This is a genomic window from Mesorhizobium sp. P3_A8, assembly GCF_056402995.1.
In genome coordinates this window covers 220792-273672 of sequence record NZ_JBFUGI010000006.1, presented here as the reverse complement: position 1 = coordinate 273672, position 52881 = coordinate 220792, and the positions used below count along the sequence as shown (strand labels likewise).

Genomic DNA, 52881 nt, shown 5'->3' with positions numbered 1-52881 from the left:
AAATCCCCTGACGAAAGCGCTATATATAGACAAAAGGACCGGACCAATGCGCATCGAGCGTCGCTTCACCAAGCCAGGCCAATCAGCTTATGCGGAGATCGAATTCCGCAAGGCCCTTTCCGAGATCAAGAATCCGGATGGCTCGGTGGTGTTCCGCTTGGACAACATCGATGTGCCGGCGCAGTTCTCCCAGGTCGCCGCCGACATCCTGGCGCAGAAATATTTCCGCAAGGCTGGTGTCCCCGCGCGGCTGAAGAAGGTCGAGGAGAACGACGTCCCCTCCTTCCTGTGGCGCTCCATTGCCGACGAGGCCGAGCTTGCCAAGCTGCCGGAAGCCGAGCGCTACGGGTCCGAGATCGATGCCCGCCAGGTCTTCGACCGGCTGGCCGGCACCTGGACCTATTGGGGCTGGAAGGGCGGCTACTTCAAGACGTCGGAGGAAGACGCGCGCGCTTTCCGCGATGAGCTTGCCTATATGCTGGCCACCCAGCGCGTCGCACCGAATTCGCCGCAATGGTTCAACACCGGCCTGCATTGGGCCTACGGCATCGACGGCCCGAGCCAGGGCCACTTCTATGTCGACCCCTTCACCGGCAAGCTGACCAAGTCGAAGTCTTCCTACGAGCACCCGCAGCCGCATGCCTGCTTCATCCAGGGCGTGCAGGACGACCTCGTCAACGAGGGCGGCATCATGGATCTGTGGGTGCGTGAAGCGCGCCTGTTCAAATACGGCTCCGGCACCGGTTCGAACTTCTCGCTGCTGCGCGGCGAAGGCGAAAAGCTGTCCGGCGGCGGCCGTTCGTCCGGCCTGATGAGCTTCCTCAAGATCGGCGACCGCGCGGCGGGCGCCATCAAGTCGGGCGGCACGACGCGCCGCGCCGCCAAAAWGGTCATCGTCGACGCCGACCACCCCGATATCGAGGAATTCATCGACTGGAAGGTCAATGAAGAGCAGAAGGTCGCCTCGCTGGTGACCGGCTCCAAGATCGTCAAGAAGCATCTTGAGTTGATCATGAAGGCCTGCGTCAATTGCGAAGGCAATGGCGACGATTGCTTCGATCCGGCTATCAACACGGCGCTGAAGCGCGAGATCAAGGCGGCCAAGAAGGACGCGGTGCCGGAGAACTACATCTACCGCGTCATCCAGTTCGCCAAGCAGGGCTACACCTCGATGTCGTTCAAGACCTACGACACCGACTGGGATTCGGACGCCTATCTGACGGTTTCGGGCCAGAACTCCAACAATTCGGTGTCGCTGAAGGACAATTTCCTGCGCGCCGTCGAGCAGGACGCCGACTGGCACCTGACCGCCCGCAAGGACGGCAAGGTGTTGAAGACGCTGAAGGCGCGAGATCTCTGGGAAAAGATCGGCTACGCCGCCTGGGCATCGGCCGATCCGGGCCTGCACTTCAACACGACGATGAACGACTGGCACACCTGCGCTTCCGCCGGTGCGATCCGGGCCTCCAACCCGTGCTCGGAATACATGTTCCTCGACGACACGGCCTGCAACCTCGCCTCGATCAACCTGCTGCCCTACCGCAATGGTGACGGCACGATCGACATCGCTGCCTACGAGCATACGGTGCGGCTGTGGACCATCGTCCTCGAAATCTCGGTGATGATGGCGCAGTTCCCGTCGAAGGAGATCGCCAAGCAGTCCTACGAATACCGCACGCTCGGCCTGGGCTACGCCAATATTGGCGGCCTGCTGATGACTTCGGGCATTCCCTATGACTCGGACGAAGGCCGCGCGATCTGCGCCGCACTCACCGCGATCATGACCGGCATGGCCTATGCCACGTCTGCCGAAATGGCCGCCGAGCTCGGCGCCTTTGCCGACTACGACCGCAACGCCCAGAACATGCTGCGCGTCATGCGCAACCATCGCCGTGCCGCCTATGGCGACAAGGACGGCTATGAGAAGCTGGCCGTCAATCCGGTGCCGCTGGTCGCTTCCGACCTCAAGCAGGAGGCGCTTGTCGAGCATGCGAAAGCCGCCTGGGACCGCGCCATCGAGCTTGGCGAGGAGCACGGCTACCGCAACGCGCAGGCAACCGTCATCGCGCCGACCGGCACGATCGGCCTGGTCATGGATTGCGACACCACCGGCATCGAGCCTGACTTCGCGCTGGTGAAGTTCAAGAAGCTCGCTGGCGGCGGCTACTTCAAGATCATCAACCGCGCCGTGCCGGAAGCATTGCGTACGCTCGGCTATTCCGAAGCCCAGCTGGCCGAGATCGAGGCCTATGCGGTCGGCCACGGCAATCTCAACCAGGCGCCGGCAATCAACCCCGGCTCGCTCAAGGCAAAAGGCTTCACCGACGACAAGATCACCGCACTCAATGCGGCGCTGAAGTCGGCCTTCGACATCAAGTTCGTCTTCAACCAGTGGACGCTCGGCGCCGACTGGGTGAAGGAGACCTTTGGCTTCACCGACGAGCAGCTCAACGACTTCTCGTTCGAGATCCTGCCGGCGCTGGGCTTCTCCCGCAAGGACATCGAGGCCGCGAACATCCATGTCTGCGGTGCGATGACTTTGGAAGGCGCGCCCTTCCTCAAGGCCGAACACCTCGCCGTGTTCGACTGCGCCAGCCCGTGCGGCAAGATCGGCAAGCGCTCGCTGTCGATCAACAGCCACATCCAGATGATGGCGGCGGCGCAGCCCTTCATCTCCGGCGCCATCTCCAAGACCATCAACATGCCCAACGATGCGACGGTGGAAGACGCCAAGGGCGCCTACATGCTGTCGTGGAAGCTGGCGCTGAAGGCCAACGCGCTTTACCGCGACGGCTCGAAGCTGTCGCAGCCGCTCAATGCCTCGCTGCTCGCCGATGGCGAGGAGGATGAGGACGATGCGGTCGAGCAGCTGATCGCGGCCCCGGCCGCGGCACGTGCAGCACAGATCACCGAGCGGATCGTCGAGCGCATCATCGAGCGCGTGTCGCGCGAGCAGGAAAAGCTGCCCGGTCGCCGCAAGGGTTATACCCAGAAGGCCAAGATCGGTGGCAACACCATCTTCCTGCGCACCGGCGAATATGATGATGGCCGCCTGGGCGAGATCTTCATCGACATGAACAAGGAGGGTGCCACGCTGCGTGGCCTTCTCAACAACTTCGCCATCGCGATTTCGCTCGGCCTGCAGTACGGCGTGCCGCTCGACGAATATGTGCACGCCTTCACCTTCACCAAGTTCGAGCCGGCCGGCATGGTCATCGGCAACGACGCCATCAAGAGCGCGACGTCGATCCTCGACTACGTGTTCCGTGAGCTGGCGATCTCCTATCTCGGCCGCAACGACCTCGCCCATGTCGACCAGTCGGATTTCTCCAACACCGCACTTGGCCGTGGCATCAGCGAAGGCAAGACCGACGCCGTCTCCAAGGGCCTGACCCGCGGTTCGCCGGTGAAGCTGGTGTCGAGGGCAATCGGCAACGAGCCGAAAGGCTTTGCCGGCTCCACCACCCCTGCCCGCTCGGCGCCGACCGCCTTCTCCGGCTCCAATGTGCTGGCGCTGAAGCCGGCCAGCGACGAGGCGGTCGCCTACAAGCGCGACTATGAGGATCGCGCCAAGGAACTGGCCGAAGACATCGCCTTCGAGGAAGCGGCGGGGGCTGCTTCCGACACCACGGCGGCACTGTTCACCGACGCCGCAGCCAATGAAGCGGCCGAAGCGAAGAAACTCGCCGCCGACCGCCGTGCCAGGTCACTGCTGCAAGGCTACACCGGCAATTCCTGCTCCGAGTGCCAGAACTTCACCATGGTGCGGAACGGGACTTGTGAGAAGTGTGACACGTGCGGCGCCACGAGCGGGTGCAGCTGAGGGATTACCGGGAAAGCCCCAACAACGGCACCACTAGGACTCGGCTCCCAATACGCGAAAACGTGTTGGGAGCTGATTTTCGCAATGGCACCAGAACCGAAGCAACAGCACTACATCCCAGAGACCTACTCTAAGCACTTTTCCAACGAAAAGGGGCACATCACCGTTTATGACACGTGGGACAATTGCAGAGTTTTTTCCACGTCCCCAAAGGCAGTTTTCAAAGAGAAATACCTATATTCTCAGCCGGTTCACGCTGAAGGGCGCTTTGACAATGCCATGGAGCGGCTTTTCTCGGACAAAATAGAGAGCGGCTGGGACCAAACTGTCAGACTCATCTGCGGAAAGAAGGAACTCTCGAGAGGCGAGATTGCGCAGTTTATCGAGTTCCTTCTATCTATGCGATGCCGCGTGCCGAATGCGCTCAGAGCAGTCATGCAATTGTTGCGAGATTCTGTCGTGCAAGTTTCCGGTCAAATTTCCGAACCTGTGCCAGACGTTTTATTGACAGCTTACCGCAAGGCAACGGGAAATCTTTCGAGTTCGGTTGGAATGCAAGATATATTGGATTCCGGAATCGTCAAAATAGGCATAGACCCGCATACTGCTATCCTATCAATGCATAATATTGTTCAAGGCATGTCTTCTGTAATGGATCGCTTAAAAGTTCCGACGTTCCTGCACAACAAGACAGACGTTGATTTTATCTCTAGCGACAATCCGGTTTGTTACTTCATAGCAGGCGCACATTTAGATCAAATCATTCCCTACGACGTAAAAAAATCAGATGAATTCGAATTGATTTTTCCGATAACTCCGCGCGTCGCAATGTGCGTTGATTCCCGAAGAAAGACATCTACACCACATAGGGACACGTACAGCAGCAAGACCATAACCCGCGTTAATGAGGTCATAGCTCTATTTGCTGACCGCTATGTATTTAATCGCCAAGGAAACATTGAAGTCTTGGTCTCAAAATACTCCAATAGGGGACCTATTCCCGACTTAGATCGCTCTATCATTGGAGACGGTTTCGTGCATCGTATTGGCTACAAAATCGGGCAGCCATCTGCTTTTTCAAATACTTGGGACTACCCATTTCACCGATAGAGTTTTCAAGAGGCATAGAGGACAGGCTCCACGATCCATTCGATTTAGAATAGATCAGAACCTGATCTTGGCACTTACCCCGCCGGCAACACCCGCAGCGTCTGCTCATCAAACAACGGTTCGTCCTGCCCGACACGAACGAACAGCACCTTCCGTCCCTCACCCGCCGGCACCTCGAAGTACTGGATGCCGTCAGGCATTTCGCCCCAGTCGCCGCAAGGTGGTTCGGGAACCTCATCGGGGTTGGCGAGCGCTTTCAGCTCTTTCGCGTAGGCGGCGTCGGGGCTGAATGTGTAGCGCTTGACGCCGGCGGGCACGGTACCCTCGGTGTAAGGCGCCAGCGCGCAGCGGGCACTGACGGCCTTGTCTGTCTTTTCCAGGAACAGGCGCAGCAAGGCAGCCTCGGCGGTTTCGCCTGGTTTGACGTCGAACACCTCGACCAGAGGATCGGCGTCACCGCCATCGCTGTATTTGATGGCGAGTGCGTTGCCGGTGAATTCGAAATGGATCTGGCGGAAGCCGAAATCGCAGCGCTGCGCCCAGGCGGCAAGGCCGATCGTCTTGTCGGACAGTTTTTCCCAGACGCATTTGTCGATCGGCGGGCGCGAGGGCGCCGGTTCGTCGGCCACAGCGGATATCGTCGCGGATGCAAAAAGGGCGCAGGCGCAGGTGATCGATCTCATGGCGCTAGTCATCGCTGCATCCTGTCAAGGTGAAGGCATCCCAGGCCGAGCCATCCGGATTGGCGTTGGCGAAATCGGCCCATTCGGTGAAAGCCACGCCGAAATCAGGCAGGAGCAGCCCTTTCGGCGCCGGTGTCGCTTCGCGCGAATTCAACTGCTCGGCGCCGCCGCCGGTCAAGGCGTAGACTTGGCCGTCCCATATCCGGCACAGCCCGCTGCCGTCTTGCAGCCCCGCTTCGCGGTCGTCGTCGGTACAGGTGTGGCGGATGGTGCCGAGCGGGAAAGAATTCCTGCCGTTGGTCCAGGTGATGTCGGCCGGCAGGTTTTTGTCGGTGTTGGGCACGGTCAATGAAAACACCTGCGCCGTCAGCGCTGCCGGCTCGTTGTCGATCGGCCGGAATTGCAAAACCGCGCCCGAGCGCGGCTCGCGGTAGGCGGCGTGACTCAGCAGACATTCCTTGGCGCTCGCCGCCTGCATCGGGCCGAGCAAACCCAGGACAACAAAGGTCAGTTTGCGGATGATCACCAGATATCTCCGGGAAAGCGTTGTGGAAGCCAAAAGCCTGTCCTCAGACCAATCCGACCAGCCAGGCAGCGGCGCCGAGAAAGCCTGCCGAACAGACCCACAGCACCCAGAGTCCCCTTACCCGGCATTCGAGCACGGCCGAGGCGGGGTTGGCGGGGTCGTAGTGGACGTCGACGTTGCCGCCCTCGGCATAGCTTCGTGCCTGACCGCTGACGAGGCCGGGCAACGTGGCCGTGACCGTGGCGCCGAAGGTGACACGGTCTGAACTGTATTGTTGGCCGGCGACGCCGTAGCTGTAGACGATGCGGGATTTAAAGACGGTGCGCCAGCGTCGATAGCCGCTATAATTTCGCAACGCCTGCAGACCTGAGGACTCGATGCGACCGGCGGCGACCGGCCATTTTGCCGCTTGCGCGGCGAGCGATCTCTGGGCGAAGCCCATGCGCAGGATCATCAGGCCCATGAACATCAGCAGTGCAGCGGCTCCAAGGTTCTGCGGCTTGCGCAGATGCGGCCGGATCGCCTCGAGCAGACCGCCGACGGAAAACACCAGCACCAGCGCGCCGACCACCAACCCCGCCGAGAGCTGGAACATGAACTTGAAAGCGCCGTCCGGCATGGTGCGCTCGATCACGGCCTTGCTCGGATCAGCCGGATTGTAGAAGACGGTCACCTCGGCGCCGCGGGGAAACTGCGCAAGCGTCTCAGCGACTTCGAAATTCCCCAAATTCTCCTTCACGCTGTAGCGCGAGCTTTGAAACTTCTTGGCGCCCACCTTGTATTCGAAGGTGATCGCCGGAAAATTGCGCATCTCGGTGGTATCGCTGCTGTCCGAGCCGACGCCCGAGCTTCTGACCTCACGCGCCTCGACGCGCGACGAGATGATCTTTCCCGGCGTCGGCAGCCAGCGGCTGAGCGCCCGCACCTCTCGCCATTTCAAAATGGTGATGAGCGACAGGCAGCCCGCGACCACGCAGACAAAGCCGACAAGCAGAATTTTGAGTTCCACCCTGATCCCCCCGGAGTGCAGGAACCGGCACTAGACAGCACCGCGGCGGCAATGTCTCGCTTATTCGCAAAGTCGGGAGGGGACCGGCCCGGCAAGCATCAGTGGCCGCCGCCTAATCATCGATCGCCATGACGCGAACATACCCCTCCAGCAGGAGCGCGCGATCCCGGATGACATTGGTGGCGTCGGCTGCCTGCATGGGCACGTACATCGTGCCTTGCCTTGTTTCATAGAGCGCGTCGCGCGCCTTCGCCTCGGCGTCGCGGAAGGCGAGCCAGGCGCGCTGCGACAGGCGCAGTTGCTGCGCAGCCTCGCGGGGCAATTCGTGCATCAGCGTCGCATAGGCGGCATTCATGCGGTGATCATAGTCACCGGTTGCCGCGGCCTCGCATTCGGTTTGGCCAGATGTAGAGCCATTGGCCGGGTCGTTCAGGCAGCGGTCGAGTGTGTCGGCAGTCGGGTCCTTCAGACCCGAGGCCATCAGCTTCGCGGGCAGCGCTGTCAACAGGCAGGCCAACGCTCCGCAGATGAGCCAAGACGTCCCTGTCAGCTTGTTTCGCATTTCGCCCCTCGAAGATGGCCGTAAGCATGGTGAAAACCACGCATTACAAGATCATCCCTGCCATTGTGGAGGCAATATGCCCGAACGCAAGCCGGCGTCGGCACGTCACGCAGGCCTTACAGCCAGGAACGTGTTCCATTCTTCGTCATTGCGGCCGAGGTTGAAATCGTCCCTGAGAAGGACCAGCCCGGCGGCCTCGAGGCGGGCCACAAAATCGTCCCGGCGCCAGTAGACGGTATGATATTTGCCTGATGTCTCGCCATCGCCGTTGCGCATCGATACGAGGAAGGCGCCGCCAGGCCGCAGCGACCCGGTTATCCTGGCAAGCACCTGGTCGGTCTGGTCGCGCGGCACATGGATCAGGACGGCGAGCGCCAGGACGGCGTCATAGGGGCCGCCGAGATCATCGGTGAGGAGATCGAGAAGCTCGCCATGCTTGCCGCGCGCGGCCTGCAGCTCGAGAAATCGTTTCGTCGCGTCGGTGCGGCGAACCTTGACGCCCAGGTCCTCCAGAAAGTCCGCGTCGTAGCCCGCTCCCGACCCGACTTCCAGAATCCGGCCTTCTGTGCCGGCAATCGCCACAAGGCGCTTCAGCGATGCCTGCTCTCTCTCGTTGGGGACATGCCGCACGATGGCATCGTAGCGTTCCGCATAGTCCTCATAAGCAGTGATCGTTTGACGGCTCTTCGCCAGAGCCTGCGACAACACATCCACCTTTCCCTCCCTTGCATCCCGTGTGGGTCAAAAACGTCTTCAGCGACTGGTGCCGGGAGGTACGTGCCCGTCGAGCACGCCGATGTCGCGCAGAAAATGATCCGACAGCGAACGGTGGTCGAGCAGGCCGCGCCTGCGGGGCCTGAACGGCGCGGTGAAGAGGTCGAGCATCGGACGACGAAGCGTGTTGTAGAGGGTCATTGCCGTGTCCTTTCAGGTTCGAGTTGATGACAAGACCATGCCTGTTTGCGGCCTTGGTTTCCAATCGAACCTCGCGTACCATGCATCAGGAGGATTGATGCATCATGAGCTGGGAACTGCCACCGTTAGGGGCCATCCGGGTCTTTGAAGCCGCAGCTAGACTGGGCAGTTTTACCAAGGCGGCCGAAGAGCTCGGCATGACCCAGTCGGCGGCCAGCTATCAGATCAAGGTGCTGGAGGAACGCGCCGGAACGCCGCTTTTCATAAGAAAAACAAGACAGATCGCATTGACCGAGGCCGGACAGCACTTGGCGCCGCACGCCACGGGCGCGTTCTCGGCCCTGGCGGATGCCTGGGTCGCCACCAAGGGTGGCGCAAGCGGCGTGCTTTCGCTGACGACCATGGCAACATTTGCATCGAACTGGCTGGCCGTGTGGCTTGGAACATTCCAGCTGATGCATCCCTCCCTCGCCGTGAAGGTCGATACATCGTCCCGGCTGGTCGATTTCGGGCGCGAGGGCATGGATATCGGCATCCGGACAGGAACCGGCAAATGGCCTGACCTGACCGCCCACTATCTGTTCAAGGCCGACTACACGCCGATGCTCAGCCCAAAACTGGCCGAGAGCGTCGGCGGCATCCGCCATCCCGAAGACCTCTACAAGGTGCCGCTATGCGGCCCTGACGATCCCTGGTGGAGAATCTGGTTCGAAGCGGCCGGCGTGCCCTTCGATCCCGCTCGTGTCATCCCCGGCCCGGCACTCGGCGGGCAGGCTTATGATGCGATGGCAGCACTGACCGATCAGGCTGCTGCCATCCTCACGCAAAACCTCTACAGCGCCCTGTTGGCGAAGGGGCAGCTGATAAAGCCTTTCGACATCGTCGGGTCCGATGGTGACGGCTATTGGCTGGTACACCTGGAAAGCCGCCGCAACGTACCGAAGATCAAGGTGTTCCGGGATTGGGTGCTTGCCCAGACCGCCGACATTCGAGACCAGGAAGCGCGCCAGACGCAGGCTGACAAGGTGCCGTCGCAACGGAGGACAAAATGATCGATCACATAACCATCGAAGTGGGTGACCTGGAGAGGAGCAAGCTCTTCTATGAGCTCGCATTCGCGCCCCTGGGATATCACCTGTCCTTCGGCAAGGAAGAGGTGTTCTGGGCCTTCGATATCGGCAATGGCTGCCTGTTCGAGATCCAGCGAACCGGCGAGACACCGCCGCTCACCCATGTGCACGTCGCTTTCCGCGTCAGCAGCAAGGCAGAGGTCGATGCGTTCTATCGGGCAGCGCTGGAGGCCGGTGCCAAAGACAATGGCGCACCCGGCCCGCGTCCCGACTATGCGGAGAATTACTACGCCTGCTTCGTGCTCGACCCCGACGGCTACAACATCGAGGCGATGATCAACGAGCCGTGAAGCGGAAGACGCGCTAGCCTCTCAATGGCGTAGCATTGTTGACTTCGCCGAATTGCAGAAGGGTAATTTGACGGCCGAAGCGATCGGCTTAAAAAGGGAGGAGACATCCTCGAGACAGCAAGTCGGGAGACGGGCATGAGCGATGAAGCCGACGATGACAACGACATCGTGAACCAGCTTGCCTATGTCAGGGCCGATCCAACCCAGCACGATACGCTGACGCTTCTGACCATGATCGACGCGGCGCTTGCCGAGATCATGAGCTTGAGGGCGAGGTTGCGGCTATGCGAGGAACGCAATGGCGGAAGCCGCCAGCTCCAATGAGGATCAGCCGGCGGCGACGCTAAGGGCTAGATTCTTTTTGACGCAATTCCCAAGGGAAAGCGCTCTGCGCTTTTCCCGGGAAAACTGTTCACACTTTTTCTGGAATTGCTCTAGTCCGCGTCCGCCATCACCTGACGACCGCCACCACCGGCCCAGGCACGCCATTGCCGCTCGTCGCCATGGAAGACGTTGAGGTCGATGCGGCCGGTCACGCCATGCGACAGGCCGGAGCCGGAATACTGCCAGAACAGCCATTTGCGGCCGGGATAGACCTTTGACGGATGCCTTGCCACCGCGCGCAGCCAGAAGGGATAATCTAGAAAGGCACCCTGCAGATTGTCGCGATAGAAGTCGGGCGCGGTGTAGATGATCGGACGCTGACCATAGTGACGCTCCAGCTTGTCCATGAACACCTGCATCTTCTCCAGCACCTTTTCGCGCGACGGGCGCCGCTGGCAGGAGGAGTCGCCATTCCACTCGACGTCGATCACCGGTGGCAAGGCGCCATCCATCTTGGGCACGTTGCGGATGAACCAGTCGGCCTGCTCGCCGGCGGTGCGGCACCAGTAGAAGAAATGATAGGCGCCGCGCTTCAGCCCGGCGGCATCGGCATTGCGCCAGTTCTTCATGAACATCGGATCGAGGTGGTCGCCGCCGTCCGTCGCCTTGATGTAGGCGAAGTTGGCGCCCTGGGCGCGCAGCTTGCCCCAGTTGACGTCGCCTTGCCAGCGCGAGACGTCGACCCCATGGACGGCGAGATGCCTGGGCGATGACCGGCCGAAATTGATCGGCTTGGCGTCGCGAAAGCCGTAACGCATGATCGACCCGGCAAACATGGGCGGCCCATTGCGGCTCAATAGCTTCGACGGCGACACCAGTGCAGCTGCTTCGACCGGCGGCTCGGCACTGTCGGGCAGCTCAGGACTGTCGGGCAGCTCTGGCGTTGCGAGCATCGCCGTTTCTTCTTCCGCCAGGCCAAAAGGCCGAGCAGGTTCGTCCACGGGCGCTGCCTCGGCCAGCTTGCGTGCTCTGGCTTTGGCCACAGGCACGGATGCGATCGGCGCGCTTGGCCGCACCACCGAGCTGGTGGTCTCGTTCGACGGTTTTTGCATGTCGAGCGCGTCCATGCCCGATGTCGACGAACAGCCGGCAAGGCACAGCGCTGCGATCACGAAACTGACGACGCCTGGTAACCGCATCTGGACCTGTACTCAAAACACAACAGACCGAGGGCGACGGCCCACGGACAACCAGCCTAGTTATGAACGAGAAATTACCAATAAAGTTTGAATCAAGTTTTTTACCATGACTGTGACCCGTTTCAGACATTCGACGCCGACGGTCGGCCCAGCCTTGACAGCGCCATGATGTGGCTGTTGAGACGAGGGGGCGGCGGCCGCCGCCGGCATGTCCCACGATTCCCAAAAGGCGCCCGATGATTGCGTTGCAGCGGCTTCTCCTGGTCCCCCTGCTCGCGGCCCTCGCCTGCGGCGGCGCGCTCCTGGCTGAGACCGCGCATGCCAGCGGGCTGGTCGTCGTTCCTCCCGGCAATCGCTCTGAGACGCAACCGACGATCCCGGATGCGTCGGCGACCAGAACCCGCGCCTTCAAGACCACCTACGCGGAAAAATACGAGAAGATTATCGCGCTGCTGAAGCGCGAGAAGAAGCTGGTGGCGCATATCAAGCAGGTGGCGGCCGCCTACGACATCGACCCCATCCACATCGTCGGCGCATTGGTCGGCGAACATACCTACAATGTGACGGCCGTCGGCTCCGTCCAGACCTACTATGTAAAGGCGCTGTCCTATTCCGGCCTCGACTTTGCCTTCCGCTACAAGGGCGTGCCGGTGCAGACCTTTGTCCAGCGGCCGGAATTCGCAGCCTGCACTGAGGCCAAGGACAGTTCCACCCTGTGGAGTTGCCGCGACAGGGTGTGGGTGGAACATTTCCGCGGCAAGACGGTCGACGGCGTCACCTATGATGCCCAGACCTTCCAGCAGGCATTCTTCCAGCCCTTCTTCGCCGGCCAGACATTCGGCCTCGGCCAGATCAGCCCGCTAACCGCGCTCGAAGTGACCGATCTGGTCAACAGGGTGAGTGGCTACGATAAGCTCACGCCGGATCATCCGCAGGCGATCTATCGCGATGTCATGGATCCGGACCGCAGCATCGTTTACATCGCCGCGATCGTGCGCGACGCCATCAACGCCTACAAGGAACAGGGCTTCGACATCTCAGGCAATCCGGGGATCACGGCGACGCTCTACAATGTCGGCCAGCCCCGGCAGCGGGCGGCCGATTTGCGCGCGGCGGTTGCCGGCGGCAAGGGCCGCAAACTGCCGGTCGAGAATTATTACGGCTGGCTCGTCAACGACAAGCTCGACGAACTCAGAAGCCTGCTCGACAGCGGTAGCTGAGAAACGCTTTTAACAGGGAGCCTGCGTGCAGTCGTTCATCGACCAGAGCGTTTGTTTCATCGAGAACCATCAGGCGTGGGCCGGCCTCGTGGTCGGGCTGCTGGCCTTTGGCGAGTCGCTGGTGCTCGTCGGCATCCTCTTGCCCGGCACGACGGTGCTCATCATCGTCGGCGGGCTGGTGGGAGCCGGCATCGTCCAGCCGCTGCCCGTTCTTCTGGCTGCGATGATCGGGGCGGCGCTCGGCGATACCATCTCCTATTTCCTCGGCAAATGGCTCGGGCGCGGTGTCGTGCATAAATGGCCGCTCAACCGTCACCGCCGCGAGGTCGCCAGGGCACGGCTGTTCTTCCACCGTTACGGTTTTTGGGCGGTTTTCGTCGGCCGCTTCTTCGGCCCCGTCCGCGCCACCGTGCCGCTGGTCGCGGGCATGATGGGCATGCACCGGCGCCGCTTCCAGATCGCCAACATCCTGTCGGCGATCATCTGGGCTCCGGTCGTGCTGTCGCCGGGATGGCTGGTGGCCAAGGGCGCCGGCAGCATCCCCGAGCTCGATGTGACCAGCCTGTCCGGGTTGGCGGCGATCGCCGTGGTCGCCTTGGTCATCATAGCGGTGATCGCGCTCAAGCTTCGAGCCAAGCGAGAGCCTAGCCCCTCTTCCTGAACACGCCGATCATCGGTCCCAGATTCCAGTAATCATCGTTGCGGCCGATCGCGGGCGCGAACAGGCTCGATATCGTGCCGTCGAGAAACAGCGCATTGTCGCACCCGAGCGCGTCGCGGAACAGCCGGGCGAATGCATGGAAATTCACCGTGCCGTTCGAAATGGCAAAGACCGCGACACCATCCTTGCGCACCCCGACCCCGTCGCGGGACTTGCGCGACGTGCCGTCGGACTGGAATTTAGGATGAAGCTGGCCGTCGATCACCAGCATCGGCCCGGATTGCGTGGCATAGTCGGTGGATGGGCGCTTCCTGACAAAGTCCCTGGTCGCGCGAACCGCAGCCTTGCCTTGGCTGATGTAGAAGATGCCGTTCGGCTGCAGCGAAAAATTGCCGCTTCCCGATCCGGTCTTCACACCAGCCATCTCCTGGCCACGCTCGACATAGAGGCCGACCGGCCTGAGGTCGGGATGATACATGCCGGCATTGATGGCAAACAGCATGGTGCGGCCGGCGGCGCGCTGGGCGTTGTCGAGATTGTGCAGCGACTGAAACGGCTTGCCGGCCGGATCCTTCCAGAACAGCTCGATCGAATAGAGTTTCGGATCGACCTCGCAGACCAGATAGCTGCTCGCCTCGAAGGCAAAGTCACGGCACGGCGGCAGCGACACAAACCATTGGCCGAATGCCATCGTGGTGGCGACCGCCTGCGGCAGCGCGGCCTTGACCAAGCCCATCAGCAGGGGCGCCGCGTTGAGAAGCGTCAGAAAATCCATGCATCTATCCGATTACCAGTTCCAACGAGCGGCCGTGGATAGCACCGTCGACCGGCACTATGAAGACCGGTTCGGGGGCATGGATCAGGATATGCAGCCGGCGCCGCCGGGCGACGAGACTATTTGACTGAGCTGACCAGCTGTTCGTCGCCACCAAGGATGGAAACCCAGTGCCCGGTGTTGTCGCTCGCCTGCCGTTTCAGATAGCGATAGCTGGTCTGGTTCCAGAGGCGGACCTTGTCGGTCAGATTGTCGAGTATGAAGTCGCCCTTGTCGGTACGTACCGTCAGCACGGCGTGACCTTCGCCATCCGGCTTACGAACCACCGTCATCAAAAGATTGGCTACGGCGATGCCCAGGCTGTTGAGCTCACGCCGCTTTTCCAGGGCGTAGTCCTCGCAGTCGCCGAACCCGTTGTCGGGATAGGCCCACCACTCGTCCTTGCCGTAATTGTCCATGTCGCTCATCGGCTTGACGCGCGTGTTGACCGAGAGATTTACCGCCGAGATATCGTGCAGCAGCTTGCTGGTCATATGTTCCGGTTCGCTGTTGGGCGAGCGGATCGAGCATTCGGCGACATGGATCTTGCAAAAATCATAGTGGCCGATCGGCTGGGAGGTCGAGCCGCCGACAACCATGGAAACGGGTGCGGCGTAAGCGGAACCCGCCGCACAGAAAGCGGACAGCGCAAACGCCAGCCCCAGCCTCTTCGCCTTGCGGCGCCAACCCATCGAGGATGCCATTCGGCCCCACCAATCTGTTTTGTTAACAGAATGTTAAGGGCTGTTATCTTCCGAAGTCAATGAATGCGGCCGATCACATCTCCGGGGGATCGACTCATGCATCCAAGTGGTGCCGGCGCGCAACACTGGCCTGTCAAGCCAGCCATCCCATCGCCACGCTCAGCAACAGGATGACACCAAGCAGGCCGCGATAGATCACGAAAGGCCAGGCCGAGAAACGTTCCAGCACGCGCATCAGGCCCCAGATGGCGAAGAAGGCGGAGATCGAGGCAACGACCAGCCCGACGGCCAGAACCGACCAGCCATGAGCGTCGAGATGAACCTTGTGCAGTTCCCACAGTTCCTTGAGACCGGCTAGTGCGATCGCCGGCAGCCCGAGCAGGAACGAGAAGCGCGCCGCCTCTGCGCGTTTGAAGCCGAGCCCAAGTGCGGCCGTCAAGGTCGAGCCCGAGCGCGAGACGCCGGGGATCAGCGCGCCGATCTGGGCGATGCCGACAAGCAGCGCATCGGCCAGCGACGCTTCCGCGATGGTGCGCTTGTGGCGGGCGAAAATCTCGGCCAGCGCCAACAGGATCGCCATGGCGATGCAGGACCAGCCGATCACGCTCAGGCTGCGCAGCGGCGAATTGCAGGCGTTGAGCACGCCCGATAGCGCGACGCCGGCAATGACGATCGGGATCGTCGCCAGAACGATCCAGGAAGCCAGCTGGAAATGCCGGTCGGTGAAATCGCGCCGCGTGAGGGCGTCGAGCGAACCGAACAGGAGATCCCTGACATCGCCCCAGAAATAGCTGATGACGGCGGCAAGCGCGGCAAGCTGCATCGCGGCGGAGAAGGCAGATCCCGGATCCTGCCAGCCGAGTACCGCCGGCACGATGCGCATATGGGCGGTCGAGGAAATCGGCAGCAATTCGGTGATGCCTTGCACCAGGCCGAGAAAGGCGACCTTGGCATATCCCAGGCCAACAAAGCCGGTGTCTATGCCTTGAGTGCAGATGTCAGCCATATCGAGCCTTTCTGTCGAACAACCATGAGCGGCGATCCCCGCCGAGCAATAGTCTGGCGGTCCCCGGAATCCTATTTACGGATTTGTAATGCGCCGCTTGACAAGCCGCGCATTCATATTATCCTTCGCTAATCTTACACTGTAAGATAAATGACGGAGGAGAGCCATGCTGACCGCCCTGTCAGAGTTGCAGCCCCAAACCGAACCGCACCCGCCTGGCATCGCGATCGAGGGTGTCTCGCGCGACCTCAGCCGTATTATCGAGCGCGCCGAGCTGAACGCCTGGCTCGACCTCTATGCCGCCGCGCCGGCCGATTTCGCCGCAAGGCAAGGGCTTTCGATCGCGAGGGAAGGCGACCTCGCCTGGACCACCTGCACGACGATCCCGTTCGTCCATTTCAACTGCGTGAAGAATTTCGGCGTCGACAGCCCGGCCTCGGAAGGCCAGCTCGACGCGCTGTTGGCGCATTACCGCGCCGCCGGCATTTCGCGGCCCTGGTTCTATGTCAATCCACACACCGAACCATCACACCTCAGATGCTGGCTCGAGGCGCGCGGCCTGCAGCGCCAAGGCGGCTGGGAGCGGATCTATCGCGAGGCGGAACCGTTGCCATCCGCGCCGCTCTTTCCGAGTGACGGAATTTCCGTCGAACGCGTGACGACGGCAACGGCAAGCGAGTGGGCCGGCTTCATCGACAGAAGCTACCGGCTGCCCACTTCGCCCTGGCTGCTGGCTGTGGTCGGCCGGCCGGGCTGGCATCACTACATGGCCAGGCAGGATGGCGCAGTGGCGGCGGTGCGCTCGCTGTTCATCGGCGCCGACGGCGCGGCCTGGAGCGGCATCGAAGCGCCGGTGCCCGGCATCATGGCGCCGAGCTTCGATCTGGATGCCATGCTTGGAGAAGCGCTGGTGCGCGACGGTATTGCGGCCGGCGCGAAACTGTTCGTCGCCGACATCGAGGCGCCACATGAGGAGCGCGACGGACCGGCCTATCGCAACTATGCACGCCTGGGCTTCAGAATCGCCTATTTCCGCAGCCATTACAGCTATCTGCCGGCCAGCTCAAACTGACCGCGCCTAGTTGCGCAGCCATTGCTGGAAACAGCTTTTGACCACCATATGGGCCGGCGGAACAACCGGCTGATCGGCGGGTGCGTCATCGATCACCCGGCTACGAACCCGTTCGAGCAGCATGCGCACCTGTTCCGGGCGCACACGGTCGCGCTCCATGACAAGCAGGACCATCGGATCGCTCAAAAGCTCGTCCAGGGTGCTGATGCTGTCGTTCATCCGTCGTCTCCTCGAATGCCGGCCCGCGCTGCATAGATAGGAAGACAAAGATGGCCCGCCAATGACGTTTTGCCGGCTATCGCGTGATGATTTGGATTAAATTTTGGTCATGGTCGCGCGCTTCCGTTTCCGCCTGAGTCCCTGGGGAGAAGGAAGACACTTCAGCCTGGCGGCGGAGCGCCTGCATGTTGCGGCAGGCCATCATCGAGCACCACCCAGGGCTGTTTCGAGGCGGTGAAAATATGCATCTGCGGCTTGAAGCCCGAGGGATCGTCAAGCGAGCCGGTGGTGATGCCGATGATGCCGGCGGAATCGCGGCGCGAGAACATCGTCGTGCCGCAGCTCGGGCAAAAACCGCGCTTGAGATCGGGCGAGGTGTTCACGGTCGCCAGCGGCCCCTCGATGGTCACATCATCGATGCGAAACAGCACGCGCGCATTGAAGGCGGCGCCGATCGCCTTCTGGCAGAGCCGGCAATGGCAGACGCGTTCGTTGATGGGCGCTGCGTCGGTGCGATAGCGAACCGCTCCGCACAGGCACCCGCCCTGATGTTTGGTCATTACCGTGATCCCTGATGAGGAGAATGTGTGGCCAAGGTAATGGTGGGACCGATTGGGTCAATTGAAAAGCTTTGATACAACGCCATCGATTACCGTGATGGACGCAGGACTTAAGCCATGACCCAAGGCATCGAGACCATCGGCATTGCGGATCTGTTCGGACCGCCCTCGCCCACCCGCGACCGCACCGATGCCAGGATCATGGCTGCTGCCTCGGGGATCGGTTTCATGGCGGTCCGCGATTTTCCAGGCGACGCCTGGCTGACACCGGACGGCAGAGCGCAATTGCTGCGCATCTTCGCCCTACCCGACGCCGAGAAGCAGAAATTGCTGCGCTGGAATTTCGACCGCAGCAAAAAGAACGTCTATCGCGGCTGGTTCCCGCTGCAGCCGACAGCCGTCTCCTACAAGGAAGGCATCGACATGGGGCCGGATCTCACTGACACGGCGCGCGTCTCGGCCTCAGACGATCCGCTGTGCGAGCCGACGCCCTTGCCGGCCGAAGGTACCCTGCCCGGCTGGCGCGCGGCAGCAGCCGATTACTACCGTGCGATGGAGACGGTCGGCAACGCGCTGATGCGGTCGATCGCGCGTGGGCTTGGCCTGCCTGAAACGATCTTCGACCCCTATTTCGAGCATGGCATCTCGACGCTGCGCCTGATCCGCTACCCCTTGCGCGACGCCAATGCGGGCATCGACATCAGCGGGCCGGAATTCTCGGTGGTCCACAAGGGGGAGATGCGCACCATCATCGGCCGCGAACATGCCGATTCCGGTTTTGTCACCTTGCTGGCGCAGGACGGCGTCGAAGGCTTGCAGGCAAAAAACCTCGCCGGCGAATGGATCGACGTGCAGCCGGCCAACGGCACGCTGGCGGTCAATTTCGGCCAGTTGCTGGAGCGCTGGACCGGCGGACGTGTGCGGGCGACGCGGCACCGCGTGATTGCGCCGAAGACGGCGCGGTTTTCGATCCCGTTTTTCTACGAACCGCGTGTCGACGCTGAGATCGCGCCGCTGCCACTGAGCAGCGCCGAGCCCTTCGAGCCGTTTTTCTATGGCGACTATCTCTGGGAGTCGGCGACGAATTTCGTCGAGATGAGCGGCATCAAGCATTTGCGCCTGCCACGCCGCGCCAGGGCTTGCTAAGCCGGGCGCGGTCGTCGTCAGGGCGGTCCGAATTCAAAGCGTCTTGGCGAGGTCTTCGAGCTGGTCGGTGCACTGGCCCCAACCGACGTGAAAACCCATTGCCTCATGCTGTTCGCGGTCGGCGACGCTCCAGTGGCGGACGCGCGCTATGTAGCGGGTCTTGCCCTCGCCTTCGTCCTCGAAGGTCAGCACGCCGGTCATGAACGGCTTCTCCGATGGCTCCCATGCCTGTGTGTAGGCATCGGTGAAGACGATCTTCTTGCCGGGAATGACTTCCAGGAAAACGCCGGGGTTGGGAAACTCATTGCCGTCGGGACCGGCCATGACGACAAGGCTCGAGCCGCCGGTGCGCACATCCATTTCGGCGCGCGGCGTCGTCCACGGCTTTGGCGCGAACCACTGGGTCACCAGTTTCGGGTCGGTCCAGCAGCGATAGACGTTCTCGCGCGGCGCATCGATGATGCGGGCGACAACCAGTTCGCGGTCATTGGCGGGGGCGATATCGAGCTTGGTGGTCACGGTGGTCTCCTCGGGTTTGATCTGGCTTCCGTCCCAAGGACGAGCCCACAGAACACAACCCGACATGGCCAGCGAAAAAACTCTGGAGATTACGTGCTGGGAGAACGGCGAACCGAACTCGCGTCAGTGGCGCTTGGCTTGCACCAGATAGGCGTCGATCTCGGTCTCGCCGAGCCATTTTGCCGCCTCGAGCCGATGCAGGCCTTCCACCAGGATATGGCGCTTGCCGTCGTGGCGAACCTGGATTGGCGTCTTCATGCCATTCTCCAGTATGTCCTCGGCGAGGCTCCGCACAGTCTCGGGGTGCAATGTCTTCTTGCGCGCCGTCGGAACGTAGATATCGTCGAGCTTGACCTTCTGGACCCTGAGCATGCCTATCCCCATGGCGGAAACGCCGCCTTCCCTGAGATAGTAGGTTTGCTGAAGGCGGCCAAGGGCGCGGCTAACGAATACCAGGCAGGCGTAGCCGGTTTGCCTGTCCTCGCGCATTTCGATATGGCGTCTCGCGATCTTCAACGAAGGCGGAACTTCCCATGAGCAAATCTCTCGTCACCTTTGTCGGTGTCGCGCATCCCTGGATGTGCGATGTGATGGGACACATGAATGTGCGCCATTACGCGGCGATGTTCGACGATGCCAGTTTCCAGCTTCTTGGCCATATCGCCGGACAGGATGGCAACCAGGCTGCGGCAACCGGATGGGCCGATGTGCGCACCGAGATTGACTATCGCCATGAAACGAGGGCCGGCTCGCTGATCACCATCCGCTCGCATGTGGTGAAGATCGGCCGCACCTCCGTCACCTTCGAACAGGTGATGTCGGGATCGCTCGACAGCATCGTCCATGCATCGAGCCGGACCACCAGCGTGCGCTTCGACCTTGTCGCGCGTGCCTCCGTGGCGCTGGATGAGCCAATGCGCTACCGTGCGGCAGCCTACCTCGTCGACTAGGTCGGCTTCCGGCGTTCAACCGTTGTAGATGCGCTCCTCAAACGGCGTCTCGGCGATCAGTGCCTGCAGCCCCGCCAGCAGCGCCTTCTCGGCCCGATTCATCGCCTTGTCGGGGTTGGTAAGCAGGAAGATGTCGATAGCCGGCGGCGCGTCGTAGGGCGGCAGCCGCCACAGCATGCCATCGGCCACGTCGCGTTGCGCCACATGCAGCGGCAGCGGCCCGATACCGAGCCCGGCGACGATCATGCGCCGCACCTCTTCCAGGCTGGAGGACACGCCGACGACATCTGCGTTCAGCCGGGCTTCGCTACGCAACAGGGCAACCGGCCGTAACGCATCCGAAATATGGTCGGTCTGGAAGGAGACCGAGGGCTCGCCCCGCAGATCGGCAAGCGTCAGTCCGGCTTTTCCGTAGAGCCTGTGCTGCGGGCCGCAGAAGAAGCCGAAGAACTCGCGATAGACCATCGCATAATCCAGCGCCGGGTCGCGCTGGCTGACGAGGCAGATGCCGAAGGAGGCACGGCGTTCCCGCACCTGCTTGGCGACTTCGGTGCTTGCCGAAACCGAAATAGTGATGCTGGCGCGCGGGTAATTGCGATGAAACTCCGCCAGCGCGCGGTCGAACAGTGGCGAGACGACATGGCTTGCGGTGGCGATCATGACGTGGCCCGTAACGTCGTCGCTGATCCCCCGCATCAAGAGCGGCAGCTGCGATATCGAGCCGAACACCTCGACGCTCTGCTCATAGATAAGCCGCCCGACTTCGGTGAGCTCGAAGCGTGTTGCGTCACGCTCCACGAGCCGCCGGCCAACCCGGTCCTCCAGGCGCCGCAAGGCGTTGCTGACGCTGGGCTGCTTGAGGTTAAGGCGCTCGGCGGCACGGGTGATGCTCTTCACTTCGGCGATGACGACAAACGTCCGCAGAAGGTTCCAATCGAGGTCCCAGACCAGACGCTCGGGGCGCGGCAAAGCCATTCCTGAAATCTATGCTCCCTATTTCCATTATCTATTTGCGCAATGCTGGCGCAAAGGCAATCCTTGATGTCAGGAGAGCGCCCCAACGCCTCCCCCAACGCCTCACAAGAACAAGCCTTCACGCTCCATCCAGAGGAATTCAGATGAACAAAGTATTTTCGGGCATTGCGGTTGCGGCGCTGCTGCTTGCATCGACCTTCACGAGCGTTTCAGCCAGGGCCGACGATCTCGAAAAGATCAAGGCGGCGGGTGAACTGAAAATTTCCATGAGCGGGCAGTATCCGCCCTTCAACTTCGTCAACGACCAGAACGAGGTCGTCGGCTTCGACGCCGATATCGGCAAGGCCATTGCCGAGCGCATCGGCGTCAAGGGCACCATCATCACAACGGCCTGGGACGGCATCATCGCCGGCCTGCTCGCCAACAAATACGATACCGTGGTCGGCTCGATGACGATCACGCCGGAGCGCGAGAAGATGGTCGATTTCGTCGGCCCCTATTACCACGCCGGCCGCGCGGTTTTCGTGAACCAGGATTCCAAGGTGCAAAGCCTGGCCGACCTCAAGGGCAAGACCCTTGGCGTGACGCTCGGCGAGACGCACGAGAAATGGGCGCGTGAACAGGGCGGCTGGGACATCCGCACTTACAAGGGCCTGCCGGAATTGCTGTTGGAGCTGAAAGCCGGCCGTGTCGACGCCATCGTCGTCGACAACATTCCGGTCATGGTCGCCGTCAAGGAAACCGGCGAGAAGGTCCGCAAGCTCGACACGCCTGATATTGAAGGCGGCAGCGTCGCCATCGGCATCGCCATCCGCAAGGACAATCCGGAGCTCAAGGCCGCCATGCAGAAGGCACTGGACGGCATGATGGCCGACGGCACCTACGAGAAGATCTCCAAGCAGTGGGTCGGCAGCGACATCCGCTAATTTCCCCGGGGCTCAGGCGACGCAAATTCGCCTGAGGCCACGCGCCATTTCTGCTGGGCTGATCAATGGATTTCTCCTTGATGCTGCGCGTCTTCCCCTTCTTCGTGGAGGCCGCGCTGGTGACGCTGGAACTGACAGCGCTGGCCCTGCTTTTGGGGCTGGTTGCGGCAGCATTGGCCGCGGCCGGCAGGATGTCGAGGTCCGCGATCCTGCGCGCACTCGGCACGGTCTATGTCAGCCTGTTTCGCGGCACGCCCTGCCTGATCCAGCTCTTCGTGCTCTATTTCGGCGGCCCACAGATCGGCATCAATCTGGATCCGTTCGCGGCTGGCGTAATCGGCCTTGGCCTCAACATCGGCGCCTATATGGCGGAATCGATCCGTGGCGCGCTGGTGGCGGTCGACCGGGGCCAGGCGGAGGCTGCCCGCACGATCGGTTTCAGCCGTTTTCAGACTGTGCGCAAGGTCGTGCTGCCGCAGGCGGCCAGGCTGATGATTAGGCCGCTCGGCGTCAACACGGTCGCGCTCTTGAAGGGTTCGGCACTGGTATCCACCATTTCGGTGGTGGAGCTGACCTACACCGCCCAGCGCTTTATCGGCTCCACCTACAAACCGTTCGAGATCTTCGGCGTCGCGGCCTTACTCTACATGATCATGGTCTACGCCGTTGCCCGGGTCGTCGACCTGCTCGACAAGCGTTTCGCCATCGTCTGACGGGAGAGCACGATGCAAGGTCTCGATTTCACCGTCGTCCTACCCTACTGGAACCTGCTGTTGACGGGCGCCTGGTGGACCGCTGTGCTAACCGTCTCGGCAGGGGCATTGAGCTTTGTCTTCGGCATCCTGTTTGCCGTCATCGTGCTCTATGCGCCGGCGATCCTCGCCTATCCCGTGCGTGCCTTCATGTGGCTGTTCATGGGCACGCCGCTGCTGCTGCAGCTCTTTCTGATCTATTTCGGCCTGGTGCAGATCGGCATCGACATCCCGGCGCTGGCCGCCGGCATCGTCGGGCTTGGCCTGCATTTTGCCGTCTATAATGCCGACGTCATCCGTGCCGGCATCGTCGCGGTCGATGTCGGCCAGACGGAGGGCGCGCGCAGCATCGGCTTCGGCAAATGGCAGACGCTGCGCTACGTCGCGATACCGCAAGCCGTCCGCAACACGGCACCGCCGATCGGCAGTAATCTGATAGCGCTCTTGAAGGAGTCCTCGATCGTCTCCGTCATCGGCATCGCGGAACTGGTCCACTCGGCCCAGTTGGCGATCAGCGAAACGTTCCGCCCGTTCGAGTTCTACATCACCGCCGCCGCGCTCTATTACATCTTGAACCTCGTGCTCGAAGCGGCCTTGCATCGGTTTGAACGACATGTGGAGGTTTCCCGATGAGCACGCAGCGGCCAATGGTCGAGGTCCGTGGCGCGCGCAAATCCTTCGGCGCCGTCGAGGTGCTGAAAGGCATAGATTTGTCGGTCGAGCGTGGGCAGATCGTCGCGATCATCGGGCCGAGCGGCTCCGGCAAGAGCACGCTGCTGCGCTCGATCAACCATCTTGAGACGTTGAATGGCGGCGAAGTCTGGCTGGACGGTCTTCAGGTCAACCAGAAGCTGTACGGCCAGGCCTTCGAGCGACATATCAACAAGGTGCGCCAGCAGATGGGCATGGTGTTCCAGCACTTCAACCTGTTTCCGCACCTGACCGTGATCGAGAACATCACCATGGGGCCGGTGATCCTGAAGGGCATCGCGAAAGCCGACGCCCGGACCTTGGCGCATGGCCTCTTGTCCAAGGTCGGGCTTGCCGACAAGATCGACGCCTATCCCTCCAGGCTTTCGGGTGGCCAGAAGCAGCGCGTGGCGATTGCGCGTGCGCTGGCGATGCAGCCCAAGGTGATGCTGTTCGACGAGGCCACCTCGGCGCTTGATCCGGAACTGGTCGACGAGGTCAACGCGGTGATGAAACAGCTTGCCGCCGAACACATGACCATGCTCATCGTAACGCATGAGATGCGCTTTGCCGGCGAGGTAGCCGACCGGGTGCTGTTCATGGACGGCGGGGTGGTCGTCGAGGAGGGACCGCCGGCCGACATTTTTCGCGCGCCGCAGAAGGAGCGCACCCGCAGCTTCCTCAAGAAATATCTTTCCGCCTGAGCACGATGATGACCAGATTACCCACCGAGTTTCCCGATTTCGGACTGACGCCAGAGCAGCGCCGCCACGCGGTGCGCGGCCACTATTACGAATGGCCAGGCATGGATGGCGAGCGCGGCGAGATCTGGTGCTACAGCGACCGCTTTTCCTACCGCGCCGGTGAGACGGTGACGCTGTATGTCAGTTCGACGGCTCCGTCCTTCAGCATGGCGATCATCCGCGACGGTGGCAGCGAGACAAAGGTGTTCGAGAAATCGGGCATCGCGGCGCGTTGGCAGGACACTTCAGACCAATGTTCCGCAGAGGGTTGCGGCTGGGAAGCCGCCTTCGAATTCCGTGTCGAGAACGACTGGCCGTCCGGCGCCTATCGGATAACGCTGACTGCCGCTGGCCATGGCGGCAAACCGATCCACAGCCAGCATCTTTTCATCGTCAGCCCGCAGCCCGGCAAGAAGCCTGGCCGTGTGCTGCAGGTGGCGGCGACGGGCACCTGGCTTGCCTACAACACCTGGGGCGGCTCCAACCACTATCAGGGCATTACCGGGCCGGACCGCAACCAGTATTCGCCGATCGTGTCGACGCAGCGGCCCTGGTGCCGTGGCTTCGTCATGCTGCCAAAAGACGCGCCGCGCGTGCCGCTGGAAGTCGCGGTGCCACCGAAGACGGTGCCGCGCTATCCCCATATGGAATGGGCGCTGGCCACCGGCCATTCGAAGAAATATGCCTCGTCGGGCTGGGCAAGCTACGACAGCCACTTCTTCCGCTTCGCCGAGCGGGCCGGCTACGAAGTCGATCTCGCCAGCCAGCACGATTTGCATTTCTCGCCCGACATTCTCGACGGCTATGACTGCGCCGTCTTTGTCGGCCATGACGAGTACTGGACCTGGGAAATGCGTGACGCGGTCGACACTTATGTCGAGCGCGGCGGCCATGCGGCTCGCTTTGCCGGCAATTTCATGTGGCAGACGCGGCTGGAGGACGATGGTCGGCGGCAGGTCTGCTACAAATATCGCGCGCGCAAGGAGGATCCCGCCTATCGCCAAGGCGGCGACGTCACCCGCGCCACCAACTCCTGGGAGGCTCCGGAAATCGGCCGGCCGGGTTCAGCGACCTTCGGGCTCAACGCGACGCGCGGCGTCTATGCCGGCTGGGGCGGCTGTGCGCCACGCGGCGTGCGCGGTTTTCCGGTCTACCGGCCGGAACACTGGGCCTTTGCCGGCACCGGCATCTATTATGGCGACCTGCTCGGCGCAGACAGCCATGTCTATGGCTATGAGGTCGACGGGCTCGACTTCGAGATACGCGGCGGCCTGCCCTACCCCACATCAGACAGCGGCGCGCCGGATGGCTTGCAGGTTCTCGCCGTCGGCATGGCATCCCAGGTCGAGGAAAGCGCCGATATCCCGATCGAGGACCAGTTCCTCACCGACGAGGATGGCCGCTTCACCGCCGAAACCCTCTTTGGCGAGGCGACCGACGCCAACCTCGAAAAAGTCAAACGCGGCAACGGCATGATCGTCAATTTCCCGCGCGGCAAGGGCGAGGTGTTCCACACCGGAAGCTGCGAATGGGTGGCCGGCCTGCTAAGACAAGACCCGATGGTCGAACGCGTCACCCAGAATGTCCTTGATCGCTACCTTGGAAAGTCCTGACATGTCGAAGACCCAGACCGCCGCTCAAGACATCGAGACCCGGCGAGAATCGCATCTGTTCTACCTCTCAAGCTTGCGCCGGCCACTGATCGACCGCGCCGAAGGCATCTACATGTGGACGCAGGACGGCCGCCGCTTCATCGATGGCTCGAGCGGCCCGATGGTCGCCAATATCGGCCATTCCAACCGCAACGTGCTTGATGCCATGAAGCGCCAGATGGACCGCGCCACCTTCGCCTACCGCCTGCATTTCGAGAACGAGCCGGCCGAAGAACTCGCGCGCGAACTGGCCGGAAAACTGCCCGAAGGCATGGACCGCATCTTCTTCGTCTCCGGCGGTTCGGAAGCGACGGAATCCTGCATCAAGCTGGCGCGGCAATGGGCTGTCGCCACCGGCCAGGCCAGCCGCTGGAAGGTGATCACCCGCTTCCCCTCCTATCATGGCGGCACGCTGGGTTCGCTGTCGATCACCGGCGACGACGCGCTGTCCGAAACCTTTGAGCCGATGATGCGGGTGATGCCGACGGTGCCAGCCCCGACCGCGTGGCGCGACCGCGACAATCTTTCGCTGGAACAGCGCGGCGTCCGCTATGCCGATATGCTGGAGGAGAAGATCCTGGCCGAGGGTGCGGAAAGCGTCGTCGCCTTCATCATGGAGCCGATCGGCGGTGCTGCCACCGCCGCCCTGGTGGCGCCGGACAGCTATTATGCGCGTGTCCGCGAGATCTGCGACCGCTATGGTATCCTGCTCATCCATGACGAAGTGATGAGCGGCGCCGGCCGCACCGGCAAATTCCTCGGCGGCGACCACTGGAATTGCAAGCCTGACATCGTCGCCCTGTCGAAAGGGCTGGGCTCGGGCTACGCCCCTCTCGGCGCGCTGGCGGCCCCAATGCGGCTGGTGCAGCCGTTGCTCGCTTCCGGCGGTTTCCAGCATGGCCACACCTATGCCGGCAACCCGCTGGCCTGCGCCGCTGGCCTTGCCGTGCTCGGCGAGATGGACCGGCTCGACCTGATCGCCAATGCCGCCGCCATGGGAGACGTGCTGATGGACCGGCTGAAGGGGTTGGCGAAGCGCTTTCCGTTCATCGCCGACGTGCGCGGCAAGGGCCTGCTCACCGGCGCCGAGATGGTTGCCGATCCGGAGACGCTGCGGCCGATCGAGCAGAACAAGAAAGCCACGCAGCGGCTGCTCGATCTCGCCTATGAGCGCGGGCTGATCATCTATGGCCGCCGGGTCAAGGGTGGTGTCGACGGCGACAATTTCATGGTCGCACCGCCGATGATCGTCACCGGCGAACAGGTCGGCGAGATCATTTCCATCATCGGCGACTCGCTGGAGGTTCTGGCCGCCGAACTCGACCTGCCGGTCGAAGGCCGGGGGTAAAGGAATGGCGCCGCGAAAAGTCATCATCACCTGCGCCGTCACCGGCTCGGTGCACACGCCATCGATGTCGCCCTACCTGCCGGTGACGCCGGACCAGATCGCGGCGGACGCAATCGCCGCAGCGGAAGCCGGCGCTTCGATCCTGCATCTGCACGCCCGCGATCCCAAGGACGGCAGGCCCACCGCCGATCCGGACGTGTTCATGCAGTTCCTGCCGCGTATCAAGCAGGCGACCGATGCGGTGATCAACATCACCACCGGCGGCTCCTCGCTGATGACGCTCGACCAGCGGCTGGCGGCGCCATTACGCGCCGAGCCCGAAATGTGCTCGCTCAACATGGGCTCGATGAATTTCGCGCTGTTCCCGATGCTCGACAAACCACGGGAATGGCAACACGAGTGGGAGCCGAAGCTGCTCGAAGCCACGCGCGACACCATCTTCAAGAACACCTTCGCCGACATGGAGGGCGTGCTGGAAAGGCTGGGCAAGGGCTGCGGCACGCGCTTCGAATTCGAATGCTACGATGTCGGCCATCTCTATTCGCTGGCGCATTTCCGCGACCGCGGCCTGGTATCTGGCCCGCTGTTCATCCAGTTCGTGCTCGGCATTCTGGGCGGCATCGGCGCCGATCCGGACAATCTCATCCATATGAAGCGCATCGCCGACAAATTGTTCGGTGACAGTTATCAGTTCTCGGTGCTGGCCGCCGGCCGCCAGCAGATGCCGCTGATCTCGATCGCCGCGGCAATGGGCGGCAATGTCCGTGTCGGGCTGGAAGACAGTCTCTACGATGGCCGCCAGCTGGCGAAATCCAATGCCGACCAGGTGCGCCGCATCCGTGGCATTCTCGACGGGTTGTCGCTGGAGGTTGCCACGCCGGCGGAGGCGCGCGAGATGCTGGCGCTGAAAGGTGGCGATCGGGTAGCGTTCTAGAGGCAAGGGAGGAGCTGATATGGAAAGGGTTCTCGTCTCCGCCTGCCTGCTCGGCAGTCACGTCCGTTATAACGGCTCCTACCGGCTCAACAACCATCCGGTACTGATGCGCTGGCAGGCGGAAGGACGGGTCGTGCAAATCTGCCCCGAGGTTGCCGCAGGCTTCTCCACGCCGCGTCCTGCCGCAGAAATTCGCGGCACAGCCGACGCTGTGCTTCACGGCCAGGGTCGAGTGGTCGAACAGACGGGAAGCGATGTGACCGCACTTTATCTCGAAGCCGGGCAGCTTGCGCTCGAACTCGCGCGCGAAACGGGGTGCCGCTACGCGGTTCTTACCGACGGCAGCCCCTCCTGCGGCAGCAGCTTCGTCTATGACGGCAGTTTTGTAGGCAAACGAGTGACCGGTCGCGGCACGACCACCGCGCTGCTGGAAGCGAACGGCATTCGCGTCTTTTCGGAAGACAATATCGGCGACCTTGACGATCTCCTGAACAAGCCCGGTTCAGCCGAGACCGCGGCCTGATCCATGGCAGACAAGATCCAGACAGCCACCAGCGATACCGTCATCCGCCACGGCACAATCGACGACGTCGACACCATCCACGCCGCGCTTCTCAAACTTGGCACCCATATCGGCGCGCATCAGGAGATTACGTCCACACCTGATGACCTCCGCCGCTATGGCTTTGGTGGAAAGCCTGCCTTCTCGACCTTGATCGCAGAGATAGATAGCGAATTCGCCGGTCTGTGCCTGCATTTTCCGATCTTTTCGACCTGGATGGGGCGGCCCGGGGTCTATGTGCAGGACCTTTATGTCGACGACCGGTTCCGTGGCCGCAAGATCGGCGAGCGGCTGCTGCGGCGCGCCGCGGCAGAGTGCCGGAAGGACGGCGGCGTCTATCTCAGGCTGTCCGTCGACACCGACAATGAAGGCGCCAAGGCCTTCTATGAAAGGCTGGGCATTGCCTGGTCGAGTTACGAGCAGACGCAGAAGATCATCGGCGAGGCTTTCTTCGCCTTCGCCGACGCGCCGGAGGAGCAGGAATGAAAGCCTTTTATGCGCAGGAGCAGAAGCTCCACGACCCCAAGGCCTTTCTTTCCAGTGGTGCACCGCAGCCCAATCCGGAAAAACCCGAGCGCGTCGAGAGATTGTTAGCCGGCGCAAAATCTGCCGGCTGCACGATCGAGCGGCCACGCAATCACGGCCTCGGTCCGGTCGCGGCGGTGCATACGCCCGAATATCTGGACTTCCTCGAACATATTTTCGAACGCTGGCAGCGCATCGAAGGCGCCTCGGCGGAAGTGATCCCCAACATCCATCCGATCGCGCGCAGCGGTTCCTATCCGGCCTCAGCGGTCGGTCAGGCCGGCTACCATATGGCCGACACGGCTTGCCCGATCTCGGGCGAGACCTGGCAAAGCGCGCTGTGGAGCGCCTGGAGCGCGGTCGATGCGGCTGAAGCCGTGATGGCAGGCGCGCCGGCCGCCTATGCGCTGTGCCGCCCGCCCGGCCACCATGCCTTTGCCGATGTCGCCGGCGGTTTTTGCTTCATCAACAATTCGGCTGTTGCGGCACAGGTGCTGCGCAAGCAGGCGGCGCGGGTGGCGATCCTCGATGTCGACCTGCACCACGGCAATGGCACGCAAGGCATTTTTTATGCGCGGCCCGATGTGCTCACCGTCTCGCTGCATGCCGATCCGGTGCGCTTTTACCCATTTTTCTGGGGCCATGCCGACGAGCGCGGCGAAGGCCCGGGGCTCGGCTACAATTTCAATCTGCCGCTGCCGCGCAAATCCGCCGATGCGGCGTTTCTGGAAGCACTCGAGGTGGCATTCCAGCGTATCCGGTCTTTCTCGCCCGACGCGCTGGTCGTGGCGCTCGGCCTCGACGCCTTCGAGGGCGACCCGTTCGGCGGGCTTTCGGTGACGACGCCAGGTTTTTCCCGTATCGGCGAAGCCATCGCCAGGCTCCAGTTGCCCACGGTCATCGTCCAGGAAGGCGGCTATCTCTGCGACGAACTGGGCGACAATCTCACCGCCTTCCTCACCGGTTTCGGCGGCAAGGCGCTGTAGCGATTCAAGCAGGCGTCAGGAGCGCTGCTGCCTGAGCATGGCAATGACCCGGTGTACGCTCTCCAGCGTCTCGTCGATCTCGGCCGCCGTGTTGTAGTGCGCGATACCGATACGCACGACGCCTTGTTCGGCCGGAATGCCGAGCTGGTGGACGATCTCCCAGGCGTAGTTGTGGCCGGACCACAGGAAGATGTTTTCGGCGTTCATCTGCCGCACGATCGTTTCCGGCACGATGCCGTCGACGGTGAACGAGACGGTCGGCACGCGATCACCGAGCCGCTTCGGATCGGTGATGCCGCGGATGGTCAGGCCTGAAATATCGGACAGGCCGTCGATCAGCCTTTGCGCCAGCGGGTTTTCATAGCCGACGGCGACTTCGAACGCCTTGGCGATCTTCTGCCTTCTTGAACCACCCTCGCCAGCTGCCGCTCCCAATTCGGCAAAGTACTCGACCGCCGCCGTGAGGCCGGCCATCAGCTCGATCTGCGGCGTGCCAAGCTCAAAGCGCTCCGGCAGGCCGTCAGACGAGCACCGGCATTTGTAAGGCTGTAGCGTCTCGATGAAATCTAGCCGTCCCCACAAAATGCCCATATGCGGGCCGAAGAATTTGTAGGCCGAGCAGATCAGGAAATCGCAGCCGACCTCCTGCACGTCGATCAGGCCATGCGGCGCGAACTGGACGGCGTCGACATAGACCAGAGCGCCGGCCTGTTTTGCGATGGCAGTCAGGGACTTAACCCGGTTGATCGAACCGGTGAGATTGCTGGCATAATTCAATGCGATCAGCCGTGTCTTTTCAGAGAGCAGCCCGGCCAACGCCTCCTCCTCGACCTGCCAGCTCTTTTCGTCGAATGGCAGCCAGCGCACGACGAGGCCAAGGTCCTCGGCCAGTTGCAGCCAGGGCGAGACATTGCCCTCGTGATCCATGCGGGTGAGGATGATCTCGTCGCCGCACTTCAGCGTGCGGCCGAGCGTGCGCGAGATATGATAGGTCAGCGTCGTCATATTGGCGCCGATGATGATTTCCTGCGGGCTCGCCGCACCGAGGAAATCGGCCATCGCTTGATGCGCCTCGTCGACGACGGACTGAGCAGCGATCGTCGTCTCGAAATAGCCGCCGAGATTGGCGTTGGTGGTGAGCAGGCAGCGCGACACCGCATCGGCGACAGCCTGCGGCACCTGCGTGCCGGCAGGGTTGTCGAGATAGATGCGACGGCGCCCCTTGTCGGTCAGGGAAAGGGCGGGAAAGTTTCCACGCACGGCCTCGATCGGAAAGTCCACCATCGTCTCCACCCCTCTGTTATCCCTGATAATTCTATCGCCGAACAGTTCAAGGGCAGGGATTGCCGACCCGCTGGTGGATCGCGTCCACCGCCTTCTGCATCTCTTCAGTCCACACGACATCCACCGAAGACAGTGCCATTTCGAGCTGCGGAATGGTCGTCGCGCCGACGATGTTCGACGTGACGAAGGGCCGGCTCGAGACATAGGCATTGGCAAACAGTGCCGGCTCCATACCAAAGGAGCGTGCCAGTTCATTGTATTCGAGCAGCGCTTCAGCGGCATTGGGGGTCTCGTAGCGCTGGCCGCGATTGAACAGTTGCGAGCGCGAGCCCTGCGGACGGGCGCCATGGTCGTATTTGCCTGAGAGATAACCTTGCGCCAGCGGCGAATAGGGCAGCAACGAGACTTCTTCGCGCTCGCAGACCTCGGCGAGGTTCACCTCGAAGGTGCGGTTGACGAGACTGTAGGCGTTCTGGATCGACGCAACGCGCGGGCCGATCCCTTTGTCGGCCTCGGCAAGGTATCGCATGACGCCCCAGGAACTCTCGTTCGAAAGGCCGAAATGGCGGATCTTTCCTGCCTTTACCAATTCATCGAACACGCCAAGCGTTTCGGCGATCGGCGTTTCGTTGGCCGGCGCACCGTCGGCATCGGCACGCCGCGCCACCGCCCCGACACGCGTCGGGTTTGCACCCCAGGGAATGTCCCGTTCCGGCCAGTGGATCTGGTAGAGGTCGAGATAGTCGGTGCCGAGCTTGGCCAACGATTTTTCGACGGCGTCAAAGATATCGGCGCGCACCAGTTGCGATGGCCTGTCGCCGCGAAACCAGTCGCTGGCGGTGCGGCCGACGACCTTGGAGGCAAGGATCACCTTGTCGCGGTTGCCGTTGGCTTTCATCCAGCTGCCGATGATCTTTTCCGTCCGCCCCTGTGTCTCCGCCTTGGGCGGGATCGGGTAGAGTTCGGCGGTGTCGATGAAATTGACGCCGCGCGAAAAAGCCAGGTCCATCTGCGCGTGGCCTTCGGCCTCAGTGTTCTGCTGGCCCCAGGTCATGGAACCCAGGCAGATCTGGGTGACAAGAAGATCGGTCCGACCGAGACGGCGTTTGTGCATGGAATTCTGCTCCGGAGGGAAAGCGTGCGCGGCTACGCGGGGAGGAAGCCGCATCTATAGGGAAAGCGGAGGCGCTCTCCAAGCCTCCGCAGACCGACTTTTGCGTGAGCCAGCGGTTTAGCTAGCGGCGCGCGCCGGCCAGGGCGCGGCGCTTGGCCTCGTCGATCAGCATGTTGGCGACCTGCATGCGGATAACGGCACGCTGGCGCAGATGCGGGGCGACGCGATCGGGATGATTGGTGAAAGCAAAGCTGCGGCGCATGCGGCCGAAATCGGCGGCACTCTTGGGCTGGTTCAGTCCCAGTTCAGCCGCAATCGATTCCGGATCGATCGGCGGCAGTTTTTCCTCGGGCTTCGGGTCCTCGGCAGCCAGCGCCAGCTTGGCGTGTTCGAGCAAGGCAGCGAATTCGCTCGCCAGATCAGCACCGGCCTCGCGATATTCGGCGGCCGACACCTTGATGCGACCGGAATGGAGTTCATCGGCGACCGAGAGATAATCGAACGGAATGGACGGACGCGCGCCGGCCTCGTCGCCCTCGATACCGTCGCCCTTGTCGGAGGCGACGAAGAGGTCGTCGAGCAGCGAAGCGAAATCACGCTTGGCGCTGGTAGCGATGTCAGCCTCCCCCTTGCCTGACCGTCAGGTTTCCAGACCATAGAACCGGCTCGTTAAAAATACATACCACCGATCTTAACGAATTTAGTTTTCGAAGGATCGCGACCGGCGCCTCAAACAAAAAGCCGGACTGCACTTTCATGCAGCCCGGAAATTCGCCAGGAGTGGCGAGGAAAAGCTGGCCATGTGCCAGCGTCGAAGCCTACGGTTCGTGCGGCGCAGAAGTTTCACCGGGCCACAAAAAAAATTTATGAAAATCATCCGGACATGGCAGGCATGCAAATGCTGCACTGCACAATTGTCACGATTCACCTATATTAGCACCCGTGGAGGACCAACCAGGAGCCTAAATCATGGGTTTCTTCACTGAAATGTTCGCCCGGCCGCGCCCGCAGGAACATCTGAGATACCGCGCAGCACTCGCGCTGCTTCACTCGATGAGCAATGCCGAGCGCGCCGATATCGGCATCAAGCCCGCCGATTTTGCGCGCATCGCCCGCGAAATGTCCATTCGCTAGACTCTTTGTTTTGACGCAGCTCTGGACGGAAAACCGCTCACACTTTTCCTTGAGCTGCTCTAAGCAGTTGCGAGATGTCCCGGACCGATCCGGGACATCTCAAAGTCTGATTTCTCAACGCGATCCCAGGAAGGTCGCCTTGCCCAGCGGCACGCCATTGTGGCGAAGGATGTCGTAAGCGGTGGTGAGGTGGAAATAGAAATTGGGCATGGCCACATGCAGCAGATACTGCATGCCGCCCAACGTCGTTTCGCGGCCACCAAGCTTCAACTCGATCACCTTGTCGTCGGAACCGTCGATATCGGCTGGCGAAAAAGTCGCCAGAAGCGCGAGCGTCTTGGCTATCCGCGCCTCGAGATCGGCAAAGCTTGCCTCATTATCCTCGTATTTCGGCACCTCTCGGCCGGCGAGCCGCGACGGCGCGCCCTTGGCATGGTCGGTCGCGATCTGCACCTGCCTGGCCAAAGCGAACATGTCGGGTGCAAGCCGCGCCGTCAAAAACACCTGCGGGTCGATCTTGCGGTCAAGCGCATTCTGTTCGGCGGCCGCCAGCACACTGGAAAGTGCTTTCAGCCTGGCTGAAAACACGGGCACGGATGCCTCATACATCGATATGGTCACGTCAAATCTCCCTGTCCGGCCCGAACGCCGGCGCAGGGACCTAGCGCCTGTGTGCACGATTCTTCAAGCGCCGTGGGCTCCGCGTCACCACGCCGCCGCAATCGCTGTGGTAGAATTTCCGTTATCGAGCGGAGATTCCCGATGAGACGCGTCCTTCTCGCAGCGACTGCCCTTTTCTCCCTTGCCATATCCGGCCAAACGGCGCTGGCCGCTGACGACGCGCCCGAAGCGCCCTATGTCGACGACCGGTCGAGCGCCGAGGCGGTCATCCGCTCGCTCTACAGCGCCATCAACCGGCACGAATTCGCCCGGGCCTGGGGTTACTATGGCGATGCGAAGCCGGCTAAGGATTTCGACAGTTTCGTCAAGGGCTATGACGGTACCGACAAGGTCGAAGTCACAACCGGTGCCATTTCAGACGATGGCGCCGCCGGCAGCATCTTCTACAACGTCCCTGTCGCCATCCGTGCCACCGACAAGAGCGGCGGCGAAAAGGTTTTCGCCGGCTGCTACACGCTGCGCCAGGTGAACGCGCAGGCCCAGGCCGCGCCGCCCTTCGATCCGATCCACATCGAAAAAGGCGCGCTGAAACCTTCGACCGCCGATTTCGAGGAGGCTGTGCCGCCAAGCTGCGGCGACGGTCCGCCGCCGCCAAAGAAGGATACGGTGCTGGAACAGGCCAAGAAGGCTTTTCTCGCGACCTATGGCGACCAGTGCGACAAGGACCTTGTGGCCAACGAGCCGGAAGTCTTTTCGATCAAGTACAAGGACAAGAATGCGCAGCCCGGCGATCCCGACAAGGAAACGCGCCTGTTTCATTTTTCCTGTGCGGCCGCCGCCTACAATGAGAACTCGATCTACTATATGACGGATGAGGTCGACGGCGTGCGCCAATTGCAGTTCGCCGAACCGGAGACCGATATCCGCTACGAAAACAACGACAGTGACGGCAAGCTGTTGAGCGTAACGGTGGTCGGCTTCCACACGACGGGATGGGCCACCAACTCCGACTATGACCCGGACGCCCATACGATCACCACTTTCAACAAATGGCGCGGCATCGGTGATGCCTCCGACTCCGGCACATATTTGTTCCGTAACGGTGATTTTTCGCTGGTTCAGTATGACGTCGACGCGTCCTATGATGGCGAAGAAAATCCGCAGACGATTGTCGACTACAACACCGCACCCTGAAGCGCGATGCGCTTCAAGCTTTTGTCCTTTTGTATCAAGGCGCCTTCGACAGCATCCAGTTCAGCGTGCCGCGCCAGTCGACCATGCGGATCGGCGTGCCATGCGTGCCGGTCTCGAAGCGGACGAAGCGGGTCGGATAGGGATAGGCTTTCGACTTGGCGATAATGGAGCGGAAGAAGGCTTCCTGGTTCGCCACGGGAAAGACCACGTCATGGCTGCCCTGGCCGAAGAAGACCGGGACATGGCGCCTGAAGGCGGGACTGCCAAGAAAACTATCGTCCCACAGAGATCCGAGCAGCAGCAGCCCGTTGACGCGCCGGCCGGTATCGTTGCGCGCGGCAAGCTTCCAGCACAGGGAACCGCCCATCGAGCCGCAGGCGACGAAGATTTTCGCGCCCGGCGACTGCTCGGCATAGTGATCGATCAAGGCCGCGATTTGCGCGGCGCCCTTGTCGCCGAAATCAGGGAAATCCGGTGAGAGATAAAGCCCGCCATTGCCGGCCATCAAATTCTTGAGCCGGTTGAAATTGCCGCCGAAAGTGAAGTCGTCGACGCCCTGCTTGCGGCTGCCGCCCTGCCCGTGCAGGTAGAGCACGATGATAGCGGCACCCTCGGTCTTGCCGACCGCGACGTGCCTGACATCGCCGGCGTCGGTCTTCAGCATCAGGTCCTGCTGCACCTTGCGCACGCTGGTATCGGTGTATTGCGCATGCACGCGCTTTTCCGGCACTTCATCACGCTGGTTGATGTCGCGCATTTCGCGATAGTCGATGACCGTATAGGCGCCGTTGGTGTCGGACGAGAGCGTGGCCGGGTAGGCGAAGAGATCGTCCTTGAAGGGTTTTAGTTCGAGCGCATCGGCATGGGTGGCAACGCCAAGAACAAATGTTGCGATCAGAAAGCCGTGGAGAGGAGAAAGGAAACGAAAAGCCATACTGCAGGCTTGCGTAATTCAGCCTGGGTTTGTCAATCCTGCAGCACGCCGCCGGCGCCTTCGAGCGCCTCGCGGGTGTCAACATCGACAGACGCGCCCTCGCCGATCTCGACATCGATGACGTCGAGTCCTTCGGCCTCGACCAGATGGCGGGCGCCGGTATCGCCTTCGAGATGAGCGATGGCCGGGAACAGCGAGCGTGGCAAAAGCACCGGATTACCGCGCTTACCTTCATGCGAAGCGCGGACCACGGAATTGCCTCCAGCCTTGCGGAAGGCATCGATCAGTCGGTCGAGGTCGTCCGACACAACACCAGGCATGTCTCCCAGAACGATCATCACGCCGGCTGTGTCTTCGGGCAGATAGGCAATACCGGCCTTCAGCGACGTGGACAGGCCATCGGCGAAATCCGGATTGTCGGCGAAGGTGACGTCGAGGCCCGACAAAGCTGCGCGCACCCGTTCGCGCTGATGGCCGGTGACGACGATCGTGCCCGAAGCCTTCGAGGCGAGCACGCGCTCGGCGGTGCGGCGCACCAGCGGCTTGCCGTCGAACAGCGCCATGAGCTTGTTCGGTCCGCCCATGCGGCTCGACCGGCCGGCTGCCAGAAGCACGATGGCGACCTTGAGCCGGCTTTTGGCCGGCAGCGGTTCGCGCGGCTGCGGCCGTGTCGGGATTTCCATCAGCAGACCGCCGACCCCCATGCCGGCGATGTCCTTCGCGGTGACGTCGAGGCCGGCGATCAACCGGTCAAGCACCCAGTCGAAGCCGTTTTCCTTGGGGCTGCGGGCGCAGCCGGGCGCACCGATGACCCGCTTGCCGGCAAGCGTGCCGAGCACCAGCAGATTGCCGGGATCGACCGGCATCCCCGCGCGGATGACAGTACCCCCCGCCATTTCGATCGCTGCCGGAACAACATCGGCGAAATCGCTCATCGCCGAAGCGCCGAAGATCACCACCATGTCATTGTCGCGCGCCAGCGAGGCGGCGGCCGCCGCCACGGGCGCGATCTCATGCGGCGTGCGGCGTTCCGCCGTCAGCCTGCCGCCCGAACGCGCCAGCCTTGCTTCGGTGACGCGCAGCGTCTTGTCGAGCACGCTGGGCTTGATGCCCGGCAGAACCGTCTGGATGACACCGACGCGCACCGGCTGGTAGGCATTGACGGCAAAGATCTCGCCGCCGGCGCAGATTTTCGCGACCGCATCGACCAGCGCAGAGCTGACTGCGAACGGGATGATCTTCACCGTCGCGACCATCTGACCTTTCTCGACCGGAGCATGCTGCGCTAGCGTGGCAATGGTGATGGCGGGATCGACGGCGTTGATGGCGTCGATGACAGCGGCGTCGACCGTGAAGATACCTGATGCCTTGGCGTGGAGATTGACGCGTCCGGTGGCGGCGGGCTTGGCCTCGATGCCGCTGAAAGTCATGCTCTCGGCAATTCTTTGCGCCGCGGCGTCCTCACCGAGATCGTCTTGGGAAAGCACCGCCGCAACAACCTGCGAGACGCCAGCCTGCTTGAGTATGGAGACGTCTTCGGCGCTCAGCCTGTGCGCCTTGCGAAAGCGCCTTTCGCCAGCGGTGGTGGCATGCGCCAGCACCGCACCCTCTGCCTCTTCAATGGCAACCGGACCGAATTTCACGCCACTGCGCCTTTGGCATCGAGGCCGCGCGAGCGGAAGGCGTGGATCGCCTGCGCCAGCACCGCGACAGCGATCTCGGCCGGGCTGGCGGCACCGATGTCGAGCCCGATCGGCGCGTGGATGCGGGCGATCTGTTCAGCACTCGCGCCCAGCGCCAGCAAGCGCTCGACGCGCTTGGCGTGCGTCTTGCGGCTGCCAAGCGCGCCGACATAGAAGCAGTTGGCGTCAAGGGCTGCCTTCAGCGCGAAATCATCGATTTTTGGGTCATGGGTGACGGCGGCAAGGGCGGTGTAGCTGTCGAGCGGCTGGCGCTTCAGCACATCTTCCGGCCACTCGGCATGCAAGGCGACATCGGGGAAGCGGTCGGGCGTGGCAAAAGCGGTGCGCGGATCGATGATCTCCAGGGGATAGCCGGCAATCCTGGCCATCGGCGCCAGCGCCTGGCTGATATGGACGGCACCGACCACCACGAGGCGCGGCTGCGGCAGATGCGCGTTGAGAAAGAAGGTTCGCCCTTCCGCCTCGACGGAACCGGAATTGCCTGATCGAAATGCCCTAGCGATCGCGGCTCCAAGATCGCCGGCAACCTGGTCGCCCTCGCGCACAATGCGGTCGCGGCCATCACCGAGATCGGTGACGAGGATCGCCGCGCGGCGGGCACGTCGTTCGGCATTCAACGTTTTCAGGGCGTATGGATCCATCTGAGATCAGCCCAACCGCTCGACATAAACCTTGATGCGGCCGCCGCAGGACAGGCCGACCTGCCAGGCGGTTTCGTCGGCGACGCCGAATTCGAGCATTTTGGCTTTCCCTGAGTCGATCACGTCGATCGCCTCGCTCACCACGGCACCCTCGACGCAGCCGCCCGAGACCGAGCCTTGGAAATTGCCTTCGGCGTCGATGACCAGATGGCTGCCGACCGGCCTTGGCGCCGAACCCCAAGTCTCGACCACAGTGGCAATGGCGACATCCTTGCCGTCCTTCATCCAGCCTTCCGCGATAATCAGCGGGTCGCGGGCCTCATCGAGATAGATGCTGTCGTCCATGATCGCTTCTCTCAGAGTCTGTTTTTCCGGTGGATCAACATATGGCTATGCAGCGTGCCTCGCGCCAGCTTCCATCCATCGCCGCGGATCGACGGACTGTGCCGATTTCTTGTCGAGCGAGGCGCAGAGGTCGGCGAGCGCATCGAGATTGTGGACCGAACGGAATTCGTCGACATGCGGCAGCATCGCCTTGACGCCGCGGGCACGCGCCTGAAAACCGTCAAAGCGCAGCAACGGGTTCAGCCAGATCAGCCGCCGGCAGGATTTGTGCAGCCGCTCCATTTCCTCGGACAGGCCGGCGACATCGTCACGCTCCAGCCCGTCGGTGATCAGAAGCACGACCGCGCCCTGCCCCAGCACGCGCCGCGACCATACCAGGTTGAACTCGGCCAGCGTGTCACCGATGCGCGTGCCGCCCGACCAGTCCTTGACCGCAGCCGAGCAGTCGGCAAGTGCAGCATCGGGATCGCGGTGGCGCATCTGCCGGGTCAGGTTGGTCAGCCGCGTGCCGAAGACGAAAGTGTGCACACGGCGGCGCTTTTCCGTCAGCGCGTGCAGGAAATGCAGGAAGATGCGCGTGTACTGGCTCATCGAGCCGGAAATGTCGGCCAGAACCACCAGCGGCGGATGGACTTCGCGGGCCGAGCGGAATTTCGGCAGGATCAGTTCGCCGCCGGTGCGCGCGGCCGAACGCATCATGGCGCGCGGGTCGATGCGGCGGCCATGCGCATCGGCCTTGAAGCGCCTGGTCCGCACCATGTCGAAAGGCAATCGCAGCTCGGCGATGGCCTTCTTGGCATCGGCCATCTCGGCGGCGTTCATCTGGGCAAAATCCTTGCCGCGCAGCACTTCATTGCCGGAAAAGGTAAAGCGGGCATCGACCTCAATCTCAGGGACTTCCTGCGGCGGCTGGTTCTTCTGGTGGCCCTCGAACATCGCCTGGCTGACGCGGTTTTCGGCTGCGCGCGGCTTCTGCTTCTCCCTGGCGTCAGGCGCCACCGGCGAGAACATGGCCAGCATCTTTTCGATCAATTCGCGCGATTTCCAGAACAGCCGGAAGGCTTCGTCGAAGGTCGGGTGATCCTCATGCCTGGACACCAGCACCGCATGCAGCGTCCAGTAGAAATCGTCGCGTGAGCCGATGCCGGCAGCCAGCACCGCCTCGATGGCATCCTTGACCGAGGCCGGTCCGACCCGCATGCCGGCCTTGCGCAAGGTGCGGGCGAAATAGACGATGTTGTCGGCGATGCGCCCGTCCGGCGTCGCCTCTCTGGGGTCGGCCTCTTTGGGGTAAGCACCCGGCGCGTTCATTGCCGCTACTGCGCCGCCGCGAGCTCGGCCTTGACCTCGTCGAGGATGCGCCGGCCCTCGCCCGAACCGATGCGGGCAATATCGTCCTGGTATTTCAACAACACGCCGATCGTGTCGGACACGGTTTCGGGATCGAGCGCCACCTTGTCGAGCTCCGTCAGCGCACCGGCCCAGTCGATGGTCTCGGCAACGCCCGGCACCTTGAACAGCTCGATCTGGCGCAGCTTCTGGATGAAGGAGACCACCTCCGCCGAAAGCCGCTGGTTGGCTTGCGGCACCTTGCGGCGCACGATCTCCAATTCGCGCTCGGCATTGGGATAATCGACCCAGTGGTAGAGGCACCGCCGCTTCAGCGCATCGTGGATCTCACGGGTGCGGTTGGTGGTGATGATGACGATCGGCGGCTCTTCGGGCTTGATGGTGCCGAGTTCGGGCACCGTCACCTGATAGTCGGACAGGATTTCGAGCAGGAAGGCTTCGAAGGCCTCGTCGGTGCGGTCGAGTTCGTCGATCAGGAAGACCGGGGCCGCCCCCGTCTTGCCGGTCAGCGCATCGAGCACCGGGCGGCGGATCAGGTATTTTTCGGAGAACACGTTGCGCTCCATGGCGGAGCGGTCGACCTTGCCGGCCGCCTCCTCCATGCGGATTTCGATCATCTGCGCGGCGTAGTTCCACTCATAGACGGCCGAGGAGACGTCGAGCCCCTCATAGCACTGCAGGCGGATCAGCCGGCGGCCAAGCGCCCCAGCCAACACCTTGGCGATCTCGGTCTTGCCGACGCCGGCTTCGCCCTCGAGGAACAAGGGTCGGTTCATGCGCAGCGACAGGAAAAGCACGGTCGCCAGCGACCGGTCCGCCACATAGTCCGCGCCGGTCAGAAGATCGAGCGTCTCGTCGATCGTCCGCGGCACGGGGCGCGGTTTCAGTTCGGTCATTCTTTCTCCGTGAACGCCGCCGCTCCGCTGTCCAGGACATGGTAGCCGCGGGCGTGGTAGATCAGCGGCCGCAAATTATCGCCCATGCGCAGGCCTGTCACCTTGCCAAAAAGCACACGATGGGTGGCTAGATCCTTTGTGTCGATCAATTCGCAGTCGAACACGGCGAGTGCGCCCTTCAGCGTCGGCGCGCCGGTGGAAATCACATCCCACTCACCGAGCGCGAAACGCTCCTCGAGCGGCAGACCAGTGATGCCGGAAAAGCCGATCGACAGCGGCTCCTGGTGCGAGGCCAGCGTGTTCAAGGCAAACCGGCCGTTTTGCACGAACAGCTCGTTCTTGGCATTTTCGCGGTTGAGACAGACCAGAATGGTCGGCGGCGTGTCCGACACCGAACAGGCGGCAATCACCGTCGTGCCGCGCTTGCCGGCGGGCCCGTCAGTTGTAACCACATGGACGTGGCCGGCAAAATGGCTCATCGCGTCGCGATAGGCCTGCGGCCCAATATCGTTCTTCTTCAGCACCGGGAATATTCCATGGCCAGCATCGTCCTGACATATATGGCCAGACATGACACGCCACAAGCGAAGTGCTTGGCCCATATCCCCAAATTCGCGTGTTGCACCAAGGCCGGGCAGCCTTTAGGTCTTGGCGGCAAATAGTGCCAAAGCGTAAAGCCGGCACGGAGGACTCCATCGCTCGAATGCGACCTGGGACAAGAACAATAGCGGCGCTGGTCTGGCTGTTCGTGGCCAACAGCGCGAACGCGCAGACGCTGCTGGTCGGCGTCGCCGCGCCCTTGTCCGGGCCATCGGCAATGCTCGGCAAGCAGGTCGCGGCCGGCACCAGTCTGGCAGCGCAAGCGAACGGCATCGAACTCAAGACTGTGGATGACGCCTGTACCGCCGATGGTGGTGCCGCGGCGGCCAGGGACTTCGTGGCGGCCAAGGTCAGTATCGTCGTCGGCTTCCTTTGCACCGACGCGATCGAGGCGGCGATGCCGATCCTCAAGGACGCCAACATCCCGGTCATCACCGTCGGCGTGCGAACCGAAAGCCTCACAGACCGCCGCGCCAAGACCGGCTGGCCGGTCTATCGCCTCGGGCCGCGCGGCGGCGATGAGCGCAACGCCGTTGCCTCCACCCTCACCCGCCTGTGGCAGAACGAGCTGTTCGCCATAATCGATGACGGCACCATCTATGGCCGCGAGATGGCCGAGACATTTCGCGCGGCGGCCGAGCAAGCGGCGCTGAAACCGGTGTTCGTCGACACGTTCAGGCCGCAACTCGACAACCAGATCGGCCTGGTTGGCCGGCTGAAGAAAGCCGGCGCCACGCATGTCTTTGCCGGTGGCGACGGCGACGACATTGCGATCATGGGCCGCGATGCCGCGCAGCTCCAGGCCGGCATCACCTTTGCCGGCGGCGAAAATCTGCGCACGCCGCCCGGCGACGTGCCTTACGCGACGGGCACGCTGATGATCGCCCCGCCGGAATGGGCCGACGTCGCCGACGCAAAAGTGCTGGAAAGCTTCTCCACGCAAAAGATCGTGCCGGACGGCTACACGCTGCCGGCCTATGCCGCGGTCGAGATCGCCAAGGCGGCGTCAGGTTTGGCCGAAACCTCGGGCAAGCCGCTGACCGACGCCCTGACCGGGCAAGATTTCACCACGGCGATCGGACCGATCCGCTTCGACGCCAAGGGTGACCTCAGCCAGAGCCCTTACCGCGTCTTCCGCTTCGACGGCACACGCTTCGTGCCCCTCGATGGCAACTGATGTTGGAAAGCAACTGATGTTCCGCACCGGCCCGCGCAACTTGATCACCGACGTTGCCGGCCTGCGTGTCGGCAATGCTTCCGATGCCAGGCTCAAGTCCGGCGTGACAACAGTGCTGTGCGACGAACCGGCGGTGGCCGGTGTCCAGATCCTCGGCGGTGCGCCGGGAACCCGCGAGACGGACCTGCTCGAACCGCACAATTCGGTCGAGGCGATCCACGCCGTGGTGCTGTCGGGCGGTTCGGCTTTCGGCCTTGATGCTGCGTCCGGCGTGCAGGCGGCGCTGCGCGAGCGCGGCATCGGCTTCGAGGTGGGCGGCTTTCGCGTGCCGATCGTGCCGGCAGCGATCCTGTTCGACCTGCGCAATGGCGGCGACAAGGATTGGGGCCGCTATCCACCCTACCGCGACCTCGGCTATGAGGCAGCGCAATCCGCCGCCATCGATTTCGAGATCGGCACGGCCGGCGCCGGCACCGGTGCGTTGACCGCAGGGCTGAAGGGCGGTCTGGGCTCCGCCTCGACGCTGCTCGACAGTGGCGTCACCATCGGTGCGCTGGCCGCAGTCAATCCGACCGGATCGGTGACCGTCAGCCGTTCGCGCCATTTCTGGGCGGCACCCTTCGAGATCGGCGATGAATTCGGTGGGCTCGGCTATCCCTCGCCGATGCCGGAAGACGCCAAGAACATCTTGCTGAAATACCGCGACAAACATGCCGACAAGCAGATGGAAACCGGCGGCAACACCACGATCGCCGTCATTGCCACGGACGCGGTTCTCACCAAGGCAGCCGCGAAACGCCTGGCAATGTCGGCGCATGACGGCTTCGTGCGCGCCATCTGGCCGACACACACGCCGGCCGACGGCGATCTGGTGTTCGCACTGGCGACGGGAACGAGCGGTATTGTGCTTGAAGCCGATGCGGCAATCGACCTCTATGCCGCGGCCGGCGCCACCATGGCGCGCGCCATCAGCCGCGGCGTGTTTGCCGCGACGCCAGCCGACAACGATCTGTTTCCGGTCTGGTCGTCGCGACGCTAGAGCGGGTCGCCCTATCAGACGGGATCGGACTTTTCTTCCTCGAACGTCACCGCGACATCGGAATTCGCCGACAGCCACACCTTCTTGCCATCGACCTCGGCAACCAGGGCCAGGGGAATGTAGTGGTGATGACCCTTGTGAGCGCCCTCGCCGCTATCGGCCTTGGTCAGCTTGATGCGCTGGCCGTCGACCTTGTCGACAGTGCCGACATGCACGCCATCGGCGCCGACGACTTCCATATGCTCACGAATTTTGCTGGTGTCGGTCATGGTGGTTCTCCATTGGGACTGCCGACAATAACAAATGACGGGCCGATTGGATGCATCGGCTTTTGACCCGCACGACGTTTTGATTCGGTCGTGCTAGAGCAGTTCACCGTTTCAAGGAAACGGCACCCTGCTCTATCTCTTTGTTTGACGTAATTCCGGACGGAAAACCGTTTCACACTTTTCCTGGAATTGCTTTAGGGATTGCAACGATCGCCGCTGCCGGAGTGAAACAATGCGAATACTTTTGTTGTTTGCCGTTTCCCTGGCCGCGCAGTTTGCGGCGTCGATCTCTGCCCAGGCCGGCGATGTCGCCGAACTTGAAATCCTTGGCTTCACCAAGGACGGTGGCGTGTTCGCTTTCGAGGAGTATGGCGTTCAGGACGGGTCGGGCTTTCCCTATGCCAATCGCTATTACATCGACACCAGCACCGACAGCTTTCTCAAGGGCACGCCGATCCGGGTCCGGCTCGACGACGAGAACGCCAAACTGGACGCGGCGCGCCTTCAGGCCCGGCAGAAGGGCGAGGCCATTGTCAGCCAGGCCGAGTTGAGCGCCAACCGCGGCATCACCGCCGGTTTCAACCCGGTGACCGAGCTGTCGGCCGATCCGCATCGCATGGTGGTCAATCCGCGGCCGATCTTTTCTCCGGTCGACCAGCCGCTCGAGTTCCGGATCGACGAGCTCGGCATGAACAACACCGAGGGCTGCGACAGCCAGGGCGAGATCAATGGCTTCCGGCTGCTGCGCATCGAGGCGCAGGATGGCGGCGCCACCAAATTGCTGCATGAGGACAAGTCGATCCCCAAGAGCCGGGGTTGTCCGAACGGCTACAGCATCGGTGCGGTGCAGACATTCTCCATGGACAGCCTCAGCGCCTATGCGGTGCTGATCGCGGTGCGCCAATATGGCTTCGAGGGGCCGGACTTCCGCTGGATCGCCGTGACCGGCCGCCTGTGACACCCATTGTTCAACCCGCAAGGCGCAATCGTGCCCTCGGCCGCGTGTACAACGCGATACCGACGCCGCGCACGGCACTTCTCGGCGCCTTGCTATGGGCCGCCACGATGGGCGCCAGTGCGCTCGTCAACCTGTTGCTGGACAGTTGGGTGACGCCGGACAAGATCCGCACCGTATCGCTGCTGTTTGCGGGCGGCGGCGCCCTGGCCTTTCCGGTTGGCCTGTTCGCGGCACGGCTGGTCTCGCTCGGGCGAGGTCGAGAGGTCGCCTTCGCCGCGGCAATGGTTTGCCTTGCCGCCGCGACGATCGGGCTGACCGCCGGGCTCTATGCCTTGCAATACCGGTCCTACTATGCCGAATGGCATGCGCCCGTCTTCACCCTCACCTGGGGGTTTCAGCTCGTCTTTACGATGGCGGTGGCGCTCTACCAGTTCGTGGTGCTGGGCATCCGGCTCTATTTTCCGCTTGGTTTCGTCGCCTTGTTTGCCGCAAGCCTTTGGTTTGCGCGGCAACAGCGTTGAGCATTTTGTCCGCCTCTGTTAGGACGCGGGCTAACCCAGAGCAGGTCAGCGTTTGGTAGAACCGCCGACCCGCTCTAACTCCTCTTTTTCGCAATTCCGGACGGAAAACCGCTGCGCACTTTTCCTGGATTGCTCAAGATACATCAGGACTGACCGATGATCCCTCGCTATTCCCGGCCGGAAATGGTCGCCATCTGGTCGCCCGAAACCCGGTTTCGCATCTGGTTCGAAATCGAGGCCCATGCCTGCGACGCGCTGGCCGAACTCGGCGTCATCCCGAAAGCAGCTGCGAAAACCATCTGGGAAAAGGGCAATGCTGCGAAATTCGACGTCGACAAGATCGACGAGATCGAGCGCGTCACCAAGCATGACGTCATCGCCTTCCTGACCCATCTCGCCGAATTCGTCGGACCGGACGCGCGCTTCATCCATCAGGGCATGACGTCTTCGGATGTTCTGGACACCTGCTTTGCCGTCCAGCTGACGCGGGCCAGCGATATCCTTCTCGCCGACATCGACGGCCTGCTTGCAGCGCTCAAGCGCCGCGCCTTCGAGCACAAGGACACGGTCACCATCGGCCGCAGCCACGGCATCCATGCCGAGCCGACAACCTTCGGCATCAAGCTGGCGCAGGCCTATGCCGAATTCTCGCGCTGCCGGGAGCGACTGGTGCATGCGCGGGAAGATATCGCCACCTGTGCGATTTCAGGCGCGGTCGGCACCTTCGCCAACATCGACCCCTATGTCGAGGAGCATGTCGCGGCAAAGCTCGGGCTGAAGCCGGAGCCGGTGTCGACGCAGGTCATCCCGCGCGACCGCCACGCTATGTTCTTTGCCACGCTCGGCGTCATCGCCTCGTCGATGGAGCGGCTGGCGACCGAAATCCGGCATCTGCAGCGCACCGAAGTGCTGGAAGCGGAAGAGTATTTTTCGCCAGGCCAGAAAGGCTCGTCGGCGATGCCGCATAAGCGCAATCCGGTGCTGACGGAAAATCTCACCGGTCTTGCCCGCATGGTGCGCTCGATGGCGCTGCCGGCGATGGAGGACGTGGCGCTCTGGCACGAGCGCGACATCTCGCACTCCTCGGTTGAGCGCATGATTGGTCCGGACGCCACGGTGACGCTGGATTTCGCGCTGTCACGGCTGACCGGCGTCATCGACAAGCTGGTCGTCTATCCCGAGAACATGCTGAAGAACATGAACAAGTTCCGCGGCCTGGTGCATTCGCAGCGCGTGATGCTGGCGCTGACGCAGGCCGGCCTGTCACGCGAGGACTCCTATCGGCTGGTGCAGCGCAATGCCATGAGGGTGTGGGAACAAGGCGCTGATTTTCTTGAGGAACTTCTGGCCGACAAGGAAGTGACCGCTGCCCTGCCCGAGGCCGAAATCCGCGAGAAATTCGACCTGGGCTATCACACCAAGCATGTCGACACCATTTTCAGGCGGGTGTTTGGATAGGATTTTCCATGCGACTGGCTGTCCTTTCAGACATCCACGGGAATCTGCGCGCGCTTGAAGCGGTTCATGCGCAGATCAAGGATAATTCTCCCGATATCATCGTCAACCTGGGTGATTGTCTCTCCGGGCCGCTATGGCCGGAAGAAAGCGCGCAATATTTGATTGCGGAGAATTGGCCAACAGTGCGCGGCAATCACGACCGTGTGCTTGTCGAACATCCTGTTTCCGGCCTGGAAGATGTCGACGCGTTTACCCATGAGCGCCTCTCACAGGCGTCGCTGTCCTGGCTTGCGGCATTGCCGCTCACCTTGTCGCCCGTCTCCGAACTCCTGCTATGCCACGGCAGCCCCAGCGACGACGACGTGTTCCTGCTCGAGGAGGATGGCGGCGATCATTTTTTTCCGTCTAACGAAAGGCAGATCAGGCTCAAGCTTGGCAGCGTCGACGCAGGGCTTACCTTGTGCGGTCACACACATACGCCGCGCGTTGTGCATCTGCCCGGCCGGCAGACGATACTCAATCCCGGCAGTGTGGGCGTCCAGGCTTTTCCCGGCCTCACCGTGACAGGCAGCCCGCACGCCCGCTACGCCATCGCAACGCGCAGGAACGGCGAATGGTCGTTCTGTCACCACGCGGTCAACTATGACTGGACCGAAGCATCCGCCCGCGCGACGGCGGCCGGCTTCGACAGTTGGGCGCACGGACTGCTGACCGGTTACGCCGCCAGTTCTGTTTAAGAGCGGAGCTGCGATTAGCCGGCAGCGCCAGGCACGGTGCGGATCACCGTGCCCCACGGGTCTTCCCGCATGGTTTCGGCGGTTGCCTTGTCCGAACGCATCTCGACCCAGGCGAGACCCGACCGGCTCGGGTCGCGGCGGCCGGCACTGGCGCTCTGCCAGGCATTGGCGCCGATGTGGTGGTGGTAGCCGCCGGACGACAGGAACACCGCCTGGCCACCATATTTGGCGACCGTGTCGAAGCCGAATTCCTGGTTCCACCAGGCCTCGGCCTCTTCCGGCCTGCCGACGCGCAGGTGGACATGGCCGACAATGCTGTTTTCCGGTGTACCCTGCCAGCCGGCATCGCCTGCCGGCACTTCGGCGACAATCGACGGAATATTCAGCCGCTCGGTCGCCATGGCGATCTTGTCGCCGTTCCATTTCCAGTCCTGCGGACGGCGGTCGGCATAGATCTCGATGCCGTTGCCTTCAGGGTCGGTCAAGTAGAGCGCCTCGCTGACCAGATGGTCCGAAGCGCCGTCAATGGAGATCTTGTCTGATATGGCGTGGTTGATCCAGCGGCCGAGATCGGCGCGGCTGGGCAACAGGAAAGCCGTGTGGAAAAGGCCGGCGCTGCGCGGATCGTCCGGCTTGGCGGAGGTGTCCGGCTCGAGCACCAGCAGCGGACGGCTGCCGGCACCCAGCGTGATCGCGCCGTCGGCACGGCTCAATTCCTGCAGTCCCACGACCTTGCGGTAATGGGCGGCAAGACTTTCGGCGTCACGCGCCTTCAGGCCGACGCGGGCAACGCTCACCGGCGTGGTGGCGGCAAATGGAAGTTCGCTCATCATTGTCTCCGTTGCGGCAACGCTTGATGAAGCTCCCAAAGCCAGGAGCCCGGCGCCGCCAATCATTGTACGTCGTGTCAGCGCCAAAATACGGCCCCACGGCTATTTCTCTCCTGACGACAGATCGTCTATTGCGATCGTTCACACAAGACAGCGAAAAGCGAACATGGTGTTCACCATTGTGAGCAGGATCGTGCCCTTCAACGGTTGCATGAGGCAATCACGCTCGCTATCTCAGCGGCATGAAAGTCAAAGACGCAGATATCCTGATTGTTCCGGGCTACACCAATTCCGGGCCTGAGCATTGGCAGACCCGCTGGCAGTCGAAACTGTCGACGGCGCGTCGCGTCGAGCAGGCGGAGTGGTCGAAGCCGGTGCGCGAGGACTGGACGGCAAGCGTGGCCAAAGCGGTCAACGAGGCCGAACGGCCGGTCGTCATCGTCGCGCATTCGCTTGGCGTCGCGGCGGCCGTGCAGGCCATCCCGCAATTCGTCAAGCCGGTCGCAGGCGCCTTCTTCGTGGCGCCGCCCGATGTCGCCAATCCCAAGCTCAAGCCGAAGCACCTGATGACCTTCGGCCCCTACCCACGCGAGCCGCTGCCATTTCCGTCGATCGTGATCGCCAGCCGCAACGACCCGTTCTGCACTTTCGATGTCGCCGAGGACATTGCCGGCGCCTGGGGCTCGCTGTTCATCGATGCCGGCGAGACCGGCCATCTCAACCAGGAGTCAGGCTTCGGCCCCTGGCCCGAGGGGTCGATGACCTTCGCCAAGTTCCTGACGGATCTGAAGGCCTAGCGTCGCGCCGAGTCAGGCGCCGATGGAATCCTTGATGCTCTTGAGCAGGGTTTTTGCGCCCAGCGAAATCAGCGCATGCTCGGACCCGGTGGCGAGCAGGCGATAACCCATCGATACGACTCGGCCAGCAATTGCCGGCTCGACGACATAGATCGCGGCATGTTTTCCGGCCTTGCGGGTGCGCTCGGCGACCGATGCTATCGTCTCCATCATGCTTTCCAGCGTTGAATTGACGACCGTGCCGTTGCTCCAGGCGATCGAGAAATCCGATGGGCCGAGGAAAATGCCGTCGATGCCTGGTGTGTCGAGAATGCCGTCGAGCGCATCAAGGGCGGCACGCGTCTCGACCATGGCGAAGGCCATGGTGCGCTGATTGGTGTCGCGCAGCCATTCGGCATAGTCACCCTTGCCGTGGCGCGGAAAGGCATAGGTTGGGCCCCACGAGCGCTCGCCGAGCGGCGGATACTTCATCGCCGCGGCGAACAGCTTTGCGTCGGCCACCGAGTTCACCATCGGCGCGATGACTGCCTCGGCGCCGAAATCGAGCGCCCGGCTTGCCATGTCGAAGCGGCCGACCGGAATGCGCACCAGCGCCGGCTTGTTTGCGGCAAGCACCGGCACGAGACCGCGCAGCACGCTGTCCTCATGATGGCCGCCATGCTGCATGTCGAGCGTGATGGCATCGAAGCCCTGTTTGGCGAGGATCTCGACGGTCAGGGCGTCCGGCACGCCCGACCAGGCAGTGATCAGCGTTTCATCGGCGGCAAGGCGGGACTTCAGGGACATCTAATCTCTTTCCTCGTTAAGCATCAGCAGTTTCAGCCGGAAACCACGGCAAAGGCAAAGAAAAACCGCCCGGCTTGGCCGGGCGGTCGATTGGTCCAGTTATCCTTTTCGCCGCAGGTTCTGTCGCAAACGGTGGGGCACTTTGCGAAAACCTGCGTCGACCGGGATCAGGTGTTCTTGATCTGCTCGATCGCCTGCGCCATCAGTTCGTCCATGGTGCGGCGGATCTGATGGTCGGACTGTTCGACGCCGGCGGCATCGAAATCCTTGCGGATCTTGCGAAACACGTCGTGATCGCCGGCTTCCTCGATGTCGGCAACGACGACTTCCTTGGCGTAGGCATCAGCGTCAGCGCCCGACTTTCCGAGCTTTTCGGCGGCCCACAGGCCGAGCGCCTTGTTGCGGCGCGCTGAGGCCTTGAACCGAAGCTCCTCGTCGAATGCAAATTTGCGCTCGAAGCCTTCTTCGCGGTCTTTCATGCTGCTCATGGCGTCCCTCCGGGTCAAATTCGATTCGTTGACAGGTGATATGTGTGTTGCCGAAGCACAAACCAAAAGGTCGCGGGCCGGTCAATACGCTTCGTCATATGCTGCGCTGCGGCATTTCAGTCCCGAAAGCGGTTGATTGGAAGGATTTGCCGATTGAGCAAACGGTGTGATTGGGATAGACCCGGCATTGAACCCCAACCGTCGCCGCACTAATTTAGGCAGACGGACAGGAACTGGTCGCTTGCCGCCTGCCCGCAAATCCAGAGAAAAATTCAGATGAAAAATCGCCGCCGCATTTATGAAGGCAAGGCCAAGATCCTCTATGAGGGACCGGAACCGGGTACGCTGATCCAGTTCTTCAAGGACGATGCAACCGCGTTCAACAAGAAGAAACACGAGATCATCGACGGCAAGGGTGTGCTCAACAACCGCATTTCCGAGTACATCTTCAACCATCTGAACCGCATGGGCATCCCGACCCACTTCATCCGCCGGCTCAACATGCGCGAGCAGCTGATCAAGGAAGTCGAGATCATCCCGCTCGAAGTGGTGGTGCGCAACGTCGCCGCCGGATCGCTGTCGAAGCGCCTCGGCATCGAGGAAGGCACCGTTCTGCCGCGCTCGATCATCGAATTCTACTACAAGGCCGATGCGCTCGACGATCCGATGGTGTCGGAAGAGCACATCACCGCCTTCGGCTGGGCCAGCCCGCAGGAGATCGACGACGTCATGGCGCTCGCCATCCGCGTCAACGACTTCCTCTCCGGCCTGTTCATGGGCGTCGGCATCCAGCTCGTTGATTTCAAGATCGAGTGCGGCCGCCTGTTCGAGGGCGACATGATGCGCATTGTCGTCGCGGACGAGATTTCGCCGGATTCCTGTCGCCTGTGGGACGTGGCGACGCAGGATAAGCTCGACAAGGACCGTTTCCGCCGCGACATGGGCGGGCTCGTCGAAGCCTATCAGGAAGTCGCACGCCGCCTCGGCATCATGAACGAGAATGAACCGCCACGCCCCACCGGTCCGGTGCTTGTCGCCTCGACCGACGGCGTCAAAGGCAAGCCGCACTGATAGCGGCCTGCGATCGATACTTTAGAACAGGAGCATGTCCAGCGTGATCAAGGCCCGCATTACCGTCACCCTCAAGAACGGTGTTCTCGACCCGCAAGGCAAGGCGATTGAACACGCGCTGTCCGGCCTGGGCTTCGGCGGCGTCGGCGCGGTGCGGCAAGGCAAGGTGTTCGACGTCGAGCTGGCCGAAAGCGACAAGGCTAAAGCCGAGGCCGATCTGAAAGCCATGTGCGACAAGCTGCTGGCGAATACGGTGATCGAGAATTACAGCGTAACGCTGGGCTGAAGCCGCCTTCTCTCCAATAATTGGGAGTTGGCATGGCCGGAGTTGGAACAACGGCCAACTCCTGGCGCCAGCAATGATCTGCTTAGACCGGGCGCGGGTTCTGTTGTCTGCGA

At 62.3% G+C, this 52881-nt stretch carries 63 protein-coding genes (1 of these 63 only partly in view); 32 read left to right on the top strand and 31 right to left on the bottom strand.

What is annotated here, in order from left to right; genetic code table 11:
• Window positions 1-46 precede the first annotated feature (46 nt).
• Window positions 47-3823, top strand: a complete 3777-nt coding sequence (locus AC1DX4_RS16685) for a vitamin B12-dependent ribonucleotide reductase (RefSeq protein ID WP_477221337.1) — start codon at window positions 47-49, stop codon at window positions 3821-3823.
• Between the two features lie 84 nt (window positions 3824-3907).
• Window positions 3908-4933 carry a DUF4238 domain-containing protein gene (locus tag AC1DX4_RS16680; RefSeq protein WP_477221336.1) on the top strand — a complete coding sequence of 342 codons (1026 nt, stop codon included), beginning with the start codon at window positions 3908-3910 and terminating at the stop codon, window positions 4931-4933.
• 74 nt (window positions 4934-5007) lie between these two features.
• Here the strand turns inward: AC1DX4_RS16680 and AC1DX4_RS16675 are convergent, their stop codons facing one another.
• The 6 genes from AC1DX4_RS16675 to AC1DX4_RS16650 all read right to left on the bottom strand — a co-directional run bounded on the left by AC1DX4_RS16675 (window position 5008) and on the right by AC1DX4_RS16650 (window position 8628).
• Window positions 5008-5628 carry a hypothetical protein gene (locus AC1DX4_RS16675; RefSeq protein ID WP_477221335.1) on the bottom strand — a complete coding sequence of 207 codons (621 nt, stop codon included), beginning with the start codon at window positions 5626-5628 and terminating at the stop codon, window positions 5008-5010.
• Window positions 5621-6142 carry a hypothetical protein gene (locus AC1DX4_RS16670; protein WP_477221334.1) on the bottom strand — a complete coding sequence of 174 codons (522 nt, stop codon included), beginning with the start codon at window positions 6140-6142 and terminating at the stop codon, window positions 5621-5623. The genes AC1DX4_RS16675 and AC1DX4_RS16670 overlap by 8 nt, the downstream gene beginning before the upstream one ends.
• A 43-nt stretch (window positions 6143-6185) precedes the next feature.
• Complete coding sequence (locus AC1DX4_RS16665; RefSeq protein ID WP_477221333.1) at window positions 6186-7151, bottom strand: DUF3592 domain-containing protein; 966 nt, start codon at window positions 7149-7151, stop codon at window positions 6186-6188.
• 112 nt (window positions 7152-7263) lie between these two features.
• Window positions 7264-7656: a lysozyme inhibitor LprI family protein gene (locus AC1DX4_RS16660; RefSeq protein ID WP_477221332.1), complete on the bottom strand. Its 393-nt coding sequence runs from the start codon at window positions 7654-7656 to the stop codon at window positions 7264-7266.
• A 162-nt stretch (window positions 7657-7818) separates the two neighbouring features.
• Entirely contained in the window at window positions 7819-8427 is a 609-nt protein-coding gene (locus AC1DX4_RS16655) for a class I SAM-dependent DNA methyltransferase (protein ID WP_477221331.1), read from the bottom strand.
• 39 nt (window positions 8428-8466) lie between these two features.
• Entirely contained in the window at window positions 8467-8628 is a 162-nt protein-coding gene (locus AC1DX4_RS16650; RefSeq protein WP_464610746.1) for a hypothetical protein, read from the bottom strand.
• A gap of 104 nt (window positions 8629-8732) precedes the next feature.
• Between AC1DX4_RS16650 and AC1DX4_RS16645 the strand changes: the two genes are divergently transcribed.
• The 3 genes from AC1DX4_RS16645 to AC1DX4_RS16635 all read left to right on the top strand — a co-directional run bounded on the left by AC1DX4_RS16645 (window position 8733) and on the right by AC1DX4_RS16635 (window position 10372).
• A complete protein-coding gene (locus tag AC1DX4_RS16645) occupies window positions 8733-9680 on the top strand; it encodes a LysR family transcriptional regulator (RefSeq protein WP_477221330.1) in 948 nt (315 codons plus the stop codon).
• On the top strand, window positions 9677-10048 hold the full coding sequence (locus tag AC1DX4_RS16640; RefSeq protein ID WP_477221329.1) for a VOC family protein: 372 nt from the start codon (window positions 9677-9679) through the stop codon (window positions 10046-10048). Before AC1DX4_RS16645 ends, AC1DX4_RS16640 begins: the two co-directional genes overlap by 4 nt.
• Before the next feature lie 135 nt (window positions 10049-10183).
• Window positions 10184-10372 carry a hypothetical protein gene (locus AC1DX4_RS16635; protein ID WP_027045554.1) on the top strand — a complete coding sequence of 63 codons (189 nt, stop codon included), beginning with the start codon at window positions 10184-10186 and terminating at the stop codon, window positions 10370-10372.
• 110 nt (window positions 10373-10482) lie between these two features.
• Here AC1DX4_RS16635 and AC1DX4_RS16630 read toward each other — a convergent pair whose 3' ends face one another.
• Window positions 10483-11571: a glycoside hydrolase family 25 protein gene (locus AC1DX4_RS16630; RefSeq protein ID WP_477221328.1), complete on the bottom strand. Its 1089-nt coding sequence runs from the start codon at window positions 11569-11571 to the stop codon at window positions 10483-10485.
• 236 nt (window positions 11572-11807) lie between these two features.
• Between AC1DX4_RS16630 and AC1DX4_RS16625 the strand changes: the two genes are divergently transcribed.
• Together AC1DX4_RS16625 and AC1DX4_RS16620 are read left to right on the top strand one after the other, a co-directional pair.
• Window positions 11808-12791 carry a DUF1402 family protein gene (locus AC1DX4_RS16625; protein WP_477221327.1) on the top strand — a complete coding sequence of 328 codons (984 nt, stop codon included), beginning with the start codon at window positions 11808-11810 and terminating at the stop codon, window positions 12789-12791.
• 25 nt (window positions 12792-12816) lie between these two features.
• Complete coding sequence (locus AC1DX4_RS16620) at window positions 12817-13452, top strand: DedA family protein (protein WP_477221326.1); 636 nt, start codon at window positions 12817-12819, stop codon at window positions 13450-13452.
• Here the strand turns inward: AC1DX4_RS16620 and AC1DX4_RS16615 are convergent.
• The 3 genes from AC1DX4_RS16615 to AC1DX4_RS16605 form a co-directional block, all read right to left on the bottom strand.
• The gene (locus AC1DX4_RS16615) at window positions 13436-14227 is read right to left on the bottom strand and encodes a phosphodiester glycosidase family protein (RefSeq protein ID WP_477221325.1); all 792 of its coding nucleotides are present in this window, start codon (window positions 14225-14227) and stop codon (window positions 13436-13438) included. The genes AC1DX4_RS16620 and AC1DX4_RS16615 overlap by 17 nt on opposite strands.
• Before the next feature lie 119 nt (window positions 14228-14346).
• Window positions 14347-14970, bottom strand: a complete 624-nt coding sequence (locus tag AC1DX4_RS16610) for a transglutaminase-like cysteine peptidase (RefSeq protein WP_477221324.1) — start codon at window positions 14968-14970, stop codon at window positions 14347-14349.
• Window positions 14971-15103: 133 nt separating this feature from the next.
• The gene (locus tag AC1DX4_RS16605) at window positions 15104-15976 is read right to left on the bottom strand and encodes an undecaprenyl-diphosphate phosphatase (protein ID WP_477221323.1); all 873 of its coding nucleotides are present in this window, start codon (window positions 15974-15976) and stop codon (window positions 15104-15106) included.
• A 166-nt stretch (window positions 15977-16142) separates the two neighbouring features.
• On the opposite strand from AC1DX4_RS16605, the gene AC1DX4_RS16600 reads away from it, so the two are divergent.
• Window positions 16143-17048 (top strand): hypothetical protein, encoded by a 906-nt coding sequence (locus AC1DX4_RS16600; protein ID WP_477221322.1) that lies wholly within the window; start codon window positions 16143-16145, stop codon window positions 17046-17048.
• A 6-nt stretch (window positions 17049-17054) separates the two neighbouring features.
• Here the strand turns inward: AC1DX4_RS16600 and AC1DX4_RS16595 are convergent, their stop codons facing one another.
• Together AC1DX4_RS16595 and AC1DX4_RS16590 are read right to left on the bottom strand one after the other, a co-directional pair.
• Complete coding sequence (locus AC1DX4_RS16595) at window positions 17055-17267, bottom strand: hypothetical protein (RefSeq protein WP_477221321.1); 213 nt, start codon at window positions 17265-17267, stop codon at window positions 17055-17057.
• Between the two features lie 161 nt (window positions 17268-17428).
• Window positions 17429-17827 (bottom strand): GFA family protein, encoded by a 399-nt coding sequence (locus AC1DX4_RS16590; protein ID WP_477221320.1) that lies wholly within the window; start codon window positions 17825-17827, stop codon window positions 17429-17431.
• A gap of 117 nt (window positions 17828-17944) precedes the next feature.
• Here AC1DX4_RS16590 and AC1DX4_RS16585 point away from each other — a divergent pair, with 117 nt between their 5' ends.
• Entirely contained in the window at window positions 17945-18973 is a 1029-nt protein-coding gene (locus AC1DX4_RS16585) for an isopenicillin N synthase family dioxygenase (RefSeq protein ID WP_477221319.1), read from the top strand.
• 33 nt (window positions 18974-19006) lie between these two features.
• Here the strand turns inward: AC1DX4_RS16585 and AC1DX4_RS16580 are convergent, their stop codons facing one another.
• Both AC1DX4_RS16580 and AC1DX4_RS16575 read right to left on the bottom strand, forming a co-directional pair.
• On the bottom strand, window positions 19007-19492 hold the full coding sequence (locus AC1DX4_RS16580; RefSeq protein ID WP_477221318.1) for an SRPBCC family protein: 486 nt from the start codon (window positions 19490-19492) through the stop codon (window positions 19007-19009).
• 123 nt (window positions 19493-19615) lie between these two features.
• Entirely contained in the window at window positions 19616-19864 is a 249-nt protein-coding gene (locus AC1DX4_RS16575) for a ParB N-terminal domain-containing protein (RefSeq protein WP_172234816.1), read from the bottom strand.
• Window positions 19865-20025: 161 nt separating this feature from the next.
• On the opposite strand from AC1DX4_RS16575, the gene AC1DX4_RS16570 reads away from it, so the two are divergent.
• On the top strand, window positions 20026-20442 hold the full coding sequence (locus AC1DX4_RS16570) for an acyl-CoA thioesterase (RefSeq protein WP_477221317.1): 417 nt from the start codon (window positions 20026-20028) through the stop codon (window positions 20440-20442).
• A 15-nt stretch (window positions 20443-20457) separates the two neighbouring features.
• Here AC1DX4_RS16570 and AC1DX4_RS16565 read toward each other — a convergent pair whose 3' ends face one another.
• A complete protein-coding gene (locus AC1DX4_RS16565) occupies window positions 20458-21417 on the bottom strand; it encodes a LysR family transcriptional regulator (RefSeq protein WP_477221316.1) in 960 nt (319 codons plus the stop codon).
• A gap of 143 nt (window positions 21418-21560) precedes the next feature.
• On the opposite strand from AC1DX4_RS16565, the gene AC1DX4_RS16560 reads away from it, so the two are divergent.
• The 10 genes from AC1DX4_RS16560 (at window position 21561) to AC1DX4_RS16515 (ending at window position 30535) form a co-directional block, all read left to right on the top strand.
• Window positions 21561-22343, top strand: coding sequence for an ABC transporter substrate-binding protein (locus tag AC1DX4_RS16560; RefSeq protein ID WP_477221315.1), 783 nt, complete (start codon window positions 21561-21563; stop codon window positions 22341-22343).
• 65 nt (window positions 22344-22408) lie between these two features.
• Window positions 22409-23056: an amino acid ABC transporter permease gene (locus AC1DX4_RS16555; RefSeq protein WP_477221314.1), complete on the top strand. Its 648-nt coding sequence runs from the start codon at window positions 22409-22411 to the stop codon at window positions 23054-23056.
• Between the two features lie 12 nt (window positions 23057-23068).
• A complete protein-coding gene (locus tag AC1DX4_RS16550) occupies window positions 23069-23728 on the top strand; it encodes an amino acid ABC transporter permease (protein WP_477221313.1) in 660 nt (219 codons plus the stop codon).
• Window positions 23725-24489: an amino acid ABC transporter ATP-binding protein gene (locus tag AC1DX4_RS16545; RefSeq protein WP_477221312.1), complete on the top strand. Its 765-nt coding sequence runs from the start codon at window positions 23725-23727 to the stop codon at window positions 24487-24489. The genes AC1DX4_RS16550 and AC1DX4_RS16545 overlap by 4 nt, the downstream gene beginning before the upstream one ends.
• 8 nt (window positions 24490-24497) lie before the next feature.
• Entirely contained in the window at window positions 24498-26141 is a 1644-nt protein-coding gene (locus AC1DX4_RS16540) for a N,N-dimethylformamidase beta subunit family domain-containing protein (RefSeq protein ID WP_477221311.1), read from the top strand.
• Window position 26142: 1 nt separating this feature from the next.
• Complete coding sequence (locus tag AC1DX4_RS16535; RefSeq protein ID WP_477221310.1) at window positions 26143-27528, top strand: aminotransferase family protein; 1386 nt, start codon at window positions 26143-26145, stop codon at window positions 27526-27528.
• 4 nt (window positions 27529-27532) lie between these two features.
• Window positions 27533-28462: a 3,5-dioxohexanoate:acetyl-CoA acetone transferase gene (gene kce, locus AC1DX4_RS16530; protein WP_284275744.1), complete on the top strand. Its 930-nt coding sequence runs from the start codon at window positions 27533-27535 to the stop codon at window positions 28460-28462.
• 19 nt (window positions 28463-28481) lie between these two features.
• Window positions 28482-28985 carry a 2-thiouracil desulfurase family protein gene (locus tag AC1DX4_RS16525; protein WP_477221309.1) on the top strand — a complete coding sequence of 168 codons (504 nt, stop codon included), beginning with the start codon at window positions 28482-28484 and terminating at the stop codon, window positions 28983-28985.
• A 3-nt stretch (window positions 28986-28988) separates the two neighbouring features.
• A complete protein-coding gene (locus tag AC1DX4_RS16520) occupies window positions 28989-29510 on the top strand; it encodes an N-acetyltransferase family protein (protein WP_477221308.1) in 522 nt (173 codons plus the stop codon).
• Window positions 29507-30535 carry a histone deacetylase family protein gene (locus tag AC1DX4_RS16515; protein WP_477221307.1) on the top strand — a complete coding sequence of 343 codons (1029 nt, stop codon included), beginning with the start codon at window positions 29507-29509 and terminating at the stop codon, window positions 30533-30535. Before AC1DX4_RS16520 ends, AC1DX4_RS16515 begins: the two co-directional genes overlap by 4 nt.
• Window positions 30536-30550: 15 nt before the next feature.
• On the opposite strand, the gene AC1DX4_RS16510 is transcribed toward AC1DX4_RS16515, so the two are convergent.
• The 3 genes from AC1DX4_RS16510 to AC1DX4_RS16500 form a co-directional block, all read right to left on the bottom strand.
• Complete coding sequence (locus tag AC1DX4_RS16510) at window positions 30551-31819, bottom strand: cysteine desulfurase-like protein (RefSeq protein WP_477221306.1); 1269 nt, start codon at window positions 31817-31819, stop codon at window positions 30551-30553.
• 46 nt (window positions 31820-31865) lie between these two features.
• Entirely contained in the window at window positions 31866-32933 is a 1068-nt protein-coding gene (locus tag AC1DX4_RS16505) for an aldo/keto reductase (RefSeq protein ID WP_477221305.1), read from the bottom strand.
• Window positions 32934-33054: 121 nt separating this feature from the next.
• On the bottom strand, window positions 33055-33474 hold the full coding sequence (locus AC1DX4_RS16500; protein WP_477221469.1) for a hypothetical protein: 420 nt from the start codon (window positions 33472-33474) through the stop codon (window positions 33055-33057).
• Here AC1DX4_RS16500 and AC1DX4_RS16495 point away from each other — a divergent pair.
• Window positions 33403-33570 (top strand): hypothetical protein, encoded by a 168-nt coding sequence (locus AC1DX4_RS16495; protein ID WP_477221304.1) that lies wholly within the window; start codon window positions 33403-33405, stop codon window positions 33568-33570. The two genes, AC1DX4_RS16500 and AC1DX4_RS16495, sit on opposite strands and share 72 nt — an antisense overlap.
• Before the next feature lie 332 nt (window positions 33571-33902).
• Window positions 33903-34067, top strand: a complete 165-nt coding sequence (locus AC1DX4_RS16490) for a hypothetical protein (protein WP_477221303.1) — start codon at window positions 33903-33905, stop codon at window positions 34065-34067.
• Between the two features lie 114 nt (window positions 34068-34181).
• On the opposite strand, the gene AC1DX4_RS16485 is transcribed toward AC1DX4_RS16490, so the two are convergent.
• Entirely contained in the window at window positions 34182-34688 is a 507-nt protein-coding gene (locus AC1DX4_RS16485; protein ID WP_475451066.1) for a DUF1993 domain-containing protein, read from the bottom strand.
• Between the two features lie 141 nt (window positions 34689-34829).
• Here AC1DX4_RS16485 and AC1DX4_RS16480 point away from each other — a divergent pair, with 141 nt between their 5' ends.
• Complete coding sequence (locus tag AC1DX4_RS16480; protein WP_477221302.1) at window positions 34830-35882, top strand: DUF1176 domain-containing protein; 1053 nt, start codon at window positions 34830-34832, stop codon at window positions 35880-35882.
• 34 nt (window positions 35883-35916) lie between these two features.
• On the opposite strand, the gene AC1DX4_RS16475 is transcribed toward AC1DX4_RS16480, so the two are convergent.
• Genes AC1DX4_RS16475 through AC1DX4_RS16445 form a run of 7 tightly spaced genes read right to left on the bottom strand, consistent with a single transcriptional unit; the run spans window position 35917 to window position 42275 of the window.
• Complete coding sequence (locus AC1DX4_RS16475) at window positions 35917-36816, bottom strand: alpha/beta hydrolase family protein (protein ID WP_477221301.1); 900 nt, start codon at window positions 36814-36816, stop codon at window positions 35917-35919.
• A 32-nt stretch (window positions 36817-36848) separates the two neighbouring features.
• Window positions 36849-38459: an NTP transferase domain-containing protein gene (locus AC1DX4_RS16470; RefSeq protein WP_477221300.1), complete on the bottom strand. Its 1611-nt coding sequence runs from the start codon at window positions 38457-38459 to the stop codon at window positions 36849-36851.
• Window positions 38456-39160 (bottom strand): XdhC family protein, encoded by a 705-nt coding sequence (locus AC1DX4_RS16465; RefSeq protein WP_477221299.1) that lies wholly within the window; start codon window positions 39158-39160, stop codon window positions 38456-38458. Before AC1DX4_RS16465 ends, AC1DX4_RS16470 begins: the two co-directional genes overlap by 4 nt.
• A 6-nt stretch (window positions 39161-39166) precedes the next feature.
• Window positions 39167-39505, bottom strand: a complete 339-nt coding sequence (locus tag AC1DX4_RS16460) for an XdhC family protein (RefSeq protein WP_477221298.1) — start codon at window positions 39503-39505, stop codon at window positions 39167-39169.
• Window positions 39506-39550: 45 nt separating this feature from the next.
• A complete protein-coding gene (locus AC1DX4_RS16455) occupies window positions 39551-40816 on the bottom strand; it encodes a vWA domain-containing protein (RefSeq protein WP_477221297.1) in 1266 nt (421 codons plus the stop codon).
• 5 nt (window positions 40817-40821) lie between these two features.
• Window positions 40822-41751: an AAA family ATPase gene (locus AC1DX4_RS16450; RefSeq protein WP_477221296.1), complete on the bottom strand. Its 930-nt coding sequence runs from the start codon at window positions 41749-41751 to the stop codon at window positions 40822-40824.
• On the bottom strand, window positions 41748-42275 hold the full coding sequence (locus AC1DX4_RS16445) for a flavin reductase (protein ID WP_475451074.1): 528 nt from the start codon (window positions 42273-42275) through the stop codon (window positions 41748-41750). Before AC1DX4_RS16445 ends, AC1DX4_RS16450 begins: the two co-directional genes overlap by 4 nt.
• A gap of 179 nt (window positions 42276-42454) precedes the next feature.
• Between AC1DX4_RS16445 and AC1DX4_RS16440 the strand changes: the two genes are divergently transcribed.
• Both AC1DX4_RS16440 and AC1DX4_RS16435 read left to right on the top strand, forming a co-directional pair.
• Complete coding sequence (locus tag AC1DX4_RS16440; RefSeq protein ID WP_477221295.1) at window positions 42455-43528, top strand: branched-chain amino acid ABC transporter substrate-binding protein; 1074 nt, start codon at window positions 42455-42457, stop codon at window positions 43526-43528.
• A 16-nt stretch (window positions 43529-43544) separates the two neighbouring features.
• Entirely contained in the window at window positions 43545-44567 is a 1023-nt protein-coding gene (locus AC1DX4_RS16435) for a P1 family peptidase (protein WP_477221294.1), read from the top strand.
• 14 nt (window positions 44568-44581) lie between these two features.
• Here AC1DX4_RS16435 and AC1DX4_RS16430 read toward each other — a convergent pair whose 3' ends face one another.
• The gene (locus AC1DX4_RS16430) at window positions 44582-44836 is read right to left on the bottom strand and encodes a DUF2171 domain-containing protein (RefSeq protein WP_096445325.1); all 255 of its coding nucleotides are present in this window, start codon (window positions 44834-44836) and stop codon (window positions 44582-44584) included.
• 232 nt (window positions 44837-45068) lie between these two features.
• Between AC1DX4_RS16430 and AC1DX4_RS16425 the strand changes: the two genes are divergently transcribed.
• The 4 genes from AC1DX4_RS16425 (at window position 45069) to AC1DX4_RS16410 (ending at window position 48510) form a co-directional block, all read left to right on the top strand.
• Window positions 45069-45794: a DUF2259 domain-containing protein gene (locus AC1DX4_RS16425; RefSeq protein WP_477221293.1), complete on the top strand. Its 726-nt coding sequence runs from the start codon at window positions 45069-45071 to the stop codon at window positions 45792-45794.
• A gap of 56 nt (window positions 45795-45850) precedes the next feature.
• Complete coding sequence (locus AC1DX4_RS16420; RefSeq protein WP_477221468.1) at window positions 45851-46315, top strand: hypothetical protein; 465 nt, start codon at window positions 45851-45853, stop codon at window positions 46313-46315.
• Between the two features lie 156 nt (window positions 46316-46471).
• Window positions 46472-47773, top strand: a complete 1302-nt coding sequence (gene purB / locus AC1DX4_RS16415; RefSeq protein WP_477221292.1) for an adenylosuccinate lyase — start codon at window positions 46472-46474, stop codon at window positions 47771-47773.
• An 8-nt stretch (window positions 47774-47781) separates the two neighbouring features.
• A complete protein-coding gene (locus tag AC1DX4_RS16410; protein ID WP_477221291.1) occupies window positions 47782-48510 on the top strand; it encodes a metallophosphoesterase family protein in 729 nt (242 codons plus the stop codon).
• Between the two features lie 14 nt (window positions 48511-48524).
• Here the strand turns inward: AC1DX4_RS16410 and AC1DX4_RS16405 are convergent, their stop codons facing one another.
• Window positions 48525-49340: a VOC family protein gene (locus AC1DX4_RS16405; protein WP_477221290.1), complete on the bottom strand. Its 816-nt coding sequence runs from the start codon at window positions 49338-49340 to the stop codon at window positions 48525-48527.
• Window positions 49341-49582: 242 nt separating this feature from the next.
• Between AC1DX4_RS16405 and AC1DX4_RS16400 the strand changes: the two genes are divergently transcribed.
• Window positions 49583-50137 (top strand): RBBP9/YdeN family alpha/beta hydrolase, encoded by a 555-nt coding sequence (locus AC1DX4_RS16400; protein ID WP_477221289.1) that lies wholly within the window; start codon window positions 49583-49585, stop codon window positions 50135-50137.
• Between the two features lie 12 nt (window positions 50138-50149).
• Here the strand turns inward: AC1DX4_RS16400 and AC1DX4_RS16395 are convergent, their stop codons facing one another.
• Entirely contained in the window at window positions 50150-50923 is a 774-nt protein-coding gene (locus tag AC1DX4_RS16395; RefSeq protein ID WP_477221288.1) for an HpcH/HpaI aldolase family protein, read from the bottom strand.
• A gap of 167 nt (window positions 50924-51090) precedes the next feature.
• Window positions 51091-51411: a DUF1476 domain-containing protein gene (locus AC1DX4_RS16390; protein ID WP_172229436.1), complete on the bottom strand. Its 321-nt coding sequence runs from the start codon at window positions 51409-51411 to the stop codon at window positions 51091-51093.
• A 276-nt stretch (window positions 51412-51687) separates the two neighbouring features.
• On the opposite strand from AC1DX4_RS16390, the gene purC reads away from it, so the two are divergent.
• Together purC and purS are read left to right on the top strand one after the other, a co-directional pair.
• A complete protein-coding gene (gene purC / locus AC1DX4_RS16385) occupies window positions 51688-52482 on the top strand; it encodes a phosphoribosylaminoimidazolesuccinocarboxamide synthase (protein ID WP_027057170.1) in 795 nt (264 codons plus the stop codon).
• Window positions 52483-52525: 43 nt separating this feature from the next.
• Complete coding sequence (purS, locus tag AC1DX4_RS16380) at window positions 52526-52768, top strand: phosphoribosylformylglycinamidine synthase subunit PurS (RefSeq protein ID WP_027028672.1); 243 nt, start codon at window positions 52526-52528, stop codon at window positions 52766-52768.
• An 82-nt stretch (window positions 52769-52850) separates the two neighbouring features.
• Here the strand turns inward: purS and AC1DX4_RS16375 are convergent, their stop codons facing one another.
• Window positions 52851-52881: the end of a hypothetical protein gene (locus AC1DX4_RS16375; RefSeq protein ID WP_477221287.1), read on the bottom strand. It continues 1142 nt past the right edge of the window; only the last 31 of its 1173 coding nucleotides appear in the window; its start codon lies off the right edge, out of view; its stop codon occupies window positions 52851-52853.

What these genes read in the sequence shown, in the direction of transcription:
- AC1DX4_RS16680 (WP_477221336.1), top strand. Translation starts at nt 3,908, where the DNA reads ATGGCACCAGAACCGAAGCAACAGCACTACATCCCAGAGACCTACTCT.
- AC1DX4_RS16675 (WP_477221335.1), bottom strand. Translation starts at nt 5,628, where the DNA reads ATGACTAGCGCCATGAGATCGATCACCTGCGCCTGCGCCCTTTTTGCA.
- AC1DX4_RS16650 (WP_464610746.1), bottom strand. Translation starts at nt 8,628, where the DNA reads ATGACCCTCTACAACACGCTTCGTCGTCCGATGCTCGACCTCTTCACC.
- AC1DX4_RS16645 (WP_477221330.1), top strand. Translation starts at nt 8,733, where the DNA reads ATGAGCTGGGAACTGCCACCGTTAGGGGCCATCCGGGTCTTTGAAGCC.
- AC1DX4_RS16640 (WP_477221329.1), top strand. Translation starts at nt 9,677, where the DNA reads ATGATCGATCACATAACCATCGAAGTGGGTGACCTGGAGAGGAGCAAG.
- AC1DX4_RS16635 (WP_027045554.1), top strand. Translation starts at nt 10,184, where the DNA reads ATGAGCGATGAAGCCGACGATGACAACGACATCGTGAACCAGCTTGCC.
- AC1DX4_RS16630 (WP_477221328.1), bottom strand. Translation starts at nt 11,571, where the DNA reads ATGCGGTTACCAGGCGTCGTCAGTTTCGTGATCGCAGCGCTGTGCCTT.
- AC1DX4_RS16625 (WP_477221327.1), top strand. Translation starts at nt 11,808, where the DNA reads ATGATTGCGTTGCAGCGGCTTCTCCTGGTCCCCCTGCTCGCGGCCCTC.
- AC1DX4_RS16615 (WP_477221325.1), bottom strand. Translation starts at nt 14,227, where the DNA reads ATGGATTTTCTGACGCTTCTCAACGCGGCGCCCCTGCTGATGGGCTTG.
- AC1DX4_RS16610 (WP_477221324.1), bottom strand. Translation starts at nt 14,970, where the DNA reads ATGGCATCCTCGATGGGTTGGCGCCGCAAGGCGAAGAGGCTGGGGCTG.
- AC1DX4_RS16605 (WP_477221323.1), bottom strand. Translation starts at nt 15,976, where the DNA reads ATGGCTGACATCTGCACTCAAGGCATAGACACCGGCTTTGTTGGCCTG.
- AC1DX4_RS16600 (WP_477221322.1), top strand. Translation starts at nt 16,143, where the DNA reads ATGCTGACCGCCCTGTCAGAGTTGCAGCCCCAAACCGAACCGCACCCG.
- AC1DX4_RS16595 (WP_477221321.1), bottom strand. Translation starts at nt 17,267, where the DNA reads ATGAACGACAGCATCAGCACCCTGGACGAGCTTTTGAGCGATCCGATG.
- AC1DX4_RS16590 (WP_477221320.1), bottom strand. Translation starts at nt 17,827, where the DNA reads ATGACCAAACATCAGGGCGGGTGCCTGTGCGGAGCGGTTCGCTATCGC.
- AC1DX4_RS16585 (WP_477221319.1), top strand. Translation starts at nt 17,945, where the DNA reads ATGACCCAAGGCATCGAGACCATCGGCATTGCGGATCTGTTCGGACCG.
- AC1DX4_RS16575 (WP_172234816.1), bottom strand. Translation starts at nt 19,864, where the DNA reads ATGCTCAGGGTCCAGAAGGTCAAGCTCGACGATATCTACGTTCCGACG.
- AC1DX4_RS16570 (WP_477221317.1), top strand. Translation starts at nt 20,026, where the DNA reads ATGAGCAAATCTCTCGTCACCTTTGTCGGTGTCGCGCATCCCTGGATG.
- AC1DX4_RS16565 (WP_477221316.1), bottom strand. Translation starts at nt 21,417, where the DNA reads ATGGCTTTGCCGCGCCCCGAGCGTCTGGTCTGGGACCTCGATTGGAAC.
- AC1DX4_RS16560 (WP_477221315.1), top strand. Translation starts at nt 21,561, where the DNA reads ATGAACAAAGTATTTTCGGGCATTGCGGTTGCGGCGCTGCTGCTTGCA.
- AC1DX4_RS16555 (WP_477221314.1), top strand. Translation starts at nt 22,409, where the DNA reads ATGGATTTCTCCTTGATGCTGCGCGTCTTCCCCTTCTTCGTGGAGGCC.
- AC1DX4_RS16550 (WP_477221313.1), top strand. Translation starts at nt 23,069, where the DNA reads ATGCAAGGTCTCGATTTCACCGTCGTCCTACCCTACTGGAACCTGCTG.
- AC1DX4_RS16545 (WP_477221312.1), top strand. Translation starts at nt 23,725, where the DNA reads ATGAGCACGCAGCGGCCAATGGTCGAGGTCCGTGGCGCGCGCAAATCC.
- AC1DX4_RS16540 (WP_477221311.1), top strand. Translation starts at nt 24,498, where the DNA reads ATGACCAGATTACCCACCGAGTTTCCCGATTTCGGACTGACGCCAGAG.
- AC1DX4_RS16535 (WP_477221310.1), top strand. Translation starts at nt 26,143, where the DNA reads ATGTCGAAGACCCAGACCGCCGCTCAAGACATCGAGACCCGGCGAGAA.
- kce (WP_284275744.1), top strand. Translation starts at nt 27,533, where the DNA reads ATGGCGCCGCGAAAAGTCATCATCACCTGCGCCGTCACCGGCTCGGTG.
- AC1DX4_RS16525 (WP_477221309.1), top strand. Translation starts at nt 28,482, where the DNA reads ATGGAAAGGGTTCTCGTCTCCGCCTGCCTGCTCGGCAGTCACGTCCGT.
- AC1DX4_RS16520 (WP_477221308.1), top strand. Translation starts at nt 28,989, where the DNA reads ATGGCAGACAAGATCCAGACAGCCACCAGCGATACCGTCATCCGCCAC.
- AC1DX4_RS16515 (WP_477221307.1), top strand. Translation starts at nt 29,507, where the DNA reads ATGAAAGCCTTTTATGCGCAGGAGCAGAAGCTCCACGACCCCAAGGCC.
- AC1DX4_RS16510 (WP_477221306.1), bottom strand. Translation starts at nt 31,819, where the DNA reads ATGGTGGACTTTCCGATCGAGGCCGTGCGTGGAAACTTTCCCGCCCTT.
- AC1DX4_RS16505 (WP_477221305.1), bottom strand. Translation starts at nt 32,933, where the DNA reads ATGCACAAACGCCGTCTCGGTCGGACCGATCTTCTTGTCACCCAGATC.
- AC1DX4_RS16495 (WP_477221304.1), top strand. Translation starts at nt 33,403, where the DNA reads ATGGAGTTCATCGGCGACCGAGAGATAATCGAACGGAATGGACGGACG.
- AC1DX4_RS16490 (WP_477221303.1), top strand. Translation starts at nt 33,903, where the DNA reads ATGGGTTTCTTCACTGAAATGTTCGCCCGGCCGCGCCCGCAGGAACAT.
- AC1DX4_RS16480 (WP_477221302.1), top strand. Translation starts at nt 34,830, where the DNA reads ATGAGACGCGTCCTTCTCGCAGCGACTGCCCTTTTCTCCCTTGCCATA.
- AC1DX4_RS16475 (WP_477221301.1), bottom strand. Translation starts at nt 36,816, where the DNA reads ATGGCTTTTCGTTTCCTTTCTCCTCTCCACGGCTTTCTGATCGCAACA.
- AC1DX4_RS16465 (WP_477221299.1), bottom strand. Translation starts at nt 39,160, where the DNA reads ATGGATCCATACGCCCTGAAAACGTTGAATGCCGAACGACGTGCCCGC.
- AC1DX4_RS16460 (WP_477221298.1), bottom strand. Translation starts at nt 39,505, where the DNA reads ATGGACGACAGCATCTATCTCGATGAGGCCCGCGACCCGCTGATTATC.
- AC1DX4_RS16455 (WP_477221297.1), bottom strand. Translation starts at nt 40,816, where the DNA reads ATGAACGCGCCGGGTGCTTACCCCAAAGAGGCCGACCCCAGAGAGGCG.
- AC1DX4_RS16450 (WP_477221296.1), bottom strand. Translation starts at nt 41,751, where the DNA reads ATGACCGAACTGAAACCGCGCCCCGTGCCGCGGACGATCGACGAGACG.
- AC1DX4_RS16440 (WP_477221295.1), top strand. Translation starts at nt 42,455, where the DNA reads ATGCGACCTGGGACAAGAACAATAGCGGCGCTGGTCTGGCTGTTCGTG.
- AC1DX4_RS16435 (WP_477221294.1), top strand. Translation starts at nt 43,545, where the DNA reads ATGTTCCGCACCGGCCCGCGCAACTTGATCACCGACGTTGCCGGCCTG.
- AC1DX4_RS16430 (WP_096445325.1), bottom strand. Translation starts at nt 44,836, where the DNA reads ATGACCGACACCAGCAAAATTCGTGAGCATATGGAAGTCGTCGGCGCC.
- AC1DX4_RS16425 (WP_477221293.1), top strand. Translation starts at nt 45,069, where the DNA reads ATGCGAATACTTTTGTTGTTTGCCGTTTCCCTGGCCGCGCAGTTTGCG.
- purB (WP_477221292.1), top strand. Translation starts at nt 46,472, where the DNA reads ATGATCCCTCGCTATTCCCGGCCGGAAATGGTCGCCATCTGGTCGCCC.
- AC1DX4_RS16410 (WP_477221291.1), top strand. Translation starts at nt 47,782, where the DNA reads ATGCGACTGGCTGTCCTTTCAGACATCCACGGGAATCTGCGCGCGCTT.
- AC1DX4_RS16405 (WP_477221290.1), bottom strand. Translation starts at nt 49,340, where the DNA reads ATGAGCGAACTTCCATTTGCCGCCACCACGCCGGTGAGCGTTGCCCGC.
- AC1DX4_RS16400 (WP_477221289.1), top strand. Translation starts at nt 49,583, where the DNA reads ATGAAAGTCAAAGACGCAGATATCCTGATTGTTCCGGGCTACACCAAT.
- AC1DX4_RS16395 (WP_477221288.1), bottom strand. Translation starts at nt 50,923, where the DNA reads ATGTCCCTGAAGTCCCGCCTTGCCGCCGATGAAACGCTGATCACTGCC.
- AC1DX4_RS16390 (WP_172229436.1), bottom strand. Translation starts at nt 51,411, where the DNA reads ATGAGCAGCATGAAAGACCGCGAAGAAGGCTTCGAGCGCAAATTTGCA.
- purC (WP_027057170.1), top strand. Translation starts at nt 51,688, where the DNA reads ATGAAAAATCGCCGCCGCATTTATGAAGGCAAGGCCAAGATCCTCTAT.